The organism is Streptomyces sp. BA2 (genome assembly GCF_009769735.1).
Taxonomy (GTDB): Bacteria; Actinomycetota; Actinomycetes; order Streptomycetales; family Streptomycetaceae; genus Streptomyces.
Genome location: NZ_WSRO01000002.1, coordinates 2,430,001 through 2,484,831, shown reverse-complemented (window position 1 = coordinate 2,484,831; position 54,831 = coordinate 2,430,001). Strand labels below are relative to the sequence as shown.

The window sequence follows — 54,831 nt, the reverse complement described above, 5'->3', positions numbered from 1 at the left end:
CCACTCAGCTCCACTCGCAGGCCGACAAGATGCGCGCCAAGGCCACCAAGACCGTCGCCGCGCAGAACATGGCCAAGCGTGCCGACAAGCTCCTCGCGGGCCTGGAAGAGGTGCGCCAGAGCGACAAGGTCGCCAAGCTGCGCTTCCCGGAGCCCTCGCCCTGCGGCAAGACCCCGCTGATGGCCGAGGGACTCTCGAAGTCGTACGGCTCCCTGGAGATCTTCACGGACGTCGACCTCGCCATCGACAAGGGTTCGCGCGTGGTCATCCTCGGCCTCAACGGCGCGGGCAAGACCACGCTCCTGCGGCTCCTCGGCGGCGCCGAGAAGCCCGACACCGGGCAGGTCATCGAGGGCCACGGCCTCAAGCTCGGCTACTACGCGCAGGAGCACGAGACCCTCGACCCGGAGCGCTCGGTCCTGGAGAACATGCGCTCGGCCGCCCCCGACCTCGACCTCGTCGCGGTGCGCAAGACCCTCGGTTCGTTCCTCTTCTCCGGCGACGACGTCGACAAGCCGGCGGGCGTCCTGTCCGGTGGCGAGAAGACCCGTCTGGCGCTCGCGACCCTGGTGGTCTCCTCCGCCAACGTGCTGCTCCTCGACGAGCCCACCAACAACCTCGACCCTGCGAGCCGCGAGGAGATCCTCGGCGCGCTGCGCACCTACAAGGGAGCGGTCGTCCTCGTCACGCACGACGAGGGCGCGGTGGAGGCGCTCCAGCCGGAGCGGATCATCCTGCTGCCCGACGGCGTCGAGGATCTGTGGGGCCAGGACTACGCGGATCTGGTCGCGCTCGCCTGAGTCCACATGGGTTGATCGAATAACTGATCCACAGCGTATGGATCATTCGGCCGAGCCGTGATCCTTCATCTGTGTGAGCTCTCCTCGTACCGAAGTGCGGGATACACGGATTTCGTCGGTGGCAGGGGCGTCGGACCCTGCTCTCACCCGCCACCGCGCTGACCTGGCATTTCGCCCCGTAACTCATTCGGCCGTACGGAATTCGATGCGCGGAATCGTTAATTCCGCTCATGGTGTCGCCTTCCCTGGCGGGAAACCTCGTCGTACGGACCTTGCCGAATGGGTGGCCAGGAAGCCCGGAAGGGGTGATCATGAGAAGTCCAGAGCGCACTTCCCATGAGGAGGCACGGGTGGCCGAGACTCTGAAGAAGGGCAGCCGGGTAACCGGCGCCGCGCGCGACAAGCTCGCGGCAGACCTGAAGAAGAAGTACGACGGCGGTGCGAGCATCCGGGCGTTGGCCGAGGAGACCGGCCGTTCGTACGGCTTTGTGCACCGGATGCTCAGCGAGTCCGGCGTCACGCTGCGGGGACGCGGCGGGGCGACGCGAGGCAAGAAGGCCGCAGCCGGCTGACGGCTGCGGGCGGTTCACCGGCTCCGACGGTGGCCACCCGGTCGATCGTCCCCCAGATCCCTTAACGGGACCTGGGGGGACTCCCTGTCGGCCGGGTGGTTACTGTGCAGTCACTTACGGGCGCGTACATGCGTCCGGACCGACTGACACCACCATCGGAGGCTCCTATGGTTTCGCCCGGCAGTGAACTCGGCGGATCCGCACCGGTACTCGACAAGGACGGCGTACGCCTGACTGTCGACGAGGCTGTCGCCACGGTGACGCTGGCCAACCCGGCCAAGCGCAACGCCCAATCTCCCGCGCTGTGGAGGGCGTTGGCCGAGGCAGGCCGGATGTTGCCGGGCAGTGTCCGTGTCGTCGTGCTCCGCGGTGAGGGCAAGTCCTTCTCCGCGGGCCTCGACCGACAGGCGTTCACGCCCGAGGGCTTCGACGGTGAGCCGTCCTTCATCGATCTGGCGCGCGGTGACGACGACGTCCTCGACGCGACGATCGCCGAATACCAGGAGGCGTTCACCTGGTGGCGGCGCGGCGACATCGTGTCCATCGCCGCCGTCCAGGGGCATGCCATCGGTGCGGGCTTCCAGCTCGCGCTCGCCTGTGACCTGCGGATCGTCGCTGACGACGTGCAGTTCGCCATGCGCGAGACCAGCCTTGGCCTGGTGCCCGACCTCACCGGCACACACCCCCTCGTGGGGCTTGTCGGCTACGCCCGCGCGCTGGAGATCTGCGCCACCGGGCGGTTCGTCCACGCGCCCGAGGCCGAGCGCGTGGGCCTGGCCAACCTTGTCGTGCCCGCCGACCAGCTCGACGCGTCCGTGAGCGATCTGGCGGCCGCGCTCCTCACCGCGCCGCGCGACGCCGTCATCGAGACCAAGGCGCTGCTTCAGGGCGTCTCCGGTCGTACGTACGAGGAGCAGCGCACCGCCGAGCGTGCCGCGCAGGGACGTCGCCTGCGGGACCTGGCGGGGCTCGGCGACTGACGCCGTCACTCCACTGGCCGTCACTCCACCGCGGTGACAAGGACGGCAACCGTTGGGCGGTCCGTCAGCGCGTCACCGACCGCCGTACGGACCGCGAGCGCCACGTCAAGAGCGCGGTGTTCGCGGTCCGTCGCCAGCTCCACGCGCGCGTGGCGACGCGGCAGGGAGGCGTCCGCCCCCGGGGACTCGTCGAGATGGACGGCGCGGCCGAAACCGCCGAGGGCGCCGGTCAGCCGCCGCACGCCCGGCACTTCGAGGGCGGCGCTCGCCACGCGGGCCTCGTCCCCGCTTCCGGGTGCCGCCTGCGCCCCGTCCGGCGGCGTCTCCTTGCCGTGCGGTACTACGTCCACCGGGGCCTGCCCCGCGTCGAGCAGCGTCGTCACGCTGAGGTCCACCTCCTCGACCACCAGACCGAGCCGCTCCCCGGCCGCGGCGAACAGCGCCGTCCGGAGCCGGGCCGCCGCCGCGGGCAGCGGCTCGGTCGGCTCGGCCGCGAACTCCGCGGTGATCCGCAGCGGTCCCGGCGGCAGCGCGCTCGGCGGCGCGGGCACGGAGGGCACGTACGCCTTCGACGGATCAGCGAGCGCCACCCGCAGACCGCCGAGCCGTACGCCGCTCACCCGCTCCGCCGCATGGCGCAGCACCCCGTCCGCGCACGCCTCGGTCAGCCAGGAGCCGTCACCCGGTCCGCCGAGGGGGAGAACGCGCCCCAGGCCGAGCTGCCGCCGTACCGCCTCAGTCCATCCGTCACCGGTCATTGCCCCAGCCTGCCGCATCCCTGGCGCGCGCGGACGTAACCGCACTTAGTGTGGGCGAAGGAGTAGATCCCCTTTCGAAAGGGACGGAACGGCGATGACCGACACCGGACAGCGGAACCGGCCTCAGGAGACCCTCGCGAAGGAGTCACCGGACGAGGCGCCGGGGAAGAGCAGTACGACCAGAAAGGGCGGCGGCGACCCCGCGACCCGGGGGCGTACGACCATCGCGGACGGCGTGGTCGAGAAGATCGCCGGGCTCGCGGCCCGCGACGTCGACGGCGTGCATGCGATGGGCGGCGGGCTCGCGAGGACCTTCGGGGCCGTACGCGACCGGGTGCCCGGTGGTTCCGGCTCCAAGTCCGTGTCCCGGGGCGTCAAGGCCGAGGTCGGCGAGGTGCAGACGGCGCTCGACCTGGAGATCGTCGTCGAGTACGGGGTCTCGATCGCGGACGTCACGCGCTATGTGCGCGAGAACGTCATCGGTGCGGTCGAGCGCATGACGGGGCTCGAAGTCGTCGAGGTCAACATCGCGGTGAGCGATGTGAAGCTCCCGGACGAGGAAGACGATGAGCCACAAGGCCGCCTTCAGTGACGTCAGCCGTGTCTTGCTAAGGAGCGCACGATGAGCATGGCCGTGATCGGCATGATGGCCGGAATGGCGCTCGGCTTCGCCGGGTACTTCGGCGGGTTCGGGGCGTTTCTGCTGGTGGCAGCCCTGGGCGCCATAGGGTTTGTCGCGGGCCGGTTCCTCGAGGGGGACCTGGAGCTCGGCGACTTCTTCCGTACCCGTGGCGACGACCGGCGGCGGTGAGCCGTGGCGGCACACGTCGCGCCCGGGGAGCGCGGCGCGACCGTGATCGCCGACCGGGTCGTCGCGAAGATCGCGGCGCAGGCGGCACGTGAGGCGCTGACGGAGTTGCCCGCGGACTGCTCGCCGCCGCACGCGACCGTCCACGTACTTCCCCAAGCTCTCGGCTCCGCTCGAGCAGGGGAGGCCCCAACTGACGTCGCGCGCGTCCGGGTCAGCGTCGAGCTGGACTACCCCTCGGACATCGGCGGGCAGTGCGGCGCCGTGCGTCGCCAAGTCGCCCAGCGGGTAAAGGCGTTGGCGGGGATGGAAGTGCCCGAGGTCGCGGTCCAGGTCGAGCGGCTGCACTCGGCACACATGCGCGCAGCGGCGCAGGGGAGGACGCGATGAGCGAGGCTCAGGGGTCTCACAAGGCGGGCGGTGGTGGCGGCACGCAGCCGCTGCCCGTCGTCGAACGTGCCGAGAGCGAACTCGACCAGTCGGCCTCCGCGGCGTCCTACGACCCCCCGCCCACGCTGGCCGACGAGACCAAGGCGGCCCGCTTCTGGTCGCCCCGGCGCGTGCCCGCCGCCCTCCTCGCGCTGCTGATCCTCGGCGGTGCGGGACTTGTGCTGTACGACATCGCGGCGGTGCGGGCCGGGCACTCCGCCATGGGATGGCGGCGCGACCTCGCCCGCGAACTCGCCGAACGGCCCCTGGACGACACGGCGGTCCTCGTCGGCGCCGGGGTGGCCGCGGCCGCCGGCATCTGGCTGATCGTGCTCGCCGCGACTCCCGGGCTCCGGGCGGTACTCCCCATGCGGCGCGAGGACACGGACGTACGGGCGGGGCTGCACCGGGGCGCCGCCGCGATGGTGCTGCGGGACCGGGCGATGGACGTGTCCGGCGTGCAGTCGGTGCGGGTGCGCATGAAGCGCTCCAAGGTGGACGTGCACGCGGTCTCGCACTTCCGTGAACTCGACGACGTACGAAGCGACTTGGACGCCACGCTGGCCGACGGCATCCGGGACCTGGGCCTCGCCCGCGGCCCCGCGCTCTCCGTCCGGGTGGCACGGCCTGGCAGGAAGGGCTGAGCGCGATGCTGAAGACGGTCAACCGTGTGGTGCTCGGCCTGATCGGCCTTGTGCTCGTGGTCGGGGGCGGCTCGGTCCTCGCGGTCGGGCTCGGGGCGCCGCCGCCGTCGTGGTGGGTCCACGACGGCAAGCGTGACGTCCTGCTGAGTGATGCGGACCGGTCGCGGTGGCGGGACGAGGGCTGGTTCTGGCCCACGGTGATCGCCGTGCTCGCGGTGTTCCTGCTGCTCGCCCTGTGGTGGCTGGTGGTGCAGCTGCGGCGGCGGAGGCTGGCCGAGGTGCTCGTGGAGACCGGGGACGGGGAGGGCGCGCTGCTGCGGGGGCGGGCCCTGGAGAGCGTGCTCGTGGGGGAGGCGGAATCGCTGGAGGGCGTTCAGCGGGCCGCGGTCTCCCTGACGGGTAGGCGCAACGCGCCGGAGGCGCGGGTGTCCCTGCACCTGGAGCCCCACGCGACCCCCGGTGAGGCGCTGCACCGGCTCTCCGGCGAAGCGCTGACGCACGCGAGGGAGTCGGCGGGACTCGCGAGGCTGCCCGCGGTGGTGCAGCTGCGGGCGGTCAAGCACCGGGCTGAGCGGGTGAGTTGACGGGCTGGACGTTCCAGCCCGTCCGGCGTTTGGTCAGAACCCTGTCAGAACCCCCGCCGCGCCCCGCCGTCCACCGGCAGCATGACGCCCGTCAGGTAGGACGCCGCGGGCGAAAGGAAGAACGCCGCGGTGCGTCCGAACTCCTCCGGGGTCCCGTAGCGGCGCAGCGGGATCCGGGACTCGTGGCCCGCCCGGGTCGCCTCGGGGTCCGCGGAGAGCCCGTCCAGCTGCCGTACCCGGTCCGTGTCGATACGGGCCGGAAGCAGCCCCACGACGCGGATGCCCCGGGGCCCGAGCTCGTCGGAGAGCGACTTCGCGAAGCCGGCGAGTCCGGGCCGAAGACCGTTGGAGATGGTGAGACCCGGAATCGGCTCGTGCACGGAGGCGGAAAGGACGAAGCCGATGACACCCCCCTCGCCGAGCTCCGCCGCCGCGGAGCGGGCAAGACGCACCGCTCCGAGGAACACGGACTCGAAGGCCGACTCCCACTGCTCGTCCGAGTTGTCGGCGGCGAAACCGGGTGCGGGACCGCCGACACTGATCAGCACACCGTCGAAGCGCCCGAAATGCTCACGCGCGGCGGCGACGAGACGGCCGGCGACGGCCGGATCGGCGTTGTCGGCGGCGAGGCCCCGGGCGTTGTCACCGAGCTCGGCCGCCGCCTCGGCGACCGTCTTCTCGTCCCGGCCGGTGATCAGTACCTTCGCGCCGTCCGCGACCAGCGCACGCGCGGCGGCGTTGCCCAGGCCCCGGGTGGCACCGGTGATGACGTAGACGCGGTCCTTCAGTCCAAGATCCATGGCCCCATCCTGCCGCGTCCCGGCCACAGAACGCGAGGCCCGTTAGACAGCAGCCGGCGTCGACTCCGTCGCGGGCGCTGCCTCCGTGGCGGCCGCCCTGCGGTCCCGCACCTCCCTGCGCACCAGGATCACCCAGCCGATGGGCACGCCCGAGCAGAACAGCCACCACTGGACCGCGTACGCCATGTGCGGGCCGATGTCGCCGTGCTCGGGCTCGCCGATCAGCTGGGGGGAGTTGTCGGGGGACTCCGGCGCGGTCAGCTCGACGTAGCCGCCGAGCACCTCCTTGCCGAGGCTGTGCGCCTGCTGCCCGCTGCTGATCAGCATGATCTGACGGTCCGGCAGCCCCTGGACGTCCTTGATGCCGCTCTGCGCGGACGTCTCGTCGGCCATCAGGCGGCCGGTGACGGTGATCTCGCCCTTGGGTGCGGCGGGGATCTTCGGGAACGCGGTCTGCGGTCCGTTCGCCGGGATCCAGCCCCGGTTGACCAGCAGGACCTTGCCGTCGTCGAGGACGAACGGGGTCAGGACGTGGAAGCCGATCTCCTCGTCGGAGTTCGTGCGGCGCCGCACGACGACCTCGTCCTTCGTGTCGAACGTCCCCCGCGCGCTCACCCGGCGGTAGCGCTCGGAGTCCGTGACGGAGTGGCCGGGCGAGGTCAGCTGCTCGGCGGGCACCGGCTCGGCGTCCAGCGCCTTGGAGATCTCCGCGTTCTGCGCGACGCGGTGCTCGTGGCGGTGCAACTGCCAGAAGCCCAGCTCGATCATCGTGGGGATGAGAACGAGGCCGATGAGGGTGAGGATCACCCACTGCCGGGACAACAGGAAGCGGTACACCCCACGACGGTACAACTCGGTCGTGGGGTGCACGGGGGTGGGGTACTCCGGAACGGAGCCGCGGGGGGCCTTGGGAAGCCCTGGGGGCCGTGGGGAGAGGCCGGGTCACACCCTGTCGACGATGCCCACCTGCCCCTCCGCCCGCGAGCAGTGCGCACCGCAGTACCACTGCCCGTCGGCCTCCACGCCCTGGCCGATGATCCGGCACCGGCAGTGCTCACAGATGGGCGCCATGCGGTGAATGGCGCAGGAGAAGCAGTCGAAGACGTGTACTGCCCCTTGGGCATGAACTTCGAAGGACATGCCGTAGTCGTTTCCGCAGACCTCGCAACGTGCCATGCGCCACAGGGTGGGACGCGCGGCGCCCGCATGCGAGCAAGCAGGCGGGAGCCGGCCCGACAATCACCCGTCTGACGCGACGGGCGGCTCAGCCCTCCGCCGCCGGAGCGACATCCTGGAGGAGCTGCCCGAACGCGGCCTCGTCGATGACGGGCGTGCCGAAGGACCGCGCCTTCACGGTCTTGGAGGTGCCCGATTCCGGGTCGTTCGTGACGAGCAGGCTGGTCAGGCGCGACACGCTCGTGGCGATGTGCAGGCCGGCCTCGACCGCGCGGTCCTCAAGGAGATCGCGCTCGATGGAGGTGTCGCCGGAGAACGCGACGCGCATGCCCTGTTGGAGCGGTTTGCCCGGTTCATACCGACCCGGGTTGGGGTAAGGGCAGGCGGGCCGCTTGCGCGAGGGCCGCCAACTCGCCGGGCCGTACGAGGAGTACGAGGAGGGCGCCGAGCCGGGGCCGGACGGCTGGCGGACGATCCGGGGCGCGCCGTCGGACCACTCGGTGAGCGGCCGGCACTCCAGGAGTGGCAGCCGCACCCCGCCGCTCGCCGCGGCCTTGAGGCTGGGGCGGAAGGCCTCGGCCAGCACGCGCGCGTCGTCGAGGGCGTTGTGCGCGTTGCGCTGTTCGACCCCGAAGTGCGCGGCGAGCGACTCCAGCTTGTGGTTGGGCAGCGGGAGCCGCAGCTCCTTGGAGAGGGCGATGGTGCACAGGCGCTGGCGCACGGGGGCGGTGAGCTCCGCGCGTGCGTACTCCCTGGCGATCATCGACCAGTCGAAGACGGCGTTGTGTGCGACCAGGACGCGGTCGGCCAGGCGCGCGGCGAACTCCGCGGCGATGTCCTTGAAGAGCGGCGCGTCCGCGAGCAGCTCGGTGGTCAGGCCGTGGATCCATACGGGTCCGGGGTCGCGCTGGGGGTTGACCAGCGTGTACCAGTGGTCCTCCACCTCGCCCCGGGCGTCCACGCGGTAGACGGCAGCCGACACTATGCGGTCGTCGCGGGCGAGGCCTGTGGTCTCGACGTCGACGACCGCGTACCCCGATGGATACGCGGCCGGCCAGGTGGCTGCGGACGCTGCGGTCGTCTGGTCTTCGAGCATGGTCCATGAGGATACGGGCCACGACTGACAGTCAGGTCCCTGGGCTGTTTCCCCGGTCGAGGAGTCCGGACACCAGTGCCTTCACCGACAGGGTGAACAACGTCTCGGGGTCGACGGGTCGGGCGAGCGCGCGGGCAAGTGCCGGGTCCTGTTCGGCCGTCTGCGCGCCCCACAACTCTTCCTCGCCGGGGCGCTGCACGGGGGCGCGTTCGCGGTTGCGCTCGACAAGGACGTGGCCGACGACGTGGACCTGAACGGCGCGTACGGCGTCGGCGGCGAGGGCGCCGCGCAGGCCCGCCGCGTGCACCTCGTGGACCAGGACCTGCTGTGCGGGCAGGAACATCCGCTCGGTGAGGCCGCGTTCGTGCACCATCGCGACGAGGTGCGGGTGGTCGCGCAGCTGGCGGCGCAGGGCGCGCGCGACGGAGACGATGCGCCGGTGGGGGGTGCGGCCGGTGGGGTGGATCGCGCCGAGGTCGGCGAGGGTGCGCTCGACGAGGGCGTCCAGGAGCGACTCGCGGTTGCCGACGTGCCAGTAGATCGAGGTGACGGCGGTGCCGAGCTCGGCGGCGAGCTTGCGCATCGTCAGGGCCTGCGGGCCGTGCTGCTTGACGAGCGCGGCGGCGGCGGCGAGTACCTGTTCCCGGTCGAGATGACCGCGTTCCCGGGCCGGATGCGTACGCGTCTCTTCACTCTTCACGAGTCCTGTTGTAACTGTGTTACAGAACCGCCCGCAAGACCTCTTGTAGTCCTGACGAAGGGTGGTACGACATGGCACGCGTACGTTACGGAGCGCGCACCGAGGCGGAGATCACCGCGGCGCGCACCGCGAGTTCGAAGCTGCCCGACATCTGGTCCACGGGTGTGGTTGCCCTCTGGGAGAGTGACCCGGACGCGGTGGCGGCCGTCCTGCCGCCCCCGCTGAAGCCGACGCACCGGCCGCTGGTGCGGGCCAACATCAGCAAGGTCGACCTCCCCGGATATCCGCTCGGCGCTGGCTCGGTGGCCGTCGCCGCCGAGCACGACGGGGTGGAGGGCTGGTATCCGCTCGTCATGCCGATGACCCACGAGCGGGCCCTGATCGGCGGGCGTGAGGTCTTCGGGGAGCCGAAGAAGCTGGGTGAGGTCGAGGTGGAGCGCGACGGCCTGGTCGTCCGTGCCCGGCTCGCCCGGCACGGCATCGCCTTCGTGGAGGTGCGCGGCGCGGTCAGCGGCGCCCTGCCGCTTCCCGAGCCGGTCCAGAAGACGGACTTCTACTTCAAGTTCCTTCCCGCGGTGGACGGTTCGGGCTTCGACGCGGACCCGGTGCTCGTGCACTGCGTACGCAACGAGAAGGTCCGCAAGCTGGAGGGCGTCACCGGGGACGTGGTCCTGCGCGAGTCGATGTACGACCCGGTCGCGGACCTTCCCGTACGCGCCCTCGTCGAGATCACCATCGGCGAGAAGACCACCGACCAGAAGGGCCGGGTCGCCGAACGGGTCAGCGCGCAGGCGCTGCTGCCCTACATCCACCAGCGCTACGACGACCCGCAGCAGATCCTCGACGGCCCGCCCGAGGGGAGCGTCTGAGATGGAGCTGCGGGAAGAGCAGGTCGCCGTCGTCACGGGCGCGGCGAGCGGCATCGGCCTCGCCATGGCGCGGCGGTTCGCGGCGGACGGCCTGAAGGTGGTCCTCGCGGACGTCGAGGAGGGCGCCCTGGAGAAGGCTGCGGCCGGGCTGCGCGAGGACGGGGCGAGCGTGCACGCGCGCGTGGTCGACGTCGGCTCGCGCGAAGAGGTCTTCGAGCTCGCCGAAGCGGCGTACGAGAAGTTCGGCGCCGTCCATGTGCTGTGCAACAACGCGGGGGTCGGCTCGGGAGCCGAGGGCCGCATGTGGGAGCACGAGCCGAACGACTGGAAGTGGGCCTTCGAGGTCAATGTGTGGGGTGTCTTCCACGGCATCCAGGCCTTCGTGCCCCGGATGATCGCGGGCGGCGATCCTGGCCATGTCGTCAACACCTCCTCCGGCGACGGCGGCATCGCACCGCTGCCGACGGCTTCCGTGTACGCGGTCACCAAGGCGGCCGTCGTGACGATGACCGAGTCGCTGTACGCGCACCTGAAGGCGGAGCACGCGCGCGTGGGCGCCTCCGTGCTCTTCCCGGGACCGCACATGCTGCGCACGGGCCTGTGGGAGTCGCACCGCAACCGCCCCGACCGGTACGCCAAGTCCCGCCCCCGCAAGACCCCTTACCGCAGCCTCGACCAGTGGGAGTCCGCGATGAAGGACGCGGGCAAGGAGGTCGAGTTCACGCCGGTCGAGCAGGTCGCGGACTTCGTGGCGGAGGGGATCGCGGCCGGCCGCTTCTGGCTGCTCCCGGAGAGCGAGCACAGCGACCGGCAGATCAAGGCCAGGTCGCGGTCGATGCTGGACCGCGCGGACCCGGCGTACCTGGAGAGCTTCATTCTGGACTGAAGGGCACGTGATGACCGACCAGGATCCTTACCTGATCATCTCCTCCGACTGCCACGCCGGGCTCCCCACCGAGGAGTACCGGCCCTATCTCGACAGCCGATTCCACCGGGACTTCGATCAGTTCCTGGGGGAGCGCGACGCACGCCGTGCGGAGGCGACCCGGCTCGGCATCCGCAACGACGCGTTCGCCGCCAAGTGGTTCCAGGACAACGAGGAGGGCCTGCGCGGCGGCTGGGAGACCGCGCAGCGTCTCAAGGAGCTCGACGGCGACGGCGTGGCCGCCGAGGTGGTCTTCCCCGACGCGGACGCCGTGGACAGCCAGACGGCCGCGCCCTTCGGGGTGGGACTCGGTCTCTCCGGGGACCAGGACCCCGAGCTCGGCATGGCGGGCGCGCAGGCGCACAACCGCTGGCTGGCCGACTTCGTGTCCGAGCACCCCGAACGGCACTGCGGAGTCGCCCTGTTGCCCATCACCGGAGAGGTCGACCGGGTCGTCGCCGAGGTCCACCGGGCCAAGGAGTCCGGGCTCGGCGCGCTGATGATCCCCTCCATGTGGGTCGACAAGGCGCCCTACCACGACCGCCGTTACGACCCCGTGTGGGCGGCGGCCGCCGAGTGCGCGATGCCGGTGATGACCCACTCCGGTGCGGCGCCCCGCCACGAGTACGGCGACCACCTGGGGATCTATGTCTCCGAAGTGACCTGGTGGCCCGCGCGGCCGCTGTGGTTCATGCTCTGGTCGGGCGTCTTCGAACGCCACCCGGGGCTGAAGTTCGGCGTCGCGGAGTCCGGCTGCTGGTGGCTGCCGAACCTCCTGTGGTTCATGGACCGCCTCTACCTGGGCGCGCACGGCGGCAAGAAGCTCTCCCCGTTCGCGGAGCTCAAACGGCCCCCGCACGAGTACCTGGACCGGCAGATCTTCATCTGCGCGACCAACACCAAGCGCCGCGAACTCGCCCAGCGCTACGAGATCGGCGTCGACAACATCCTCTGGGGCAGCGACTTCCCGCACCCCGAAGGCACCTGGCCCGACACGCGCGCGTGGCTGAAGAAAACCTTCCACGACATCCCGGTGGGGGAGACCCGCCGGATGCTGGGTCTGGCGGCCGCCGAGGTCTTCGGCTTCGACACCGGGAAACTGGCGCCGCTGGCCCGCAGGATCGGCCCGACGCCCGCCGAACTCGGCCAGCCGCCGGATCAGTTGACCGTCGAGGCCTCCTGGGCGCGCTCGCGCGAGGTGGGCCGCCACTGGCTGACCGACCACGACTTCCCGGTGATGGGGGCACAGACATGACGACTCACCCGACCGAAGAGCGCTACACCGTCATCTCCGCCGACTGCCACGCGGGCGCCGATCTCCTCGACTACAGGCCCTACCTGGAGTCCCGCCACCACGACGCGTTCGACGCGTGGGCGGCCACCTACGTCAACCCGTACGAGGACCTGCTCGCCGACACCGCGGACCGCAACTGGAACTCGGACCGCCGCCTCGCCGAGCTCGAGCAGGACGGCATCGTCGCCGAGGTCGTCTTCCCGAACACCATCCCGCCCTTCTTCCCGAGCGCTTCCTTGATGGCGCCGGCGCCCACACGCGCGGAGTTCGAGCAGCGCTGGGCGGGTCTGCGGGCCCACAATCGCTGGCTGGCCGACTTCTGCGCTGCGGCTCCGGGGCGCAGGGCGGGCGTCTTCCAGATCCTCCTGAACGACGTGGACGAGGCCGTCAAGGAGGTCCACTGGGCGGCCGACGCCGGTCTGAACGGCGGCCTCCTGCTGCCCGGCACACCGCCGGGCAGTGGGCTCGCGGAGCTCTACTCGGCGACGTACGACCCGCTCTGGGCGGCCTGCGCCGAGCGCGGCGTGCCGGTCAACCACCATGCGGGGTCGGCATCCCCGCCCCTTGGCGAGGAACCCGCAGCGCGTGCCGTCTTCATGGTGGAGACGACGTGGTTCTCGCACCGGGCGCTGTGGCACCTGGTGTTCGGCGGCGCCTTCCGCCGCCACCCGGAGCTGCGGCTCGTGCTCACGGAGCAGGGCTCGGGGTGGATCCCGGGCGTGCTCGACATGCTGGACTACTACCACGGGCGCCTGGTCGCGGCGGCCTCGAAGGCGGACACCGCCGAGTCGAAGTTCGGTGCGGGTCTCGCCGATTCGATGGGCAAGGGCCCGTCCGAGGTCTGGCGCGAGAACTGCTTCGTCGGCGCGAGCTTCATGCGCCCGCACGAGGCGCGGATGAGGGACCGGATCGGCCTCGACAAGATCATGTGGGGCAGCGACTACCCGCACGACGAGGGCACGCACCCGCACTCGCGCGAAGGCCTGCGCATCGCCTACGCGGGTCTCCCGAAGGACGAGATAGCCGCCATGGTCGGCGGCAACGCGGCCCGCGTCTACGGCTTCGACCTGGAACGGCTCGGGGAGGTCGCCGCGCGCGTGGGGCCGACGGTCCAGGAACTGGACGAACCCCTCAAGGAGACACCGGCCGGCGCGACGAGCCCGGTGTTCGCCCCGGGAGGGTCGGTACGCGTCTGGTGAACGGTGGGCCGTGCGGCGACGGCGTGCCCCTGCCGAACCCGCTCACCCGGGGGTGAGACCCTCCCCGGGTGAGCGATCAGGTAGCTGAACACGACGAAGCACACGGCGGCGCGCTCGCCTCCCGTCTCAACTGGCTGCGCGCGGCCGTGCTCGGGGCCAACGACGGCATCGTCTCCACGGCGGGCCTCGTCGTCGGCGTGGCGGGGGCCACGGGCGACCGGGGCACGCTGCTCACGGCCGGTCTCGCCGGGCTGCTCGCCGGGTCGATGTCGATGGCCGCGGGCGAGTACGTCTCCGTGTCCACCCAGCGCGACTCCGAGAAGGCCGCGCTCGCCATGGAGAAGCGCGAGCTGCGGGAGCAGCCGGAGGCCGAACTGGCCGAGCTGACCGGAATGCTGGAGCAGCGCGGGCTGAGCCGCGAGGTGGCGCGTGAGGCGGCGGAGCAGCTCACCGAGCGGGACGCGCTGCGGGCGCACGCGCGCGTGGAGCTCGGCATCGACCCCGACGAACTCACCAACCCCTGGCACGCCGCCTGGGCCAGCTTCGTGGCCTTCACGGTGGGCGCGCTGCTTCCGCTCCTCGCGATCGTCCTGCCGCCCGCCGACTGGCGCCTCGGGGTCACCGTCGTCTCGGTACTCGGCGCGCTGGCCCTCACCGGCTGGAGCAGCGCACGGCTCGGCTCCGCGGAGGTGCGGCCCGCCGTGCTGCGCAACATGGGGGGAGGGGCGCTCGCGATGGCGGTGACGTACGGGGCGGGGGCGCTGCTCGGGGCGGTCGGCGTCTGAGCGTCCGCATGTGTTTGAGCGTCCGCCTTTGGCGGAGATCGCCAATATCCGCTGTCTTACCCCTGGTAATACTTGTCGGTAACTACGTCTAGCGGCGGCCGGTCAGGGGCCTTTACGGTGCACGCATGCCGCCGAACCTGCCCGATGTCGTGCTGTGGTCCATACCCGCCTTCGTGCTGCTCACCGTCGTGGAGATCGTGAGCCACCGGATCCATCCCGACAAGGACGAGGCCGGGTACGAGACGAAGGACGCCGCCACCTCCATCACCATGGGGCTCGGCAGCCTCGTCTTCGACTTCCTGTGGAAGATCCCCATCGTCGCGATCTACACGGCGGTCTACGCGCTGACGCCGCTGCACATCCCCGTCCTGTGGTGGACGATCCCGCTGATGCTGCTCGCGCAGGACTTCTTCTACTACTGGTCGCACCGCGGGCACCACGTCATCCGCATCCTGTGGGCCTGCCACGTCGTGCACCATTCCAGCCGCAAGTTCAACCTCACGACGGCGCTGCGCCAGCCCTGGACGAGCCTGACGGTCTGGCCGTTCTACGTCCCGCTGATCGCCCTCGGCGTGCATCCGGCCGCGCTCGCGTTCTGCTCGTCGGCGAACCTCGTCTACCAGTTCTGGATCCACACCGAACGGATCGGGAAGCTCCCGCGCCCCTTCGAGTTCGTCTTCAACACGCCCTCCCACCACCGCGTCCACCACGCGTCGCAGGGCGGCTACCTCGACCGCAACTTCGGCGGCATCCTGATCATCTGGGACCGCATGTTCGGCTCCTGGGTCGCCGAGACGGACCGACCCGTCTACGGCCTCACGAAGAACATCGCCACGTACAACCCGCTGCGGGTGGCCACGCACGAGTACGCGGCGATAGCCAAGGACCTCAAGAAGGCGACCAGCTGGCGCGAGAGGGGCGGACGGCTGTTCCGGGGGCCTGGCTGGCAACCGCAGGCGCAGCAAGCGCCCGTGGCACCACAGACCGCTCCTGAGCCGGTGACCGAGCCGGTGACCGAGCCGGTGGCCGAGGGCGCCGCATGAGCCCAGCTTCCGTCGGGCCCGCCAGGGCGAAGCCGCTCCTGGCCGCGTTCGCCCTGGCGGCCGCAGGAGACCTGGCCGCGCTGCTGGCGGGCTGGGACGCTGGGCACACGGTCTGCAAGCCCCTCCTCATGCCGCTCCTTGCGGGGTACGTGCTCACGGTCAAAGGCCCGCGCCCACTCATCGCCGCTCTCCTCTTCGGCTGGGGCGGCGACACCCTCCTCCTCTTCGACGCCGACCCCGCGTTCCTCGCGGGAATGGGCTCCTTCGCGGCGGGCCACATCTGCTACCTCGCCCTCTTCAAGCGCCACGGCACGCCACGCGCGCGTGGCGCCTGGCTGGTGGCCGCGTACGCCACCGCCCTGATCGCCACGGTCGCCCTTCTCTGGCCGGACCTCCCCCCGGACATGCGCGGCCCGGTTGCGGGCTACAGCCTGCTGCTCACCGCGATGGCGTTCGGCGCCACGAGGCTCGGCCTCACCGCGGCGGCCGGTGGCGCGCTGTTCCTCCTGTCGGACACCCTCATCGCGACCGGCGTCGCCGAGTGGCCGCAGGCGCCGCGCCCCGACTTCTGGATCATGCTCACCTATATCGCCGCACAGTTCCTGCTGGTCAGCGGCGTACTGAAGGCTCGTCTCACCAGCGAATCGGCAGTGGCAACGCGGTCAGCAGAGCCGACATCGCCACCACGAACCCGAGCATGACGACCTCCCCGCGCGCGGGGGAGTACGCCGAGACCGGATCGGCGGACCTGCGCAGCCGCCGGCGCGCGAGCAGCGCGAGGACGGCCACGGCCACCACGAGGAGCACCTTGGCGAGCAAGGTGCGCCCGTAGGCCGTCTCCGTCAGCTGGTCGACGACCGTGCCCGGCGGCATCCGGCGCAGGGTGCTGAACACCCCCGTCGCCGTGATCGCGGCGAGCAGGACGGCTGCCACGCGCGCGTAGAGCCCCAGTACCGCCGCCCCCGCCTCCGGAGCCGACGTCCGCCACAGCCTCAGCATGCGAAGCACCTGCAACAGGCCGCCCGCCCACAGCACCCCGCAGGTCAGGTGCACCAGCGTCAGACCGGTGCCGACGAGCGGGGTGTCCTCCACCGGAGGGTGGGCCCGCAGCGCCTCCGCGACGATCACCGCGGCCAGCGGAAGCGCGGCGGTGGACGGACGGCGCGAGTGCGCGCACAGCAGCGCCACGATGAAGGCGTTGACCTCCAGGAGTGCCAGCCTGCCGTCCCGCGACGCGTAGAGCCCGCCGACGTCCATGTCGGAGAGCTGATGCGGCACCAGGTTGCCGGTGGCCACCACCGAAGCAAGGCCGAGCGCGGCGACGAGGCCCGCGACCGCCGCGTACCCCGCCCAGCTCCGCGGCGCACGGTCCAGCGGCGCCCCCGGCACCCGGCGGGCGAGACGCGTCGCGTACACCTCGCCCAACTGCACACAGAGCGCGGCGAACATGACCGTCCGCAGGAACGTGATCCCGGCCGTGCCGGGCGCCTCGGCCTCCCCGGTGCCGCTCAGCGCCGCCGAAGGGCCGAGCAGCGGGACGAGCGCGGCGGCGGCCACCAGGACGAGCACGGCCACGGCACCGGCCGTGGAGGGGCGGCGGCGCGGCGCGCGATGCGAGGCGCCGGGCGTGACGGCGACCGCGTCCGCCGAGGCCTCGCCGCCGGGCTCGGCGGACGGTTGTATGGAACTCACCACATGATCTTCACCAGGTGCACCCTTAACGGGCAAGTCCTGGCAAACAACTGGCGGTATCGCATTCCGCCCCGGGGGTCGCACAGGGGGACGAGACGCTCACGCGAAGGGCCGGACGGCACACGACCGCCCGGCCCGACTCGCCTCGCGAAACCCGCTCCTCGCGAAGCCTGCTCCTCGCGAACGGCTACTTCCGCACGGCATCCAGCGCGTCGATCATGCCCACGCCGTAGAAGCCGTTCGTGTTCTTGCCGCCCGCGCACACCGCGTCGATCTTGCCGTCGCCGTCGATGTCGTACGGGTCGGTGCACTTCATGGCGTCGGCCTCGCCGTAGAGCAGCGCCTTCACCTTCGCCGACGACGCGTACGGGTGGGCCGACTTGATGAGCGCGGCGACACCCGCCGCGTGCGGTGACGCCATCGACGTACCCGCCTTGTAGCCGAACTTGCCGCCCGGGAGCGTCGACAGGATGCGGCCGTCCGTGGCCGGCGCGTCCGGTGTCTGGAACTTCGTCGAGTCACCGCCGGGCGCCGCGATGTCGATGACGCCCTTGCCGTAGTTCGAGTACGAGGACTTGATGCCCTTCGCACCCGTGGCCGAGACGGTCACGACACCCGGAAGCTGCGACGGCAGGTCGAGGCAGTCCGCGGTCCGGATCGTCCGCTCCGTGGGCGTCGTGTCGTCCGGGCTGGAGTCGTCGACGATCTCCTCCTGCGCGAGGTCCGTCTTGGCGTTACCGGCCGCCGCGACGTTCACCGCGCCCTTGCGCTCCGCGTACCGAGTGGCCCGCCCGACGGCGTCGACCAGGGCCTTCTGGTCGGCGTCCGTCTTGCAGTTGAACAGCCACGGGTCGGTGTAGTAGCTGGAGTTGGTGACGTCGACGCCGTGATCGGCCGCCCACATGAAGCCGCAGACCACGGCCTCGGTGTAGTACATGCCGGTCGCGGGCTCGGCCACCTTCAGGCTCGCCACCTTCACGCCCGGAGCGACACCGGTGATGCCGGTGCCGTTCTTCGCGGCGGCTATCGTGCCCGCCACGTGCATGCCGTGGTCGCTCTCCTTGGCCACCGGACGCCACGCGCTGTCCTTCTGCACGGGCACGCCGCCCAGACAGCTCGCGGACGCCTTCGCGTCGAAGTTCGGCGCGATGTCCGGGTGCGTGTCGTCCACGCCGGAGTCCAGGACGCCGACGGTGACCTTGGAGCTGCCGAGCGACTCCTTGTGGGCCTTGTCCGCCTTGATGGCGGGCAGGTCCCACTGGAGCGGCTCCAATTCGTCCTGGCCCGCACCCGCCTGCCCGGCCGCCTGCTCCGCCTCGGCGGCGGTCAGCGGCCGGTCGGCCTCAAGGGCGTCGTCGGACTGCGCGGAGAGCGGCGCCGTGCGGGTGGCCCCCGCCGACGCGACGCCCTTCGCCCCGCGTATCTCCTTGGCGAAGTCCGCGTTCGACGAGTGGACGACGATCACGCCGATCCTGTCGTACGCGATGACGACCTTGCCGCCGGCCTTGGCGATGGCCTTCTTCACGTACGCCGATGTCTTGGCGGACGGTGAACCGCCGTGCCCGGCACGTACGTTGACGACATAGCTCATCGACGTGCCGTCCGTGAGGGACGCGCCGAGTGCGGACACGCCCGACGACACCGGGGTGTCAGGCCGCGCCGCGGCATCGGTCCGAGCCGACGCCGTGCCCGGCAGGAAGGCGACGGCCGAGGCCACCGCCATGCCGAGCGGGAGTGCGAGCACGCGGCGGGAGCGCGTGAAAGGTGCGGTCATGGAGTGGAAGCCCCTCACTTCTTCACGGCGTCGAGCGCGTCGACGATCCCGCTGCCGTAGAAGCCGTTCTTGTTCTTGCCGCCCTCGCAGACCGCGTCGACCTTGCCGTCACCGTCCGGGTCGTACGGCTCCGTCGGGCAGCCCGGGTTGTCGGCCTGCTTCTTGAGCAGCCGCTGGAGCTCGGCGGGGCTCGCCTTGGGGTGCGTCGACTTCAGGAGCGCGGCCACGCCCGAGGCGTGCGGCGAGGCCATCGAGGTGCCCTGCAGCCAGGCGTACTCGTTGCCCGGCATCGTGGAGAGGATGCGGCCGTTCTTCGAGGGGGTGTCGGCCGGGATCTGGTACTTGTCGCCGCCGGGGGCCGCGACGTCGATGACGCCCTTGCCGTAGGTGGAGTAGTACGACTTGAGGTCCTTCACGCCCGTCGCGCTGACGGTGACCACGCCCGGAAGCTGCGTCGGCAGGTCGAAGCACTCGGACGGGTCGATGGTGCGCGGCACCGGCGTCGAGTCGTCAGGGCTCGAGTCGTCCAGGATCTCGTCGGATGCGAGGTCGTGGTTGGAGTTGCCCGCCGAAGCGAGGTTCAGGGTGCCCTTCCGCTGGGCGTACAGCTGGGCCCGGTTGACCGCGTCGACGATGGCCCGCTGGTCCGGGTCGTCCATGCAGTTGTAGAGCCACGGGTCCACGTAGTAGCTGTTGTTCGTGATCTCGATGCCCTTGTCGGCGGCGAACACGAAGGCGCAGACCACGCTCTCCGGGAAGAACAGCTCGCTGACCGGGTCGGCCACCTTGATGCCCGCGACCTTCACGCCGGGCGCGACACCCGCGACGCCCACGCCGTTGCGCGCGGCGGCGATCTCGCCCGCCACGTGCGTGCCGTGGTAGTGCTCCTTCTTCTCCGGACGCCAGGCGCCGGGCGAGGTGTCCGCCTTGCCGCCGACACAGTTCGCCGACTGCGAGGCCGAGAAGTTGGGCGCGAGGTCCGGGTGGGTGTCGTCGACTCCGGTGTCGATGACGCCGACGGTGACCTTCTTGCTGCCCGGGTTGATCTTGGCTGCCTTGTCGGCGCCTATCGCGCGCAGATCCCACTGGTCGGCTTCGAGGGGCTCGGCGTCCGGACCGGCCTGACCTGCCTGCGCCTTGAGCGACTTGGCATCGGACTTCGACAGGAGGGTCGGAGCGCCCTCCTCCGTGGTGCCCGCCGCCGTCAGGGGCGAGGTGCGGGTCGCGCCCGCGGACTGGACGCCCTTGACCTTGCGCAGCTGCTTGCCGAAGTCGGGGTTGGCCGAGTGCGCGACGATGACGCCGATCTTCGGGTAGGCGACGACGACGGTGCCGTCCGCCTTGGCGATCGCCTTCTTGACGTACGCGATCGTCTTGGAGTCCGTGCGGGTGTTGACGACGTACGCGAGCTTCGGGGCCTCGGCCTTCGCGGACGCGGTGGCGGGTGCGTCGACGGGGGCCGCGGTCGCGATGCCCGGAGCGAAGCCGACCGATGCCGCGAGCGCGATGCCGAGGGGCACGGTGAGCGCGATGCGGCGTCTGGAACGCAGATGAGCCATGGGATCTCCACATCATCCGGATACGTGAACTGCCCGAACACATCTAGTGATCGGGCAGGTACATGACGGGGCGTGCAGGGTGAAGCTATCCCCAGAACTCCCAGGCCAGCAATGGATTCCGGAAGAAAGTGGCGCGCCACGCCGCGCCGAGCGCGCCGCAGTGACGTTGAACCGTTAACGGAAGCAACATCAACCCCCTGTCGGATCACGTCCCATGGCCTTAGCATCGCCATCCGTGGCTCACGTGATCCGCGTCACTGCCGATCGAAGAGAGCCCATGGATCAGCTGTCCGTCCCCACCGCACCCGCACCACGAGGAGAAGACTCCGTGGCCCCCGATGCATCCCCACCGTCCAAGGACGGAGAAGCCCCCGCTCCGCACGCGCCGTCCACGGAAGAGTTCCTCCAGGAGCAAGCGAGTGCCGAGTTCGGTGAACTCCGCAAGGCGCACCGCTCGTTCGCCTTCCCGCTGACCGTCGCCTTCATCGTCTGGTACCTGGCGTACGTCCTGCTGTCGAACTACGCGGGCGGCTTCATGGGCACCAAGCTGTTCGGCAACATCAACGTCGCCCTGATCCTCGGACTCGGGCAGTTCCTGACCACGTTCCTCATCGCCTGGTTCTACTCGCGCCACGCCGCCGCGAAGCTCGACCCCAAGGCCGAGGCGATCAAGTCCCGTATGGAGGCCGGCGCATGAGCCCCGCGCTGAACACCACTGTCCTGGCGGCGACGTCCGACGCCTCCGAGCACCGGGCGCTGATCATCAGCCTCTTCGCGGCCTTCGTCGTCGCGACCCTCTTCATCACCGTCTGGGCGGGACGTCAGACCAAGAGCGCCGCCGACTTCTACGCGGGCGGCCGCCAGTTCACCGGTTTCCAGAACGGTCTGGCGATCTCCGGCGACTACATGTCCGCCGCGTCCTTCCTCGGCATCGCGGGCGCCATCGCCCTCTTCGGGTACGACGGCTTCCTCTACTCCATCGGCTTCCTGGTCGCCTGGCTGGTGGCGCTCCTCCTGGTCGCCGAGCCGCTGCGCAACTCCGGCCGCTACACGATGGGCGACGTCCTCGCCTACCGCATGCGCCAGCGCCCGGTCCGTACCGCCGCGGGCACCTCCACGATCGTCGTCTCGATCTTCTACCTGCTCGCGCAGATGGCGGGCGCGGGCGTCCTGGTCTCGCTGCTGCTCGGCATCACCAGCGACGCTGGCAAGATCCTCATCGTCGCCCTCGTCGGCGTCCTGATGATCGTCTACGTCACCATCGGCGGCATGAAGGGCACCACCTGGGTGCAGATGGTCAAGGCCGTCCTGCTCATCACCGGCACCATCCTCATCACTTTCCTGATCCTGCTGAAGTTCAACTTCAACGTCTCCGACCTGCTCGGCACCGCCGCCTCCAACAGCGGCAAGGGCTCGGCCTTCCTGGAGCCCGGTCTCAAGTACGGCGCGAGCGGCACCTCGAAGCTGGACTTCATCTCGCTCGGCATCGCCCTGGTGCTCGGCACCGCGGGACTGCCGCACATCCTGATCCGCTTCTACACGGTGCCGACCTCCAAGGCCGCGCGTAAGTCCGTGAACTGGGCGATCGGCATCATCGGCTCCTTCTACCTGATGACGATCGTCCTCGGCTTCGGCGCCGCCGCTCTGCTCAAGCCCGGCGACATCATCGCCTCGAACAAGGCGGGCAACACCGCGGCGCCGCTCGCCGCCCTGGAGATCGGCGGCGGTGGCGACTCCGCCGGCGGCGCGATCCTGCTCGCCGTGATCTCCGCGGTCGCCTTCGCCACGATCCTCGCGGTCGTCGCGGGTCTCACCCTGGCCTCGTCGTCCTCGTTCGCGCACGACATCTACGCGAACGTCATCCGCAAGGGCAAGGCCACCGAGAAGGAGGAGATGAAGGCCGCTCGCTGGTCGACCGTCTTCATCGGCATCGTCTCCATCGCACTGGGCGCCCTGGCCCGTGATCTCAACGTGGCGGGCCTTGTCGCCCTCGCCTTCGCCGTCGCGGCCTCCGCGAACCTGCCGACGATCCTCTACAGCCTCTTCTGGAAGCGGTTCACCACGCAGGGCGCGCTCTGGTCCATCTACGGCGGACTCGTGGCCGCGGTCGGCCTCGTGCTGTTCTCGCCGGTCGTCTCGGGCAAGCCCACCTCGATGTTCCCCGACGCGAACTTCGACTTCTTCCCGCTGGAGAACCCGGGCCTGATCTCCATCCCGCTGGGCTTCCTGCTCGGCTGGCTCGGCACCCTGCTGTCCAAGGAGGAGCCGGACAAGGGCAAGTACGCGGAGCTGGAGGTGCGCTCCCTCACGGGAACCGGAGCCCACTGATCCGCTCTGATTCCGCCTGAACACGCACGTCAGCGGCCGCGTCGTAGATCGTTGGTAGATCTCTACGACGCGGCCGCGCCGCTCCTCGTGGGATCGGGCCCCCGTCGATGTCAGTCGCGTCACGTAGGCTCGTGAGTATCTGGACCGGACTGGCTGAACAGGATCAGGGAGGGGGCCCACGTGCTCATCGACACCTACGGCCGAGTGGCCACCGATCTGCGGGTTTCGCTGACCGACAAGTGCAATCTGCGGTGCACGTACTGCATGCCTGAAGAGGGCCTGCAGTGGCTGTCCAAGTCCGAGCTCCTCAGCGACGACGAGATCGTCCGCCTCATCAGGATCGCCGTGACGCAGCTCGGCATCACCGAGGTCCGCTTCACCGGCGGCGAGCCGCTCCTGCGCCCCGGCCTCGTCGGCATCGTCGAGCGCTGTGCGCAGCTGGAGCCGCGCCCCAAGATGTCCCTGACGACGAACGGCATCGGCCTCAAGCGCACCGCCGCCGCCCTGAAGGCCGCGGGCCTCGACCGGGTGAACGTCTCCCTGGACACCCTGCGCCCGGACGCCTTCAAGACCCTCACCCGCCGCGACCGCCACAAGGACGTCCTCGAAGGGCTCGAGGCCGCCCGTGACGCGGGCCTGACCCCCGTCAAGGTCAACACGGTCCTGATGCCGGGCCTGAACGACGACGAGGCCCCGGACCTGCTCGCCTGGGCCGTCGAGAACGACTACGAACTGCGGTTCATCGAGCAGATGCCGCTCGACGCCCAGCACGGCTGGAAGCGCGACGGCATGATCACCGCAGGCGACATCCTGACCTCACTGCGTACGCGCTTCGAGCTCACCGAGGAGGGCTCCGGCGAGCGCGGCTCCGCGCCGGCCGAGCGCTGGATCGTGGACGGCGGCCCGCATCGCGTCGGCGTCATCGCCTCCGTCACCCGCCCGTTCTGCTCGGCCTGCGACCGCACCCGCCTGACGGCCGACGGCCAGGTCCGCACCTGCCTGTTCGCCACCGAGGAGACCGACCTGAGAGCGGCCCTGAGGGCGAACGGCGAGGGCAGCTCCGAGGGCTCTGACGAGGCGATCGCGCGCATATGGAAGCTCGCGATGTGGGGCAAGAAGGCGGGCTCGGGCCTCGACGACCCGACGTTCCTGCAGCCCGACCGCCCGATGTCGGCGATCGGCGGCTAGCTCGCGCTAGCTCTCCGGGGCTTCCCACTCGGCCAGCGTCACGACGTCCTTCAACATGCCGCGTACGCCCAGGAATTGGGAGAGGTGCTCGCGGTGTTCCTCACAGGCGAGCCACGTCTTGCGGCGCTCCGGAGTGTGGATCTTCGGGTTGTTCCACGCCAGCACCCACACCGCGGCGGCGCGGCAGCCCTTGGCGGAACAGATCGGTGTTTCGTCGCTCACGAGTACGTCCAAGTGCGTTCAAAACAAGGCGACGCCGAGCAGCCACGGGGGGAGCTGCCCGGCGTCGGTCTGTCGCTCCGACGGGGGATGCGGAGCGCGTACGAAGTATGTCATGGGGGACCCGGTGCCTGGCACCGGAACTTCATGATTGATCTGAGCTTTTCTTGAGCTTGGCGCAACGTCGACGGTCAGTTCTGGTGACCGGACGGGGCGTTGGGCTCGCCCGGCGCGGGGCCCGTGCCGGCTTCCGGGACGGGTTCCGCGGACTCGTCGAGCAGGGGCGGTGGAGCGAGCATCGGCCGGGACGGTGCCGGTACGAAGGTCGACGGCAGCGAAGGGATGTTCTCCCGCCCCGCGTTGGCGATCACGACGGAGATGTACGGGAGGAGGATGCCGAGCACCAGAGCGACGAGGGCGACATGCCGCTCGACGTTCCACAGCACCGCCGCGGCAATGACCGAAAGAGTACGGATCGACATCGAGATCACGTACCGCCGCTGCCTGCCGCGCACGTCGTCCGCGAGTCCCTGCCGGGCCCCTGTGATCCGGAAGACCTGGGCGCCGCTCTGCTTCCGCATCACATTCCACCGCCTGCTCACAAGAAGCCGGGCTCTCCCCGGCCCGGACCCGCTCCACGTTACGCCTGGGCTGCGCAGCCTTCGAGACCGGGGCAGGCCTCTTCTCGGTGTCCTGTCTGCGTCATGCCACGTATGGGGGTGCCCGACATGCGCCGTATGGAGGATCGGTCGAGACTGGCCGTAATGCTCATGTTGAGCCGAACGAGGAGGCAGCTATGGGCTGGTTGTGGGCCATCGTCGTGGGATTCGTGCTGGGGCTGATCGCCAAGGCGATCCTGCCCGGGAAGCAGCACAGTCCGCTCTGGCTGACCACCATCTTCGGCATCATCGGTGCCATCATCGGCAATTCGCTTGCCGGGGCGTTCGGCATCGAGGAAACCAAAGGCATCGACTGGGGGCGGCACGCCCTGCAGCTCGCGGCCGCCCTCGTCGTCGTGGGCGTCGGAGACATGGCGTACAAGATGATCAAGGGCAACAGGCAACGGGCCTGACCTACGCGTAAGCGGCCTGACCTGCGCGTAAGCGGCATGCGGGAGGGGCCGGTCCATACGGGCCGGCCCCTCTTGTGCGGGTGCGGGGATGCGGGTCAGCCCGCGGTGACCGCAGTGACCTCGACAGCCGCCAGGTTCTTCTTGCCCCGGCGCAGCACCAGCCAGCGCCCGTGCAGGAGCTCGTCGCGGGACGGGACGGCGTCCTCGGACGCGACCTTCGCGTTGTTCACGTAGGCCCCGCCCTCCTTGACCGTGCGCCGGGCCGCTGACTTGCTCGCCACCAGGCCGACCTCCGCGAGGAGGTCCACCACCGGGCCGAGCTCGGCGACCTGGACGCGCGGCAGCTCGGAGAGGGCCGCGCTCAGCGTCGCCTCGTCGAGGTCGCCGAGCTCACCCTGGCCGAACAGCGCCTTGGACGCGGCGATGACCGCGGCGCACTGGTCGGCGCCGTGCACCAGCGTCGTCAGCTCCTCGGCGAGCGCGCGCTGGGCCGCGCGGGCCTGCGGACGCTCCTCGGTGAGCTTCTCGATCTCCTCGAGCTCCTCGCGGGACTTGAAGCTGAGGATGCGCATGTACGTCGAGACGTCCCGGTCGTCCACGTTCAGCCAGAACTGGTAGAACGCGTACGGCATGGTCATCTGCGGGTCGAGCCAGACGGCGCCGCTCTCGGACTTGCCGAACTTGGTGCCGTCCGCCTTGACCATCAGCGGTGTGCCGACGGCGTGCACCGTGGCGTCCGGCTCCAGGCGGTGGATCAGGTCGATGCCCGCCGTGAGGTTGCCCCACTGGTCGCTGCCGCCGGTCTGCAGCGTGCAGCCGTAGCGACGGTAGAGCTCAAGGAAGTCCATGCCCTGGAGCAGCTGGTAGCTGAACTCCGTGTACGAGATGCCCTCCTGGGACTCCAGGCGGCGGGCCACGGAGTCCTTGGTCAGCATCTTGTTCACGCGGAAGTGCTTGCCGATGTCCCGCAGGAACTCGATCGCGGACATCCCCGCGGTCCAGTCCAGGTTGTTGACCATCACCGCGGCGTTCTCGCCCTCGAAGGACAGGAACGGCTCGATCTGCCCGCGCAGCCGCGCCACCCAGTTCGCGACCGTCTCCGGGTCGTTCAGGGTGCGCTCGGCGGTCGGCCGCGGGTCACCGATCTGCCCCGTGGCGCCGCCGACGAGCGCCAGCGGGCGGTGGCCCGCCTGCTGGAGCCTGCGGACGGTGAGGACCTGCACCAGGTGCCCGACGTGCAGGCTGGCCGCGGTCGGGTCGAAGCCGCAATAGAACGTGACGGGGCCGTCCGCGAGCGCCTTGCGCAGTGCATCTTCGTCCGTGGACAGGGCGAAAAGACCCCGCCACTTCAGCTCGTCGACGATGTCCGTCACGGTCTTGTGTCTCCTCGGAAGGTTCTGAAAGGTTTCTGGCCGGTACCGGCCAGTCTATGGGCGTCACACGCCTTGGCTGACCGAGCTCATGTTGAAGTCCGGGATGCGCAGGGCGGGCATCGCGGCCCTAGTGAACCAGTCGCCCCACTCCCTGGGCAGCGTCTTTTCCGTGCGCCCGGCCTCCGAGGCCCGGCTGAGCAGGTCCACCGGCGACTCGTTGAAGCGGAAGTTGTTCACCTCGCCCACGACCTCGCCGTTCTCGACGAGGTAGACGCCGTCCCGGGTGAGGCCGGTGAGCAGCAGGGTCGCGGGGTCGACCTCGCGGATGTACCAGAGGCAGGTCAGGAGCAGCCCGCGCTCCGTGCTCGCCACCATCTCCTCCAGGGAGCGGTCGGTGCCGCCGTCGAGGATGAGGTTGTCGATGGCGGGGGCCACCGGCAGACCGGTCAGGGACGCGCTGTGCCGGGTGCTGGTCAGATGAGCGAGCTCGCCCGCGCGCACCCAGTCGGTGGCGGCCAGCGGAAGCCCGTTGTCGAAGACGGACGAGTCGCCGCCCGAGGCGTGCGCGAGCACGAACGGGGCGGACTCGAGGCCCGGCTCGTTCGGGTCGCTGCGCAGCGTCAGGGGCAGCTCGGCGAGCCGGTCGCCGACACGGGTGCCGCCGCCGGGCCTGGAGAACACGGTCCGGCCCTCGGCCGCGTCCCTGGCCGACGCCGACCACAGCTGGTAGATCAGCAGGTCGGCGACGGCGGTCGGCGGAAGCAGCGTCTCGTACCGCCCGGCCGGCAGATCGATGCGCCGCTGGGCCCACCCCAGGCGCTTGGCGAGCTCGGTGTCGAGCGCCGCCGGATCGACGTCCTTGAAGTCCCGTGTCGCACGCCCCGCCCACGCCGACTTCGTACGGTCGGGGGACTTGGCGTTGAGCTCCAGGGTGCCATTGGGCTGGTCGTGCCGCAGGCGCAGCCCCGTCGACGTACCGAGATAGCTCGATACGAGCTCGTGGTTCGCGAAGCCGTACAGCTCGCGCCCGCCCGCGCGGGCCGTGGCGAACGCCTCACCGAGCGCCGGGGCGAAGTCCGCGAAGACCGCGGAGGACGTCTCGACGGGCGCGTCCCTGAAGTCCGCGGACTCCTCGGCCCCGGCCACCAGCGGCTGCGCGTCCTCGGCGGGACCCGCCCCGCGCGCGGCGTGCTCGGCGGCGCGTACGAGGGGTTCCAGATCGTCCGCGGTCACGGCCGAGCGCGAGACGACGCCGGAGGCCGTGCCCTCCTTGCCGTCGACGGTCGCTACGACGGTGAGGGTGCGGCCGCGGGTGACGCCGTTCGTGGTCAGGGCGTTGCCCGCCCAGCGCAGGTTCGCGGTCGAGTGCTCGTCGGCGATGACGACGCAGCCGTCGGCGGTGGACAGTTCGAGGGCGCGCTCGACGATCTCGTGCGGCTTGTTCGTACGAGAGGTCATCGACCCGCCTCCTGCGTCGTGTTGAGACTGTGCTTTCCCGGGGGACAACCCCCGGACCCCCGGCCGATTCCGTGGTTGCCGCCGCTCATCGGCCCGCCTCCTGCGTCGTGTTGAGGATGTTCACGCCCCGGAACAGGGCGGAGGGGCAGCCGTGCGAGACCGCCGCGACCTGGCCCGGCTGGGCCTTGCCACAGTTGAAGGCGCCGCCGAGCACGTACGTCTGCGGGCCGCCGACCGCCGTCATCGAACCCCAGAAGTCGGTGGTCGTCGCCTGGTACGCGACATCGCGCAGCTGACCGGTGATGCGGCCGTTCTCGATGCGGTAGAAACGCTGCCCCGTGAATTGAAAGTTGTACCTCTGCATGTCAATTGACCATGAACGGTCCCCTACGACGTAAATGCCCCGGTCGACGCCCCCGATCAGGTCCTCCGTCGAGAGCCCGCCAGGATCAGGCTGGAGCGACACGTTCGCCATGCGCTGCACCGGCACATGGCCGGGGGAGTCCGCGTACGCGCAGCCGTTGGACCGCTCGAAGCCGGTGAGCTTCGCGATGCGCCGGTCCAGCTGGTAGCCGACCAGGGTGCCGTCCTTCACCAGGTCCCAGGACTGCGCGGCCACGCCCTCGTCGTCGTACCCGATGGTGGCCAGGCCGTGCTCGGCCGTCCTGTCACCCGTCACATTCATGATCGAGGAGCCGTACGCGAGCTTGCCGAGCTGGTCGAAGGTGGCGAACGACGTCCCCGCGTACGCAGCTTCGTATCCGAGCGCGCGGTCCAGCTCGGTGGCGTGGCCGATGGACTCGTGGATGGTCAGCCAGAGGTTGGAGGGATCGACGACCAGGTCGTACGAGCCGGCCTCCACGCTCGGCGCCCGCATCTTCTCGGCGAGGTGCTCCGGGATGCGCGCGAGCTCCGCGTCCCAGTCCCAGTCGGTCCCTGTGAGGTACTCCCAACCGCGCCCGACCGGCGGCGCGATGGTCCGCATCGAGTCGAACTCGCCGCTGGACCCGTCGACCGCGACCGCGGTGAGCTGCGGATGGAGGCGGACCCGCTGCTGCGTCGTCACCGTCCCCGCCGTGTCCGCGTAGAACTTGTTCTCGTGCACGGTCAGGAGTGAGGCGTCGACGTGCGAGACGCCGTCGGCGGCGAGGAGCCGCGAGCTCCACTCGGCGAGCAGCCCGCTCTTCTCCTCGTCCGGCACGGAGAAGGGATCGATCTCGTACGACGACACCCAGGTCCGCTCGGAGTGCACCGGCTCGTGCGCGAGTTCCACGCGCTCGTCGGAGCCCGCCGCCTTGATGACCTTGGCCGAAAGCTTCGCCATCGCCACGGCCTGGGACGCGACCTTCGCCGCCGCGTCCATCGTCAGATCGACGCCCGAGGCGAACCCCCAGGTCCCGCCGTGCACGACACGGACCGCGTAGCCGAGGTCCGTGGTGTCCGATGTGCCGGACGGCTTGGCGTCCCGCAGTCGCCAGGACGCGCTGCGTACCCGCTCGAAGCGGAAGTCCGCGTGGTCCGCGCCCAGGGCACGCGCGCGTGCCAGCGCGGCGTCGGCGAGGGCCCTGAGCGGCAGCGCCGTGAAGGCTTCATCGATGGAATGAGGCACGGATGTCTCCCTGCTGTCGGCACCGGTCGTTCAGATCATGTCGCGCGTGAGGGCCCGGCGGCCAGAGTTTTCTGTAGGGACCCGACAGTGAGTCCGGTACGCCACTGTCGGTCGTCGATTCTCCGTATGGAGCACGGTACCGATAGGTTTTCGAGGTACCAGACCGCTATCGAAAGGGTGATCCGTTGAGCCGCTCGGTTCTCGTCACCGGAGGAAACCGGGGCATCGGCCTCGCCATCGCCCGCGTCTTCGCCGACGCCGGTGACAAGGTCGCGGTCACCTACCGCTCGGGTGAACCGCCCCAGGTCCTCACGGAGCTCGGAGTCCTCGCCGTCAAGTGCGACATCACTGACGCCGAGCAGGTGGAGCAGGCCTACAAGGAGATCGAGGATAAGCACGGTCCGGTCGAGATCCTGGTGGCCAACGCCGGTATCACCAAGGACCAGCTCCTCATGCGGATGTCCGAGGAGGACTTCACGTCCGTCCTCGACACCAACCTCACCGGCACCTTCCGTGTCGTGAAGCGTGCCAACCGCGGCATGCTGCGCGCCAAGAAGGGCCGCGTCGTGCTGATCTCCTCCGTCGTCGGTCTGATGGGCGGCCCGGGGCAGGCGAACTACGCCGCCTCTAAGGCGGGCCTGGTCGGCTTCGCGCGCTCGCTGGCCCGTGAGCTCGGGTCGCGCAACCTCACTTTCAACGTCGTGGCGCCCGGCTTCGTCGACACCGACATGACCAAGGCGCTCACCGACGAGCAGCGGTCGAACATCATGGCGCAGGTGCCGCTCGGCCGTTACGCGCAGCCCGAGGAGATCGCCGCAGCGGTGAAGTTCCTCGCCTCGGACGACGCGTCGTACATCACTGGAGCCGTCATCCCCGTTGACGGCGGATTGGGCATGGGTCACTGATCACCATGAGCGGAATTCTCGACGGCAAGAAGATCCTGATCACGGGCGTTCTGATGGAGTCCTCCATCGCGTTCCACGCGGCCAAGGTCGCGCAGGAGCAGGGCGCCGAGGTCATCCTCACCGCCTTCCCGCGGCCCACGCTCACCGAGCGCATCGCCAAGAAGCTGCCCAAGCCCGCCAAGGTCATCGAGCTCGACGTGACCAACCAGGAGCACCTGGACCGGCTCGCGGGCCTGGTCAAGGACGAGCTCGGCGGCCTCGACGGCGTCGTGCACTCCATCGGCTTCGCCCCGCAGGGTGCCTTCAACTTCCTCGAGGCGTCCTTCGAGGACGTCGCGACGGCGATGCACGTCTCGGCGTTCTCCCTGAAGTCGCTCACGATGGCCTGCCGTCCGCTGTTCGAGGACGGCGCCTCGGTCGTCGGCCTCACCTTCGACGCGCAGTTCGCCTGGCCGAAGTACGACTGGATGGGCCCGGCCAAGGCCGCCCTCGAGGCCACGAGCCGTTACCTCGCCCGCGACCTGGGCAAGGAGAACATCCGCTGCAACATGATCTCGGCGGGTCCGATCGGCTCCATGGCGGCCAAGTCCATCCCGGGCTTCGCCGACCTCGCCGACGTCTGGAACACCCGCTCCCCGCTGGAGTGGGACATGGCCGACCCGGAGCCCGCGGGCCGCGGCATCGTCGCGCTGCTCTCGGACTTCTTCCCGAAGACCACGGGCGAGATCATCCACGTCGACGGCGGCGTGCACATGATGGGTGCCTGAGCAGGCATTTCGTACGTTTCTGACGCCCCGTCCCCCGCGCTGCGCGGGAGGCGGGGCGTCACCCGTTCGGCCCCCTGGCCAGGCGCGGTCGGTGCGGAACCGCGCACCCTGAGGTGTGCGCCCGTCACCTCCTGCGGTGCTCGCCGCTCTCACCCTGCTGATCGCCCTGCCGTACGGCGCCGCGTCGCATGCCGTCGGAGAGGCGAAGCCTCCACGCGCGCGCGTGGAGGCGGTCGAGGCGGCGAAACCGCGGCCCTTCGGCTCGGAGTGCCGCATCAGGGTCGAGGGCTCGGACGCGGTCGCCCACTGCCACAACCCGTACCCCGAGACCGACCGGGTCCGGCTGCACGTGGAGTGCGAGCAGTGGTGGGACATCGACAGCGACGGTGTCTCCGTGGAGGCAGGGCCCGCTCAGACGGTGCGGCTCACCGGACGGTGCTGGAAAGACGTCAGGTCGGTCTGGGTCAGCCACCAGAGGTGAAGGTGAGGGCTCCGGGGCTGGTGAGGGCGCGGGGGCTCACGGCCGCGCGGGGTCGTCGAACAGCTCCGGGCGGCACATGAAGGGGTAGCCGGCGGCCTCCTTGGCAGCCGCCTCCGCGTCGTTCTCCCGGATCGCGTCGACGAGCCGGGCATGGTCCATGTGGCTCTCGGGGGTCAGCTTCTCGCCGACGTCCTCGCGCAGCCAGTCCCGCAGCACCTCGCCGAGGTCGGCGTACATCGCCGTCATCACGTCGTTGTGGGACGCGGCCACCACGGCCAGGTGGAAGGTCGCGTCGGCGGAGACGAAGGCCTCCGCGTCGCCGGACGCCCAGGCCTCCTCGCGGCGCTCCAGAAGGGCGTCGAGCTGTTTGAGGTCACGCTCCGTACGCCGCTGCGCGGCCAGCTTCGCCGCGCTCGACTCCAGCGTGCTGCGCAGCTCCGCGATGTGCCGCGGCTCCGCGTCGGCGAACCTGCGCTGCATCACACCGGCCAGCTCGCTCGTCGCGACCACGTACGTGCCCGAGCCCTGGCGGATGTCGAGAAGGCCGTTGTGCGCGAGGGCGCGGACCGCCTCCCGGACGGTGTTGCGCGCCACGCCCAGCTGTTCGACCAGCTCGGGCTCCGTGGGGATGCGGGAGCCGACCGGCCACTCTCCCGACGAGATCTGGTTACGCAGCTCGGCGATGACCTGCTCGGAGAGCGCCGAACGGTGAGGGGTGGTCAGCGGCATGACGTTCCTTCGCGCGCGATGTGAGGGCAACTGATGGGCAACTGATTGGACAGCCAATCATCCCATGATTCTATGATGGCTCCATGGCTAGTGAGGAAACCAGGACGATGACACCGACACCGACACCGACGACACCGATACGTACCGACGCGGCGAGCGGGGCAGCTGAGAAACAGCCCCCCACGCGCGCGTGGGCGACGCGTCTCGTCATCGTCGGCATCGTCCTCGCCGCCCTCAACCTCCGTCCGGCCATCACCAGCCTCGGCTCGCTCCTCGAAGAGGTGCGTGACGGGCTCGGCATGAGCGGCACGCTCGCCGGACTGCTCACCTCCGTTCCGCCGCTCTGTTTCGCGGTCTTCGGTGTGATGGCGCCGCGGCTCGCCCGCCGGTTCGGCCCCAGCGCGGTGGTCTGCGCGGGCATGGTCGCCATCGCCACGGGCCTGGCGATCCGCCCCTTCCTCGGCGGCACCGTCGGCTTCCTCGCGGCAAGCGCGCTCGCCCTCATGGGCATCGCGGTCAGCAACGTCCTGATGCCGGTGATCGTCAAGCGCTGGTTCCCCGACCGGGTCGGCCCGATGACCGGGCTCTACTCGATGGCGCTCGCGCTCGGCACGTCGCTCGCCGCGGCCATCACCGTGCCCATGACCGATGCGCTGGGCGGCAGTTGGCAGTCCGGGCTCGCGGTGTGGGCGGCGCTCGCCGTCGTCGCCGTCGTGCCGTGGGTGCCGCTCGTGCGGGACAAGAGCGCGGCGTCCGCAGCCCCGGAGCACGTCAGCTCCCAGGTGCGCAAGGAAGACGCCGGGCTGCGCATCACACGCAGCCGTACGGCGTGGGCGCTGGCCTGCTTCTTCGGGCTCCAGGCCACCGCCGCGTACATCACGATGGGCTGGATGCCGCAGATCTTCCGCGACGCCGGGGTCCCGGCGGGGGAGGCCGGTGTGCTCCTCGCCGTCACCATGGCGATGGGCGTGCCGCTGGCCTTCGTGATCCCTCGGGTCGCCACACGGCTGCCGAACCAGGGCCCCGTGGTGGTCGTGCTCGGCGCCTGCGGCCTCGCCGGATACGCGGGCCTCTACCTCGCCCCCGAGAGCGGAGCCTGGGCGTGGGCCCTGCTGCTCGGCGTCTCCAACTGCGCCTTCCCGCTGGCCCTCACCATGGTCGGCATGCGGGCCAAGAGCAGCGTGGGCGTCGCCAAGCTCTCGGCTTTCGCGCAGAGCACGGGCTATCTGATCTCGATCCCGGGGCCGCTCCTGGTGGGCGTGCTCTATCAGCACAGCGGCGGCTGGGGGCTGCCGATCGCGCTCATGGCGGGTCTGATGGTGCCGCAGATCGTGGTGGGCATCCTGGCGGGCCGCAACCGCACGGTCGAGGACGAGGTCGCTGCGGCTGCCTGACCCTGGAGGTGGTTGACCCTGGAGGTGCCTGACCGACCCCCGGCGGTGACCCCGCAGGTGACCCCGGCGGTGACCCCCCGGACAAAGGGTGCGAGACTTCCCCCATGCCAGTGCTCGACCCAAACCCCCAGAACGGCCAGAAGAAGCTGCTCATCGTGCTCGGCTCGATGCTGGCCATCACCGTGATCATCGGGATCATCGCCTCCATCGCCTCGCCGTGAACTGCCCCCGGCGGGGCCGATGGTGGGGTTAGCACCACCATCCCCTAGGGGGTCAGTGTCAGGGTCAAGTGGGTGGATCACCGGATGTGCTGAGGGTCGCCGGATCCGTACCTTCGAGATGTGCCCGCGAGGACGCGGCACGGAGGACTCGAAGACCACGGAGGCGGCATGTCGGCCCGTTCGCACACTCGGCGCGACCCGGGAGCCCGCACGGACTCCGCGAGCGTCGAGATCCAGCTTCCGTGGTGGGCGATCGCTCTGCCCGCCGTCGCCTTCGCGGCTCTGCTCCTGCTGATACTGAACCCCGCCGACGCACATGCGACGAGCGGCGAGCCGGTGGTCACGCACGTGCTCGAGCGCATCCAGGAGACGGTCTTCCGTACGACCCCGTGATCTGCCCCAGGTCAACGCCGTCACCCGTGCCGGGGGAGCACGCCAACTCCTTGCGCCCGCTGCCGCCTTTCATGCGAAGCTGGGACGCATGAGCGTCGCAGAACCCCGCAGGATTATCCTCTTCCGGCATGCGAAGGCCGACTGGCCGCAGGTGTCCGACCACGAGCGGCCGCTCGCGGAGCGAGGCCGCAAGGATGCCCCCGTCGCCGGGCGCAAGCTGGCCGACAGTGGCATCCCCTTCGACCTGGCCCTCTGCTCGACCGCCGCCAGGACCCGCGAGACATGGAAGCTCGCCGTCCATGAGCTGCCGCACAGGCCCAAGACCGTCTACGAGGAGAGGCTGTACGAAGCCTCTCCGGGCGAGCTGATCGCCGTGCTCAACGAAACCCCGGACGACGTACAGAACGTCGTACTGATCGGCCACAACCCTGGGGTGCAGGGGCTCGCCGACATCCTCGCGGGTGACGCCGAGGGCGATGCCCGTACGCGGATGGACCGCCGCGGCTTCCCGACCTCGGCCTTCGCGGTCCTGACGTACTCCGGCTCATGGAAAGCCCTGGAGCCCGGCGTCGGCACGCTCGCCGACTACTGGGCGCCTTCTGACTAACCCCGGACGCACATACACGGATGGCCCCCGGTACCGCAGCGGTAAGGGGGCCATCGGTGTGATTGCAGCTTGCGGCTTGCGGTTGCGGCTTGCGGCCTCAGTCGGTGTGGGTTTCCGCCGCCTCGACCTCTTCGCGGGTGACACCGAGGAGGTAGAGGACGGTATCGAGGAAGGGGACGTTCACCGCGGTGTGCGCGGCCTCCCGGACGACGGGCTTGGCGTTGAAGGCGACACCGAGACCGGCCGCGTTCAGCATGTCGAGGTCGTTGGCGCCGTCGCCGATCGCGACGGTCTGCTCCAGCGGGACCCCGGCCTCGTCGGCGAAGCGGCGAAGGAGCCGGGCCTTGCCCGCGCGGTCCACGATCTCGCCGGTCACCTTGCCGGTGAGCTTGCCGTCGACGATCTCCAGGGTGTTGGCCTGGGCGAAGTCGAGGCCGAGACGTTCCTTCAGATCATCGGTCACCTGGGTGAACCCGCCCGAGACGACGCCCACTTGATAGCCCAGGCGCTTGAGCGTACGGATGAGAGTGCGGGCGCCGGGGGTGAGGCGGACCTCGGCGCGGACCTTCTCGACGACCGAGGCGTCGAGCCCGGCGAGGAGCTCCACGCGGGCGTGCAGCGACTGCTCGAAGTCCAGCTCGCCCCGCATCGCGGCCTCGGTCACCTCGGCGACCTTGTCCTCGCAGCCCGCGTGCGCCGCGAAGAGTTCGATCACCTCGTCCTGGATGAGGGTCGAGTCCACGTCCATCACGATGAGCCGCTGGGCGCGGCGGTGCAGACCGGCGGCGACGACGGCGACGTCCACGCCGAGCTTCGCAGCTTCCAGGGCGAGGGCGGTGCGCAGCGGCTCGGTCTCCGCGCCGGACACGGCGAACTCCACCGCGGTGACGGGGTACTTGGCGAGCCGGAAGATACGGTCGATGTTGCCGCCGGTCGCGGTGATGCTGGCGGCGATGGAGGCGGTCGACTCGGCGGTCAGGGGGTGGCCGAGCACGGTGACGTGGGAACGGCCGTGGCCACGGGGGCGGTTGTCACCGATGCCCGAGATGATCTCGGCCTGCATCTTCAGGGACTCGGCCCAGCTGTGCACGGTGGACCGCAGGTCGCCCTCCAAGCCGGCCGGCGGCTGGGTCACGAGCGCGCACAGCACTATGCGCCCACGGGTGACGACCTGCTCGATGTCGACGACGTCGACGGAGTAGGCGGCGAGGGTGTCGAAGAGGCCTGCGGTGATTCCGGGACGGTCCTTGCCGAAGATCTTGACGAGGAGCGTGGGGACGTCGGCGGGCTGCGGGGGCTGCGAAGCGCTCATGGTGGGGCCCACGGTATCCGGCGGGGCGCGGGGGCGTGCCGCCGGTCCGCTTGGCGGACACCTGCCCCTCGACGCCGCGAACTTCTCCACCACGGCTTGGCGCGAGCTCCCTCCCGCTGGTCCACTGCGTGGCGGGCGCTTCTTCACCGCCGCTTAGCGCGGGCTCCTCGCCCGCCGGTTCACTCAGTGGCGCCAACGTTCTCGCCCGCGGCGGTTTCTCCCCACCCACCCACCCGTTCACCCGGTGGCGTCGATGGCCCCCGACCTGGGGTGGTTCTGGGCCCTCGGTCGGTTCGTTTGCTCGGCAGCGGTTTTTTCCCGCCCACCCACCCGTTCACCCCGTGGCGTCGATGGCCTCCGGCCTGGGGTGGTTCTGGGCCCCCGGCTGGTTCGTTTGCTCGGCGGTGGTTGTTTCCCGCCCGCCCGCCCGTTCGCCCGGCGGCGTTGGCGGCTCCCTGCCTGGGGTGGTTCTGGGCCCTCGGTCGGTTCGCGAGCTCGGCAGCGGTTTTTTCCCGCCCACCCACCCGTTCACCCCGTGGCGTCGATGGCCTCCGGCCTGGGGTGGTTCTGGGCCCCCGGCTGGTTCGTTTGCTCGGCGGTGGTTGTTTCCCGCCCGCCCGCCCGTTCGCCCGGCGGCGTTGGCGGCTCCCTGCCTGGGGTGGTTCTGGGCCCTCGGTCGGTTCGCGAGCTCGGCAGCGGTTTTTTCCCGCCCACCCACCCGTTCACCCCGTGGCGTCGATGGCCTCCGGCCTGGGGTGGTTCTGGGCCCCCGGCTGGTTCGTTTGCTCGGCGGTGGTTGTTTCCCGCCCGCCCGCCCGTTCGCCCGGCGGCGTTGGCGGCTCCCTGCCTGGGGTGGTTCTGGGCCCTCGGTCGGTTCGCGAGCTCGGCAGCGGTTTTTTCCCGCCCACCCACCCGTTCACCCCGTGGCGTCGATGGCCTCCGGCCTGGGGTGGTTCTGGGCCCCCGGCTGGTTCGTTTGCTCGGCGGTGGTTGTTTCCCGCCCGCCCGCCCGTTCGCCCGGCGGCGTTGGCGGCTCCCTACCTGGGGTGGTTCTGGGCCCCCGGTCGGTTCGCGAGCTCGGCGGTGGTTTTTTCCCGCCCACCCACCCGTTCACCCCGTGGCGTCGATGGCCTCCGGCCTGGGGTGGTTCTGGGCCCCCGGCTGGTTCGTTTGCTCGGCGGTGGTTGTTTCCCGCCCGCCCGCCCGTTCGCCCGGCGGCGTTGGCGGCTCCCTACCTGGGGTGGTTCTGGGCCCCCGGTCGGTTCGCGAGCTCGGCGGTGGTTTTTTCCCGCCCACCCACCCGTTCACCCCGTGGCGTCGATGACCCCCGGCCTGGGGTGGTTCTGGGTCCCCGGCCGGATCGCTCGCTCCGCGGAGGGTTCTCTCCCGCCCGCCCCTTCACCCCGCGGCGTCGATCGCAGGCTCGGCCGCGGGGTGATCGGGTGGGTGGGTGGGGAAGAATCCGCCGCGAAGCGGCGGGCCAGGGACGCCCCCCCCACCGGGGAAACCGGTACTACCGCCCCCGGCCGCCCCGCGGCCCCCGCTCCGGGGGCGGAGGCGGAGGCGGCGGAGGTGGAGGCGGCGGCCAGTCGCCGTCCCCCGAGGAGCGGAGCCGCGGCTTCGGCTGCGGCGGGGGAGCCATCGGTCCCACCACCGTCGGCGCCCCGGACACATCACGCGGCGGCCGAAGGTACGGATTGGTGTCGGGGTTCGCGGGCCGGTAGGGATCGCTCGGGCTGTACGGCCCCGCAACGGAGGCCGGCACCCCAGCCGCCGAGGCGGGGGCCGAAACCCCAGCCTCCGCGGCGCGGGCCAACGGCGAAACCCCACCCCCCCGCAGCCCCACTCGCCACCGCGAGCAGCGCCCCCACAGCCCCCGCCCCCGCGCCCCACGCCGCGCCGAGCAGCAACGCCATCCCCAGTTGCCCGTGCAGCTCTATCCCCGCCCCGAACGCGTCAAAGCCGAGCACCGACAGTGAGGCGTCCGCGGACACCCCCGTCAGCCACACCATCAGCGGCAGCGCGAGCGCCGTCACCACGGCGAGCCGCACCGCGCACTGCCCCGCGAATCGCAGGGTGCCCGTTCCGCCCCGTACACCCCGTACACCCCGTACGCCCCGTACGTATGGAGTGCGGACCCCCGTGAGCACCCCCGCGAAAAGGATCATCAGCGCCGCCGCTACGCCCAGGAGCCAGACCCGGCTGTCGAGTTCCGCGAGCCGCCCCAGCGTCACCGCCTCGTTCCCCGAGGCGCCGGAGCCCGTCAGGAGATCGTCCAGCGGGTCCGGAAGCAGCTTCGCCAGCTCGCCCGTCGCCTCGCCGTCCCACGGCACGAAGAGCCCGATCGGCACCCCGAGCCACACCCCGTTCGGCGCCCCGAGCAGCGCGGCCCCCGCGATCCGCTTGGGATGGGCGTCGCCGATCATCGCGTACGCAGCCGCAGCGAGCCCGGCGAGCACCGCCACGAGCAACACCGTGACCAGCGCGGACGCGGCAGGACGCACCACGCGGTGCACGGCGTCCCACCCGCTCGGCAGCGGCGTACGACGCGAGGCGAGCAGCGCGATCAGCAGGACGCCGGTCACCCACACCGCGCCCCCGAGCAGCGTCGGACCCATGTCCACGGTGAAGCCGACCGCCGCCTTCGCCTGCGCGAGATCGCCGAGCCGGTCGGGCAGCAGACCCCCGATGTCACCGAGCCCATCGGGAAGTTTGTCCGTGATGTCGTCCGGGAGCTGGTCGATCCCCTCGTCGATGCCCTTGTCGATCCCCAGCTGGTCGCCGTCGATCGTGATGATGTCGTGACCTGCCCATGCCAACCCGCCGAGCATCGCCAGAAAGAGGACGATCACCGCACTCACGCGCGCGGCCAGTTCGGCAGGCGTGATCACAACTCCCGCCCCGCGCAAGGAGCGTAGGAAGAAATACGCAAGCAGTACCGCGCCCGCGAGGCCGACGCCCAGCGGCGCGACATCGATCGCCGTGGTCGCCTCGGCCCCTTCGAGCCCGAACGCCGACACGTCACCGGACGGGGTGACCGAACCGCCCGCGCCGAGCGCCACCACGGCAGCCGTCATCGGCCCCAGTGACCCCACCGCGTCCGCGCCGAGAAGATGCAGGCCGAGCGCCGCGGCGCCGGCCATCCCGACAAGTGCCCAGCTCACGGCGGCTATCGCGGACAGCAGTACATCGCCCCACCGCACACCCCGGCCTTCGGCCCGTTTCCCGCCGGTCTCCATCAGGACCCCCCGACTCGCACCGCGTCGCCCGATTCATACGAGATATGCGCAATGCGCATGATCCGTATGCACTCATGGGCGGTTACTACTCTCCGGGGCGGTTTCTGCCTCGTCAACGGGGCGGTCATGGAGGCCCGTACGCAGTCTTCACAAGGCCCGACTTTCGGTCAGAGGCCTCCGCCTGAAATAGTTCCTCCCGATGTTCGACATCCCTAGACTCCCCATGACGGGGGCTAGCTCGGGGGACAACTCAGTGGGGCTGGAGTGCCGGAACTCGTACTGGAATTGAATGGAAGGACCTGGACGCTCGATCCGTCCAGGTCGTACACCCTCGGACGTGATCCGCAGGGGGATCTCGCGCTTGACGACGCCAGAGTGTCCTGGCGTCACGCCACGATCAGCTGGAGCGGCCGCAGTTGGGTCATCGAGGACCACGGCAGCACCAATGGCACCTTTGTGCAGGGCCAGCGGATCCACCAGATGGAAATCGGCCCCGGTTCGGCGGTGAACCTCGGCAACGCGACCGACGGTCCGCGGCTGAATGTGTCCGGTAGCGCCTCGGGCGCCGCCGCCGTATCCGCACCGCAGCAGGCCGCTCAGCAGGCCCCGGCCCATCAGGCGCCGCAGCACCACGCGCAGCAGCAGGGCGGACCCGGCTGGGCTGCCCAGGCACCCCAGCAGCAGGCACCCCAGCAACAGGCGCCGCAGCACCACGCGCAGCAGCAGATGCCCCAGCAGCAAGGCTGGCAGCAGCAGCCCCAGAAGCAGGCTCATCACCAGCAGCATCAGCAGCCTCAGCAGCCGCAGGTCCCGCAGCAGCAGGGCCCCGGCGCGGGTTCCGGCGGTGTCGCGGGGGCCCCGCCGGTCTACGGGGACCGCAGCCCGACGACGTTCCACCAGCTCGCGCTCGGCCGCAAGATGCGCATCGGCCGCGCCCTGGAGAACGAACTGGTCGTCTCCGACCTCCAGGTCTCACGGCACCACGCCGAGTTCACGGCCACTCCGGACGGCCGCTTCGAGATCCACGACCTCGGCTCGCACAACGGCACGTACATCAACGGTCAGCCGGTCGCGAAGTCGGGCACGGCCCTCATCGGCCCGAACGACATCGTCAGCGTCGGTCACTCGACGTTCCGGCTCGTCGGCGACCGGCTCGAGGAGTTCGTCGACACCGGTGAGATCTCCTTCTCCGCCCGCCACCTGACGGTGACGGTCGACGGCGGCAAGGACATCCTCAAGGACGTCTCCTTCGGCGTCCCGGAGAAGTCGCTCATCGCGGTCATCGGCCCCTCGGGCTCCGGAAAGTCCACCCTGCTCAAGGCGCTCACCGGCTACCGGCCCGCCAACCAGGGTGACGTCCTCTACGACAACCGGAACCTCTACAAGCAGTTCGCCGAGCTGCGCCAGCGCATCGGTCTGGTCCCGCAGGACGACATCCTGCACAAGGAACTGACCGTCAAGAAGGCCCTCAAGTACGCCGCCAAGCTGCGCTTCCCCTCGGACACCAGCGAGCAGGAGCGCGAGCAGCGCATCGACGAGGTCCTGCGCGAGCTCAAGCTGGACATCCACAAGGAGAAGAAGGTCACCTCCCTCTCCGGTGGCCAGCGCAAGCGCGTGTCGGTGGCCCTGGAGCTCCTCACCAAGCCGTCGCTGATCTTCCTGGACGAGCCGACATCCGGCCTCGACCCGGGCATGGACCGCGACGTCATGCAGCTCCTGCGCGGCCTCGCCGACGACGGCCGTACGGTCCTCGTCGTCACGCACTCGGTCGCCGAGCTGGCGATCTGCGACAAGCTCCTGGTGATGGCGCCCGGCGGTTCGGTCGCGTACTTCGGTCCGCCGGAGGAAGCGCTCAACTTCTTCGGCTACCAGACGTGGGCGGACGTCTTCTCGGCGTTCGAGAACTACCGCGACTACGACTGGGCGGGCCGCTGGAAGGGCTCGCAGCACTACCAGATGTACGCCGCCGACATCGACGCCGTGGCCGCGCAGCCGGTCCACATGCCGCCGCCGCAGGCGATCAGGCCGCCCAAGCCGCAGGGCTGGGGTTCGCAGTTGTGGACCCTGATCCGCCGCTACACCTCGGTGATCGCCTCCGACAAGGGCTTCCTGGGTCTGATGGTGATCCTGCCCGCGGTCCTCGGCATCGTCAGCGTCGTGATCCCGGCCGACTTCGGACTCGGGCCGCCCAAGCCGCCGTCGAAGTTCAACGGCGACGCCGGAACGATCATGCTGATCCTCGCGGTCGGCATGTGCTTCTCGGGCGCGGCCAACTCCGTACGAGAGCTGATCAAGGAACGTGTCATCTACGAACGGGAGCGGGCCACCGGCCTTTCCCGCTCGGCGTACCTGATGTCCAAGGTCATCGTCCTCGGCCTGATCACGGCCTTCCAGGGCGTCATCATCTGCGGCATCGGCTTCGCGACGCGCGACATGCCGGAAGAGGGCCTGATCATGCCCCCGGCTGTCGAGATCTGCCTGGTCATCATCGCCCTGGGCTTCACCTCGATGATGTTCGGCCTGGTCATCTCCTCGCTGGTGAAGACCGCAGAGAAGACCATGCCGCTCCTGGTGATGTTCGCGATCGTCCAGGTCGTCTTCACCGGCGTGCTCTTCCAGGTCTACGGCTCGCCGGGCCTGGAGCAGTTCGCCTGGCTGATGCCGTCGCGCTGGGCCATCGCCGGCGCGGGCGCCACGCTGGACCTGGCCCACCTCATGCCGCCGTGGGACCCGAAGAAGCCGGGCGACCTCGACCCGCTGTGGGAGCACTCGGCGGGGCAGTGGGGCATGAACATCACGATCCTGCTCCTGATCGGCATCGCCTGCGGCTTCGCGGTCGCACGGCTGCTGCGCCGTCACGAGCCCGAGGTCATGCGCAAGTAAGCAGGCCCGTGACACGGACCTGTGAACGACGAGAAGGGCGGCACCCCGCGCGGGGTGCCGCCCTTCGGCGTCTGTCGAGCCTCGGTGAAGAGGTCCGTTGATCAGGCGATCAGGCTCAGTAGGCGCCGTTCACGTTGTCCATCGAGCCGTACCGGTCGGCCGCGTAGTTGGCCGCGGCCGTGATGTTGGCGACCGGGTCGTAGATGTTCGTGGAGGTGCCCTCGACGTGGTACGCGTCGAACGTCGGCTGGATGACCTGGAGCAGGCCGACGGACGGGGTGCCGTTGATGGCGTTGATGTCCCAGCCGTTCTTGGCGTTCGGGTCGCCCGCCGACTCACGGATGATGTTGCGGTGCAGGCCCTCGTAGGAGCCGGGGATGCCCTTGGCCTTCATGATGTCCAGGGACTGGCGGATCCAGCCGTCGAGGTTGTTGGCGTAGACCGGCTTGCGCGCGGCGGCACGGCTCGCGGCTTCCTTGGCCTTGCGCTCGTCCTCGGCCTTCTTCTTGGCCGCGGCCTCTTCGGCGGCCTTCTTCTTCGCGGCGGCGTCGGCCTCGGCCTTCGCCTTCGCGGCGGCTGCGTCCTTGGCGGCCTTGGCCTGCTTGTCGACGGCGGTGTGCTGCTTGATGACACCGGCCTCGACGGCCTGCTGGGCGTCGGCGTTCTGCTTGAAGGCCACCGGGGCGGCCTCGACGCTCTGCGTTCCGGTTCCGGCGTCGGCGCTGCCCGGCACGAGGGAGAACGCGAGGGCAGCGGCGCCGAGCGTGGCGACACCGGCGATCGAGAACTTCTGGATCTTGGTCAGCGCGGGGCGACTATGACCAGGGGTGGTGTGCTTGGACATGGCAGATGGACCTCTTCGAATCGCGGAGGTCGCTCTGGCCGGCGGGGACATTTGCTTACCCGGCACAAACGCCGCGGTGCGAGACCGCGGCGCCGAACGACGGGTGCAATTCTTAGCGGCCGCAAAATTCTGTGGCAAAGCAGTGACGTACGATGCCGGATAGTGGATCAGGGTGTGCTTTGTGCGTTATGACGACAGTGCACCCCCGCCCATAAAGGACTTTCTTATCCACTAGGGACCTTCGTACGTGACGTGCGCCCTATGCGCGGGCTCACATCGAACACGTAACAACCTCACCACCAGTTGCCATAGCAATTCTCTGTGTGAGCAAACTCCTCCGGAAGTAGGAGATGCACGTCGCCGAACTCGTGCCAGAGGTAGAGACGGCGTACCGCCTCCGCATAACCCCGGTCCACGGCGGCCCGGCCCGCGACCGCCTCGAGCATCAGCAGATGCGAGGCCTGCGGCTCGTGCAGCCCCGTGAGCAGCCCGTCCACCACCCGCACGCCCCGCGCGGGCGTCACCACGAGCTCCGTACGGCCCGCTGCCGCCCGGACCACCCCGTCGGGGCCCGCGGCCGACTCGACGGCACGCACGGCCGTCGTACCCACCGCGATGACCCGTCCGCAGCCCGCCCTGGCGGCATTGATCAGCCGCGCCGACGTCTCAGGCACCTCGAAGAGCTCGGGATACGGCGGCTCGTGCGCCTCGGGCGACGCCACCCCCGTATGCAGCACGACCGGCGCGAACTGCACACCCCGGCTCACCAGGCGTGCCACCAGGGCCGCGGTGAACGGCCGGGCCGCACTCGGCATCTCCGCGCTGCCCGTGCCGTCGGCCGACGGCAGCGCGAACACGGTCTGGTGGGCGGAGAGCGGCTGGTCCCTCTCTGTATAGGAGTAGCGGATGGGGCGCCCGTGCCGCCGCAGCAGCGACGGCACATCGGCCGACACCCGGGCCCACCACAACCGCCCGCTCCCCGGGGCCAGCGGCTCATCGAGGACGAGGCGTACGTCCCCGGGGAGCCGCACGACTGAATCCGCGGGCCCGCCCGCGCGCGCCCGCGTGGTGCCCCTGCCGTCCGGGTCCCGCAACTCGACGGCCCACCGTCCGTCGTCACCCCGCGTGGAGAAATGCACCACCACGCGCGCGTGCCCGGTGGTTCCGTCGACCGCTGCGGGCAGTGTCTGTGAGGTGTTCACGATCAGCAGGTCCCCGGCCCGCAGCAGCGCGGGCAGGTCCGTGAACGCGTGATGCGAGACCTCCGTCCCGCGCGACACGAGCAGCCGCACCGCGTCCCGGCCAAGACCCGGCCCACGCTGCTCGGCGGGAACGCGCGCCGCCAGCTCATCGGGTACCCGCACGGCCAGCGTCATCGCGTGTCCCGGAGAGAGGAACCTTCGAGCCATGCAGGAGCGAAGTACCGCCCGCTCGCCGGGCGCTCGTCGAGCAGCCGCAGGAAGGCGGGCACCACCGTCTCGGGCGGCGGCCGCCCCGAGACGTCGTCGTCCGGGACGGCCGCCTCGTAGAGATCGGTCCGCATGTCACCGGGATCGACCGCCCACACCCGGAGCCCCGGCTCCTCCACGGCAAGGACCGCCGACAGATGATCGAGGGCCGCCTTGGACGCCCCGTACCCGCCCCACGTCTCGTACGCCTCGACGGCCGCGTCGGAGCTGACGTCGACCACCGTCCCCGCCGCCGAGGCCCGCAACAGGGGCAGCGCCTCACGGATCAGCCCCAGGGCCGCCACCACGTTGGTCTCCAGAGCCTGCCGCAGCCCGTCCAGCGCGAGCTCATCAAGCCGTACGAGAGGCTCCGCGCCCAGCGCGCTCGCGTTGTTCACCAGCAGATCGAGGCCGCCCAGTTTCCGCGCCGCGGCCACCAGATCCGCCCGGTGCCCGGCCTCCGTGACATCCCCGGCGACAGCCTCCACGCGCGCGCCGCGTCCCGCCAGGTCCCGTGCGGAGTCCTCCAGCGCGGACGCCGTTCTCGCGTCGAGCACCAGACCCCAGCCCCGCTCGGCGAGCGCCGCCCCCAGCGCGCGCCCCAGTCCCTTCGAAGCCCCCGTGATGATCGCTACCGGCATGACATCCGTCCCCTCGGGTCGCCCAGGCAGCCGCTCTTCAGCGGATGACGCCACGGTAGGAACGGACCCGGTCCCGGCGCCTCGGACGCGGGCCGCAACAGCTCAAGTCCCTTCGGCCTACGCCCACGGCCCTAGGCGGTGGCCGCCACAGGTCCGATACGCGCTGTCACACCCCGCCGGTACGGTGAGGCCATGAGTCAAGGTCCCCGGTCCGGCCTGAACGCGGTGAGCTCCGCGCTTCTCGCCATGAGCAGACAGCTGGAGGTGCGCGACGTCCTGAAGACGATCGTCGCCTCGGCCCGCGAACTGCTCGACGCGGAATACGCGGCGCTCGGTGTTCCGGACGACCACGGCGGGTTCGCCCAGTTCGTCGTCGACGGCGTCAGCGACGAGCAGTGGCGCGCCATCGGCCCGCTGCCCCGACAGCACGGAATCCTCGCCGCGATGCTGCACAAGGCCGAGCCCGAGCGCCTCGCCGACGTGCGCAAGGACCCGCGCTTCGAGGGCTGGCCATCCGCCCACCCGGACATGTCAGACTTCCTCGGCCTGCCGATCCGGTACGGGGAGGAGACACTCGGCGCGCTCTTCCTCGCCAACAAGAACTGCCCCAAGCCAGAAGGCGGTTGCGGCTTCACCGCCGACGACGAAGAGCTCCTGTCGATCCTCGCCCAGCACGCCGCGATCGCCCTCACGAACGCCCAGCTCTACGAACGCAGCCGCGAGCTGACCATCGCGGAGGAGCGCTCGCGCCTCGCCCATGAACTGCACGACGCCGTCAGCCAGAAGCTGTTCTCGCTGCGCCTGACGGCCCAGGCCGCGGCCGCCCTGATGGACCGCGACCCCGCCCGCGCCAAGGGCGAACTCCAGCAGGTGACCGTGCTCGCGGCCGAAGCGGCGGACGAACTGCGCGCCGCCGTCGTGGAGTTGCGCCCCGCGGCCCTGGACGAGGACGGCCTGGTGGCCACCTTGCGCACGCACACGCAGGTCCTGGACCGCGCGCACTCCGCCGAAGTCACCTTCGAGAGCCACGCGGTCCGCGCCCTGCCCGCGGCCCAGGAGGAGGCGATGCTGCGCGTCGCCCAGGAAGCGCTGCACAATGCCTTGCGCCACTCCGGCGCGGAACGCGTCTGCGTGACCCTGGCGCGGCGAGGAGCCGGCGCGGTGCTGCGCGTCACGGACGACGGCAGCGGCTTCGACCCGCGCGTGATCCGGCGCGCGGGGCGGCACTTGGGCCTGGTCTCCATGCGGGACAGGGCAGGCGGGGTCGGCGGACGGCTGACCGTGGAATCGGAGCCCGGGAAGGGCACGACGATCGAGATGGAGGTTCCCGGTGGCTGACGCTGTGTCCCATCCGAAGTTCAACCCGAAGACCGGCATCCGGGTGCTGTTGGTCGACGACCACCAGGTGGTCCGCCGCGGTCTGCGTACGTTCCTCGAGGTGCAGGACGACATCGAGGTCGTGGGCGAGGCGTCGGACGGCGTCGAAGGCGTAGAGCAGGCCGAGAAGTTGAAGCCGGACGTCGTCCTCATGGACGTCAAGATGCCGGGCATGGACGGTGTCGAGGCGCTGCGCAAGCTCCGCGAACTGGCCAACCCCGCGCGCGTGCTCATCGTCACGAGCTTCACCGAGCAGCGCACGGTCGTCCCGGCCCTGCGCGCGGGCGCCGCCGGGTATGTCTACAAGGACGTCGATCCGGACGCCCTGGCCGGTGCCATCCGTTCCGTGCACGCGGGGCATGTGCTGCTCCAGCCCGAGGTGGCCGGGGCGCTGCTGTCCCAGGAGGAGGCCAACACCGGGCAGGGGAGGGGCGGTTCGCTCACCGAGCGGGAGCGCGAGGTCCTGGGGCTCATCGCCGACGGCCGCTCGAACCGCGAGATCGCGCGCGCCCTCGTGCTCTCCGAGAAGACCGTCAAGACCCACGTCTCGAACATCCTGATGAAGCTGGACCTCGCCGACCGCACCCAGGCCGCCCTGTGGGCCGTACGACATGGTGTGACCGGCTGATTAACGTTTCTGCGCACTCCGTCAACCGGCGATGTGGACCGTCGCGTTCCGGACTGAGATTCATACCGTCGTGTAGATGTCCCTCGTCTGGCGCAACCTGCGCGCCGCCCGGCCGTTCTCCAGTGCGTGCTGCGGCGGCTGGCCGCGGCGATCGCTAGGAGGATCCAGAAGTGAAGAACCTGAAGAAGGCCGCTGCTGTCACGATGGTGGCGGGTGGCCTCGTCGTCGCCGGTGCCGGTCTCGCCTCCGCCACGGACGGCGCGCACGCCGATGGCAAGGCCGTGAAGTCGCCGGGCGTCGGCTCGGGCAACCTCGTCCAGGCGCCGGTGCACATCCCCGTGAACGCCGTGGGCAACACCGCGTCCGTCATCGGTGCCCTCAACCCGGCCTTCGCGAACAACGGCCTCAACACCTGACGTACGCCTCAGGCGCAGCAGTGACTACCGGCCTCCCGGGTAACCCCCGGGGGGCCGGTCTGCCGTGCCCCGTAAGGGGCGCGGGGAACTGCGCGCTCAGCCGCAGAGCGCCCGCGGTCAAAGACGAAGCCCCGACCGCCCAGGCGCCCCCAGGGCTACCGCTCCCGCTCCTCCACGTAAGCGTTATAGGCGGCCACCTGCGCCCGCCGGGCAGTCCGCTCCACGGGGCGCAACGCCGCCCCCCGCGCCGCCATCTCCGAGGCGCTCACGGCCCCGCCATGCCCGTTCTCGTACGCCACCGAGATCAGCAGGCCGACCCGCTGGGCCAGCTCCAACACCCGTACGGCACGCGGCGGATACCCGGGAGCCAGAGCCTCACGCCCCCGCTCGGCCCGCGCCCGGTACGCGTCCACCGCGGCCTCGGCGACCGGACCCGAGCCCGCGACGTCGAGCCGCGAGAGCACCTCCGTCGCGTCCCGCAGCGCCTCGGCGAGCTCGCGCTCCGCCTCGCTCAGCGAGGGCACATCGGCCGGCGGCGCCTCCCGCACGGGCAGGCAGTGCCAGAGGACCTCCACGTGCACATCGCCGGCGGGCCCGACCTCGGACACCTCGGGCACAAGGCCGTACGGCGCCCCGAAGGCGACGACCGCCTCCTCCGCGTCCAGGGCACGAGCGTTGAAATCGGGCGGGCCGCTGAGACCGAGCGGATGTCCCGGCGCGGGCAGCGCGACCCGGAGCCCGGTCACCCCGAGCGTGCGCAATCGTCCGATGGCGAGCGTGAGACCGACGGGCCCCGACTCGCCGGGGAGCCCTTCGACCCGGTGCACGGCGTCGTCGCCGACCATCGCGAGCACCGCGTCATCCGGCGAGACAAGTCCGGCAAGCAGGGCATTTCCCCATGCCGCCAAGCGTCCTGAGCGTGGTTCCGAGAGCATGCGTACAGCCTAAGGACCGGGCTAAGGGCCGGAGCGCTCGGCCGGTGGCGTAGGTTTTCTCCCAGGGGACTGCGTCCACAGACGCAAGCGACAGCCGAGACTGCAATGGGAGACAACGCGCTCATGAGCGATGTACTGGAGCTGGAGGACGTATCCGTGGTCCGCGAGGGCCGGGCTCTGGTGGACCAGGTCTCCTGGTCGGTCAAGGAGGGTGAGCGCTGGGTCATCCTCGGACCGAACGGCGCGGGGAAGACCACCCTCCTGAACGTCGCGTCCAGCTACCTCCACCCGAGCACCGGAACCGCCACCATCCTCGGCGAGACCCTCGGCAAGCCCGGCACGGACGTCTTCGAGCTCCGCCCGCGCATCGGCGTCGCCGGCATCGCGATGGCCGAGAAGCTGCCCAAGGGCCAGACCGTCCTCCAGACGGTTCTCACGGCCGCGTACGGCATGACCGCCGGCTGGCACGAGAACTACGAGGACGTCGACGAGCAGCGCGCCCGCGCCTTCCTCGACCGCCTGGGCATGACCGACTACCTGGACCGCAAGTTCGGCACCCTCTCCGAGGGAGAGCGCAAGCGCACCCTGATCGCGCGCGCCCTGATGACCGACCCCGAACTGCTCCTCCTCGACGAGCCCGCGGCGGGCCTCGACCTCGGCGGCCGCGAAGACCTCGTACGCCGCCTCGGCCGCCTCGCCCGCGACCCGATCGCCCCCTCGATGATCATGGTCACGCACCATGTCGAGGAGATCGCCCCCGGCTTCACCCACGTCCTGATGATCCGCCAGGGCAAGATCATGGCCGCGGGCCCGCTGGAGCTCGAACTGACCTCCCGCAACCTCTCCCTCTGCTTCGGACTGCCCCTCGTGGTCGAGGAGCGGGGCGAGCGCTGGAGTGCTCAGGGTCTCCCGCTCGGCTGACGATCCGGCTGACACCGGCGCGAACGGCCGGGCCCGCTCCGGTCGGTAGATCACGTGCCCTGTGCGGGAAGGTCCCGCGGTCCTACCATGACCATGTGGACATCGACGCATGGGTGTGGTGGCTGATCGGAGCCGCCGCGCTCGGAATCCCGCTCGTACTGACCGCGATGCCGGAGTTCGGCATGCTCTCCGTGGGCGCCGTCGCGGGCGCCGTGACCGCGGGCCTCGGCGGCGGCACCGTGCTCCAAGTCGTCGTATTCGCCGCGGTGTCGGTCGCGCTCATCGCGGTCGTGCGCCCGGTGGCGGCACGACACCGCGCCCAACGGCCCGAACTGGCTACGGGAGTGGAGGCGTTGAAGGGCAAGACGGCCGTCGTCCTGGAACGCGTCGACGCCTCCGGCGGCCGGATCAAACTCGCCGGCGAGATCTGGTCGGCCCGCGCGCTCGACACCGACCAGAGCTACGAGGCGGGACGCGAGGTGGACGTGGTCGAGATCGACGGAGCGACAGCCATCGTCATGTGACGGACAGCCATCGTCATATGGCGGCCATCGTCAGGCGAATCGACCACGGGGTGTGCGACGGTCTGACAGACTCGACGAGCAAGATCTTCGCCGACGCGTGTGCCGGCTCTGCGGATCTTCCGGGAACACCGAAGCAAGAGGGGTACGGGGAACAACGATGCAACCAATCATCATCGTCCTGATCATTCTGGTGGTGCTGGTCTTCATCGCCCTGATCAAGACGATCCAGGTCATCCCGCAGGCCAGCGCGGCGATCGTCGAGCGCTTCGGCCGCTACACCCGGACGCTGAACGCGGGCCTGAACATCGTCGTCCCGTTCATCGACTCGATCCGCAACCGCATCGACCTCCGTGAACAGGTCGTCCCGTTCCCGCCCCAGCCGGTGATCACCCAGGACAACCTCGTGGTGAACATCGACACCGTCATCTACTACCAGGTGACCGACGCCCGCGCCGCGACGTACGAAGTCGCCAGCTACATCCAGGCGATCGAGCAGCTCACCGTCACCACGCTGCGCAACATCATCGGTGGCATGGACCTCGAACGGACCCTGACGTCCCGCGAGGAGATCAACGCGGCGCTGCGCGGCGTCCTCGACGAGGCCACCGGCAAGTGGGGCATCCGCGTCAACCGCGTCGAGCTCAAGGCGATCGAGCCGCCGACCTCCATCCAGGACTCGATGGAGAAGCAGATGCGCGCCGACCGCGACAAGCGCGCCGCGATCCTCCAGGCCGAAGGTGTACGGCAGTCGGAGATCCTGCGCGCCGAAGGTGAGAAGCAGTCCGCCATCCTGCGCGCGGAGGGTGAGGCCAAGGCAGCGGCCCTGCGCGCCGAGGGCGAGGCCCAGGCGATCCGCACGGTCTTCGAGTCCATTCACGCCGGTGACGCGGACCAGAAGCTCCTCGCGTACCAGTACCTCCAGATGCTCCCGAAGATCGCCGAGGGCGACGCGAACAAGCTCTGGATCGTCCCCAGCGAGATCGGCGACGCACTCAAGGGCCTCGGCGGCGCGTTCGGCAACTTCAACCCCACGGGCGGCGGCGGCGGTTCGGTGCCCGCACAGGGCAAGGAGCGCCGCGAACAGCCGCCGATCGACTGACGCAAGAAACCCGCGCCCCGAAGGGGCGCGGGGAACTGCGCGCTCAGCCAAAGCCGGGCGGCTACGCGGCAGGAGCCGCCAGCCACTCCGGCAGCGTCGCCAACTCGTCCCGGCCGAGCGCCAGCAGCATGGCGTCCGCGGGAGTCGGCTCAAAGGGCTGCCGCAACAAGGGCATCCCGGCCTCCTCAGGCGTACGGTCCGCCTTGCGGTGATTGTCCATCGCGCACGAAGCGACCGTGTTCAGCCAGGAGTCCGCACCGCCCTGTGCCCGCGGCACCACATGATCCACGGTCGTCGCCCGCCTCCCGCAGTACGCGCACCTGTGCTGGTCCCGTACGAGAACACCGCGCCGCGACCACGGAGCCCGTCTTCGGAACGGCACCCGTACATACCTGCAGAGCCTGATGACCCGAGGCACCGGTATCTCGACCGCTGCCGCGCGCACACGGAGTCCGGGGTGGGCGTGCTCGACGACTGCCTTGTCCTGCAGCACCAGCACGACGGCACGGTTCAGCGACACCGTCGACAGCGGCTCGAAGCTCGCGTTCAGCACCAGCGTGTCCCGCATTTCGCCCACCTCCCGTACGCACACCGACCCACCCCCTGGCGGGCTGGGATCAACTCTGGCCGGGCACGCCGAGATGGACAACGCAATAAAAAATGCCCGCCCCTGATCACTTCCATGACCAGGGGCGGGCAAACGTTCAGTGAGCTTCTTCAGCGTTGCCGCTCCAGCGTGAGGATGGCCTTGACGATTGACGTCATGCGGTTGGGGCTGCACCGGGACCTGCGGAAGATTCGCCAGGACTTCAGGTTCGCGACACCGCGTTCAACGGGGGCTCGTGCTGCGGCCAGTGCCCGGTTGAGGGTCTTTTCGGTGGGAGTGAGGTCTTGGAGCGGCTTGCGTTTGATGCCGGTCGTCAGCCACGGTCCCGCGCCTTGGTAGGCGAGATCGGCCAGGATGGAAACGCCCTGGCGCTCGCAGATCCGGATGATCCGGTGGGTACGGGCGGCGGTCAGGTCGTGTGTGCGACCCGGCAGGGCGGGCGAGAGCCACAGCAGCCGGCCGCCGGGGTCGGTGACGACCTGCACGTTCACGCCGTGGCGCCGGTGTTTGTGGGAGTAGTCGGCCCGTCCGTCGCCGACCCGGTCGCACTCGGCGAGGGTGCCGTCGAGCAGGATGAAGTCGGGATCGTGCTCGCGCAGCGTCTTGAGCAGGCCCGGTGCTCGTTCGGCGAGCAGGTCGACGACCGCGCGGGTGTAGGCGTGGGCGGTGGATTCGCTGATCCCGAACCCGGCGGCGATCTTCGCCAGAGTGGTGTGCTCGCGCAGGTACACCAGTGCCACCATCGCCCGCTGAGACGGACGAAGCTTGCAGCGCCGGTCGCCCTCACGAGTGACAACCAGCATGGTGACCCACTCCACGAGCGCATGCGGCAGGTCGAGTGCGGCAGGATGGATGACCAACGAGGCCCCCGAGCAACGTGATTGAGACGTCAGACATCTCGATCAACAGCTCGGGGGCCTCGTTCGTTGCGCTTCACGGCCCACCACCCGATTGGTGGCCAACTCGAAGAAGCTCAGTGAACGCTGAGCTACTACGCGGGAGCGGCGTATTCGGCGAGCACCTGCGCGCGCCCGAGCGTGTGGAACCGGAGGTTGAATCCGACGACGGCGGGCGAAGCGTCGGAGTCCGGGCCGAGCTTCTCCTGATCCACCGCGTACACGGTGAACACATAACGGTGAGCCGGGTCACCGGGCGGCGGCGCGGCGCCCCCGAACTCCTTCGTCCCGTAGTCGTTCCGCACCTGCACCGCGCCCTCGGGCAGCCCCTCGAACTTTCCGCTGCCCGCACCGGTGGGCAGCTCGGTCACCGACACCGGGATGTCGATGACCGACCAGTGCCAGAACCCGCTGCCCGTAGGAGCGTCCGGGTCGAAGCACGTCACGGCGAAGCTCTTGGTCTCCGGCGGGAAGCCTTCCCACCGCAGGTGCGGCGAGGTGTTCCCGGCCGCTTGGACCTGAGCGTCCTTAAGGACCGCACCCGGCTCGAAGTCCTCGCTCACGACCGTGAACGACGGCACGGGCGGATGGAAGTCATGGGGAAGCGGCGGCCTCTTGAGCTCGGTCACGTCGGCACCTCCTGGTTGGTTCCTGCTCGGCGGCAGCTCTACAGCTCTGCTCTCCCGAGCCTAGGACCAGTTGCGCTTGCTGCCGACCTGGGACAGCCACTCATTGAGGTACGCCGCCCAGTCCGTGCCCTGGAAGTCGTTGAGCCCGACCTTGAACGAGCGGAACGAATCGCTGCCCTCACTGAAGAGGCCCGGCTTCTTGTCCATCTCCAGGATGACGTCCATCTCGCGGTCGTCGGCCACGAAGCTCAACTCGACCTGGTTGAGTCCGCGGTACTGCTGCGGCGGGAAGAACTCGATCTCCTGGTAGAACGGCAGCTTCTGCCGCGTCCCACGGATGTGACCGCGCTCCATGTCCGCACTCTTGAAGCGGAAGCCCAGCTGGATGAAGGCGTCCAGGATGGCCTGCTGCGCCGGCAGCGGGTGCACGTTGATCGGGTCCAGGTCACCGGAGTCCACCGCACGCGCGATCTCGAGCTCGGTGGTCACACCGATGTTCATCCCGCGCAGCTGCTGCCCGTCGATGGAGGTGACCGGCGTCTCCCAGGGGATCTCGAGCCCGAACGGCACCGCGTGCACCTGGTTCGCCTGGAGCGTGAAGGCCCCACCGAGCCGCAGCTTCGTGAACTCGATGTCCTGCTTCGTCTCCTGGTCGGCGCCCTCGACCTCGACCCGCGCCTGCAGACCGACGGACAGACCCTCGATCTCCTGGTCCACGGACCCGCCCTGGATCCGCACCTCACCCTGGACGACACCACCCGGTACGACGTTGACCTCGGTCAGCACCGTCTCCACCGACGCACCGCCGGCACCCAGGCTCGCAAGCAGCTTCTTGAACCCCATGACTCTCCTCCCCCAGGCCCCGCCTGTGGTTCGACTCGACTCGACTTGAATCCTTGATCAATACAAACGCGGTGAACCCACGTCCGGTTCCGCGTTCTCACCCTGGCAATCCACCCAGCAGGCGACCACCTACCCGTACGGATCGTCTCCAGTACCCTCGGACGCCATGATCGAGGCCCCTGACCGTACGCCCCTCACCCATGACTTCTTCGAGCGCCCTGTCCTCGACGTGGCCCCTGACCTGCTGGGCCGCGTCCTCGTGCGCAGCTCACCGGACGGTCCGATCGAACTGCGCCTGACAGAGGTGGAGGCATACGCGGGTGAGGCCGACCCGGGGTCACACGCCTATCGCGGCCCC

59 protein-coding genes (2 of these 59 cut by a window edge) are annotated in these 54,831 nt (G+C 70.1%); 34 read left to right on the top strand and 25 right to left on the bottom strand.

The window, feature by feature from the left end; genetic code table 11:
- The 3 genes from abc-f to E5671_RS13850 form a co-directional block, all read left to right on the top strand.
- Positions 1-800 carry the 3' portion of a ribosomal protection-like ABC-F family protein gene (abc-f, locus tag E5671_RS13860; protein WP_160504272.1) on the top strand. 799 nt of this gene lie to the left of the window's left edge, so the window shows 800 of its 1,599 coding nt (coding positions 800-1,599); its start codon lies off the left edge, out of view; the stop codon is at positions 798-800.
- Positions 801-1,150: 350 nt separating this feature from the next.
- Positions 1,151-1,372 (top strand): helix-turn-helix domain-containing protein, encoded by a 222-nt coding sequence (locus E5671_RS13855; protein WP_055550175.1) that lies wholly within the window; start codon positions 1,151-1,153, stop codon positions 1,370-1,372.
- Positions 1,373-1,539: 167 nt separating this feature from the next.
- Positions 1,540-2,352 carry an enoyl-CoA hydratase/isomerase family protein gene (locus tag E5671_RS13850; RefSeq protein WP_160504271.1) on the top strand — a complete coding sequence of 271 codons (813 nt, stop codon included), beginning with the start codon at positions 1,540-1,542 and terminating at the stop codon, positions 2,350-2,352.
- Positions 2,353-2,372: 20 nt separating this feature from the next.
- Here the strand turns inward: E5671_RS13850 and E5671_RS13845 are convergent, their stop codons facing one another.
- Positions 2,373-3,110 carry a nucleopolyhedrovirus P10 family protein gene (locus E5671_RS13845; protein WP_160504270.1) on the bottom strand — a complete coding sequence of 246 codons (738 nt, stop codon included), beginning with the start codon at positions 3,108-3,110 and terminating at the stop codon, positions 2,373-2,375.
- A 94-nt stretch (positions 3,111-3,204) separates the two neighbouring features.
- Here E5671_RS13845 and E5671_RS13840 point away from each other — a divergent pair, with 94 nt between their 5' ends.
- Genes E5671_RS13840 through amaP form a run of 5 tightly spaced genes read left to right on the top strand, consistent with a single transcriptional unit; the run spans position 3,205 to position 5,575 of the window.
- The gene (locus E5671_RS13840; protein WP_160504269.1) at positions 3,205-3,702 is read left to right on the top strand and encodes an Asp23/Gls24 family envelope stress response protein; all 498 of its coding nucleotides are present in this window, start codon (positions 3,205-3,207) and stop codon (positions 3,700-3,702) included.
- Positions 3,703-3,732: 30 nt separating this feature from the next.
- Positions 3,733-3,921 (top strand): hypothetical protein, encoded by a 189-nt coding sequence (locus E5671_RS13835; protein WP_160504268.1) that lies wholly within the window; start codon positions 3,733-3,735, stop codon positions 3,919-3,921.
- Between the two features lie 3 nt (positions 3,922-3,924).
- Positions 3,925-4,308: an Asp23/Gls24 family envelope stress response protein gene (locus tag E5671_RS13830; protein ID WP_160504267.1), complete on the top strand. Its 384-nt coding sequence runs from the start codon at positions 3,925-3,927 to the stop codon at positions 4,306-4,308.
- A complete protein-coding gene (locus tag E5671_RS13825) occupies positions 4,305-4,991 on the top strand; it encodes a DUF6286 domain-containing protein (protein WP_160504266.1) in 687 nt (228 codons plus the stop codon). Before E5671_RS13830 ends, E5671_RS13825 begins: the two co-directional genes overlap by 4 nt.
- Positions 4,992-4,996: 5 nt before the next feature.
- Entirely contained in the window at positions 4,997-5,575 is a 579-nt protein-coding gene (amaP, locus tag E5671_RS13820) for an alkaline shock response membrane anchor protein AmaP (RefSeq protein WP_160504265.1), read from the top strand.
- A 44-nt stretch (positions 5,576-5,619) separates the two neighbouring features.
- On the opposite strand, the gene E5671_RS13815 is transcribed toward amaP, so the two are convergent.
- From E5671_RS13815 to E5671_RS13795, 5 genes are all read right to left on the bottom strand, one after another.
- Complete coding sequence (locus E5671_RS13815) at positions 5,620-6,375, bottom strand: SDR family oxidoreductase (RefSeq protein WP_160504264.1); 756 nt, start codon at positions 6,373-6,375, stop codon at positions 5,620-5,622.
- 42 nt (positions 6,376-6,417) lie between these two features.
- Positions 6,418-7,212: an SURF1 family cytochrome oxidase biogenesis protein gene (locus E5671_RS13810; RefSeq protein WP_160510171.1), complete on the bottom strand. Its 795-nt coding sequence runs from the start codon at positions 7,210-7,212 to the stop codon at positions 6,418-6,420.
- Between the two features lie 105 nt (positions 7,213-7,317).
- Positions 7,318-7,551 carry a hypothetical protein gene (locus E5671_RS13805; protein WP_135331724.1) on the bottom strand — a complete coding sequence of 78 codons (234 nt, stop codon included), beginning with the start codon at positions 7,549-7,551 and terminating at the stop codon, positions 7,318-7,320.
- 88 nt (positions 7,552-7,639) lie between these two features.
- Positions 7,640-8,647, bottom strand: a complete 1,008-nt coding sequence (locus tag E5671_RS13800) for a DEDDh family exonuclease (RefSeq protein ID WP_160504263.1) — start codon at positions 8,645-8,647, stop codon at positions 7,640-7,642.
- A 31-nt stretch (positions 8,648-8,678) separates the two neighbouring features.
- Complete coding sequence (locus E5671_RS13795) at positions 8,679-9,347, bottom strand: TetR family transcriptional regulator (protein ID WP_160504262.1); 669 nt, start codon at positions 9,345-9,347, stop codon at positions 8,679-8,681.
- A 71-nt stretch (positions 9,348-9,418) separates the two neighbouring features.
- On the opposite strand from E5671_RS13795, the gene E5671_RS13790 reads away from it, so the two are divergent.
- The 7 genes from E5671_RS13790 to E5671_RS13760 all read left to right on the top strand — a co-directional run bounded on the left by E5671_RS13790 (position 9,419) and on the right by E5671_RS13760 (position 16,163).
- Positions 9,419-10,216 (top strand): acetoacetate decarboxylase family protein, encoded by a 798-nt coding sequence (locus tag E5671_RS13790; protein WP_160504261.1) that lies wholly within the window; start codon positions 9,419-9,421, stop codon positions 10,214-10,216.
- Position 10,217: 1 nt separating this feature from the next.
- Positions 10,218-11,102, top strand: coding sequence for an SDR family NAD(P)-dependent oxidoreductase (locus tag E5671_RS13785; protein WP_160504260.1), 885 nt, complete (start codon positions 10,218-10,220; stop codon positions 11,100-11,102).
- Between the two features lie 10 nt (positions 11,103-11,112).
- On the top strand, positions 11,113-12,396 hold the full coding sequence (locus E5671_RS13780) for an amidohydrolase family protein (protein WP_160504259.1): 1,284 nt from the start codon (positions 11,113-11,115) through the stop codon (positions 12,394-12,396).
- Entirely contained in the window at positions 12,393-13,634 is a 1,242-nt protein-coding gene (locus E5671_RS13775; RefSeq protein ID WP_160504258.1) for an amidohydrolase family protein, read from the top strand. The genes E5671_RS13780 and E5671_RS13775 overlap by 4 nt, the downstream gene beginning before the upstream one ends.
- 68 nt (positions 13,635-13,702) lie before the next feature.
- Complete coding sequence (locus E5671_RS13770) at positions 13,703-14,419, top strand: VIT1/CCC1 transporter family protein (protein ID WP_160504257.1); 717 nt, start codon at positions 13,703-13,705, stop codon at positions 14,417-14,419.
- A 125-nt stretch (positions 14,420-14,544) separates the two neighbouring features.
- Positions 14,545-15,462, top strand: coding sequence for a sterol desaturase family protein (locus tag E5671_RS13765; RefSeq protein ID WP_160504256.1), 918 nt, complete (start codon positions 14,545-14,547; stop codon positions 15,460-15,462).
- Positions 15,459-16,163: a lysoplasmalogenase gene (locus E5671_RS13760; protein WP_160504255.1), complete on the top strand. Its 705-nt coding sequence runs from the start codon at positions 15,459-15,461 to the stop codon at positions 16,161-16,163. The genes E5671_RS13765 and E5671_RS13760 overlap by 4 nt, the downstream gene beginning before the upstream one ends.
- Here the strand turns inward: E5671_RS13760 and E5671_RS13755 are convergent.
- The 3 genes from E5671_RS13755 to E5671_RS13745 all read right to left on the bottom strand — a co-directional run bounded on the left by E5671_RS13755 (position 16,096) and on the right by E5671_RS13745 (position 20,487).
- Complete coding sequence (locus tag E5671_RS13755; protein ID WP_160504254.1) at positions 16,096-17,154, bottom strand: CopD family protein; 1,059 nt, start codon at positions 17,152-17,154, stop codon at positions 16,096-16,098. The genes E5671_RS13760 and E5671_RS13755 overlap by 68 nt on opposite strands.
- A gap of 187 nt (positions 17,155-17,341) precedes the next feature.
- Positions 17,342-18,928 carry a S8 family peptidase gene (locus E5671_RS13750; protein ID WP_160504253.1) on the bottom strand — a complete coding sequence of 529 codons (1,587 nt, stop codon included), beginning with the start codon at positions 18,926-18,928 and terminating at the stop codon, positions 17,342-17,344.
- Between the two features lie 14 nt (positions 18,929-18,942).
- A complete protein-coding gene (locus tag E5671_RS13745) occupies positions 18,943-20,487 on the bottom strand; it encodes a S8 family peptidase (RefSeq protein WP_160504252.1) in 1,545 nt (514 codons plus the stop codon).
- A gap of 328 nt (positions 20,488-20,815) precedes the next feature.
- Between E5671_RS13745 and E5671_RS13740 the strand changes: the two genes are divergently transcribed.
- The 3 genes from E5671_RS13740 to moaA all read left to right on the top strand — a co-directional run bounded on the left by E5671_RS13740 (position 20,816) and on the right by moaA (position 24,003).
- A complete protein-coding gene (locus tag E5671_RS13740; protein WP_336605749.1) occupies positions 20,816-21,184 on the top strand; it encodes a DUF485 domain-containing protein in 369 nt (122 codons plus the stop codon).
- Entirely contained in the window at positions 21,181-22,815 is a 1,635-nt protein-coding gene (locus E5671_RS13735; protein ID WP_160504250.1) for a solute symporter family protein, read from the top strand. The genes E5671_RS13740 and E5671_RS13735 overlap by 4 nt, the downstream gene beginning before the upstream one ends.
- A 180-nt stretch (positions 22,816-22,995) precedes the next feature.
- On the top strand, positions 22,996-24,003 hold the full coding sequence (gene moaA / locus E5671_RS13730) for a GTP 3',8-cyclase MoaA (protein ID WP_160504249.1): 1,008 nt from the start codon (positions 22,996-22,998) through the stop codon (positions 24,001-24,003).
- 6 nt (positions 24,004-24,009) lie between these two features.
- Here the strand turns inward: moaA and E5671_RS13725 are convergent, their stop codons facing one another.
- Together E5671_RS13725 and E5671_RS13720 are read right to left on the bottom strand one after the other, a co-directional pair.
- On the bottom strand, positions 24,010-24,225 hold the full coding sequence (locus tag E5671_RS13725; RefSeq protein WP_160504248.1) for a hypothetical protein: 216 nt from the start codon (positions 24,223-24,225) through the stop codon (positions 24,010-24,012).
- Between the two features lie 188 nt (positions 24,226-24,413).
- On the bottom strand, positions 24,414-24,803 hold the full coding sequence (locus E5671_RS13720) for a DUF3099 domain-containing protein (RefSeq protein ID WP_160504247.1): 390 nt from the start codon (positions 24,801-24,803) through the stop codon (positions 24,414-24,416).
- 215 nt (positions 24,804-25,018) lie between these two features.
- On the opposite strand from E5671_RS13720, the gene E5671_RS13715 reads away from it, so the two are divergent.
- Positions 25,019-25,294, top strand: a complete 276-nt coding sequence (locus E5671_RS13715; RefSeq protein WP_160504246.1) for a GlsB/YeaQ/YmgE family stress response membrane protein — start codon at positions 25,019-25,021, stop codon at positions 25,292-25,294.
- 95 nt (positions 25,295-25,389) lie between these two features.
- Here E5671_RS13715 and tyrS read toward each other — a convergent pair whose 3' ends face one another.
- From tyrS to E5671_RS13700, 3 genes are all read right to left on the bottom strand, one after another.
- The gene (gene tyrS / locus E5671_RS13710; protein ID WP_160504245.1) at positions 25,390-26,667 is read right to left on the bottom strand and encodes a tyrosine--tRNA ligase; all 1,278 of its coding nucleotides are present in this window, start codon (positions 26,665-26,667) and stop codon (positions 25,390-25,392) included.
- Positions 26,668-26,730: 63 nt separating this feature from the next.
- A complete protein-coding gene (locus tag E5671_RS13705; RefSeq protein WP_160504244.1) occupies positions 26,731-28,125 on the bottom strand; it encodes a metallopeptidase TldD-related protein in 1,395 nt (464 codons plus the stop codon).
- Positions 28,126-28,210: 85 nt separating this feature from the next.
- Positions 28,211-29,734, bottom strand: coding sequence for a metallopeptidase TldD-related protein (locus E5671_RS13700; RefSeq protein WP_160504243.1), 1,524 nt, complete (start codon positions 29,732-29,734; stop codon positions 28,211-28,213).
- 185 nt (positions 29,735-29,919) lie between these two features.
- Between E5671_RS13700 and fabG the strand changes: the two genes are divergently transcribed.
- The 3 genes from fabG to E5671_RS13685 all read left to right on the top strand — a co-directional run bounded on the left by fabG (position 29,920) and on the right by E5671_RS13685 (position 31,887).
- Positions 29,920-30,639: a 3-oxoacyl-[acyl-carrier-protein] reductase gene (gene fabG / locus E5671_RS13695; protein WP_160504242.1), complete on the top strand. Its 720-nt coding sequence runs from the start codon at positions 29,920-29,922 to the stop codon at positions 30,637-30,639.
- 5 nt (positions 30,640-30,644) lie between these two features.
- A complete protein-coding gene (fabI, locus tag E5671_RS13690) occupies positions 30,645-31,406 on the top strand; it encodes an enoyl-ACP reductase FabI (RefSeq protein ID WP_160504241.1) in 762 nt (253 codons plus the stop codon).
- A 136-nt stretch (positions 31,407-31,542) separates the two neighbouring features.
- Positions 31,543-31,887 (top strand): hypothetical protein, encoded by a 345-nt coding sequence (locus E5671_RS13685; protein WP_160504240.1) that lies wholly within the window; start codon positions 31,543-31,545, stop codon positions 31,885-31,887.
- A gap of 36 nt (positions 31,888-31,923) precedes the next feature.
- Here the strand turns inward: E5671_RS13685 and E5671_RS13680 are convergent, their stop codons facing one another.
- Complete coding sequence (locus tag E5671_RS13680) at positions 31,924-32,616, bottom strand: FadR/GntR family transcriptional regulator (protein ID WP_160504239.1); 693 nt, start codon at positions 32,614-32,616, stop codon at positions 31,924-31,926.
- An 83-nt stretch (positions 32,617-32,699) separates the two neighbouring features.
- On the opposite strand from E5671_RS13680, the gene E5671_RS13675 reads away from it, so the two are divergent.
- From E5671_RS13675 to E5671_RS13665, 4 genes are all read left to right on the top strand, one after another.
- Positions 32,700-34,010 (top strand): CynX/NimT family MFS transporter, encoded by a 1,311-nt coding sequence (locus E5671_RS13675; RefSeq protein ID WP_202121112.1) that lies wholly within the window; start codon positions 32,700-32,702, stop codon positions 34,008-34,010.
- A gap of 104 nt (positions 34,011-34,114) precedes the next feature.
- Complete coding sequence (locus E5671_RS47020; RefSeq protein ID WP_150166275.1) at positions 34,115-34,231, top strand: SGM_5486 family transporter-associated protein; 117 nt, start codon at positions 34,115-34,117, stop codon at positions 34,229-34,231.
- A 168-nt stretch (positions 34,232-34,399) separates the two neighbouring features.
- A complete protein-coding gene (locus E5671_RS13670; protein ID WP_160504238.1) occupies positions 34,400-34,624 on the top strand; it encodes a hypothetical protein in 225 nt (74 codons plus the stop codon).
- Positions 34,625-34,712: 88 nt separating this feature from the next.
- A complete protein-coding gene (locus tag E5671_RS13665; RefSeq protein ID WP_160504237.1) occupies positions 34,713-35,231 on the top strand; it encodes a SixA phosphatase family protein in 519 nt (172 codons plus the stop codon).
- Between the two features lie 97 nt (positions 35,232-35,328).
- On the opposite strand, the gene serB is transcribed toward E5671_RS13665, so the two are convergent.
- Both serB and E5671_RS13655 read right to left on the bottom strand, forming a co-directional pair.
- Positions 35,329-36,543, bottom strand: a complete 1,215-nt coding sequence (gene serB / locus E5671_RS13660) for a phosphoserine phosphatase SerB (RefSeq protein WP_160504236.1) — start codon at positions 36,541-36,543, stop codon at positions 35,329-35,331.
- 1,673 nt (positions 36,544-38,216) lie between these two features.
- On the bottom strand, positions 38,217-39,782 hold the full coding sequence (locus E5671_RS13655) for a streptophobe family protein (protein ID WP_443032609.1): 1,566 nt from the start codon (positions 39,780-39,782) through the stop codon (positions 38,217-38,219).
- A 264-nt stretch (positions 39,783-40,046) separates the two neighbouring features.
- Between E5671_RS13655 and E5671_RS13650 the strand changes: the two genes are divergently transcribed.
- Entirely contained in the window at positions 40,047-42,665 is a 2,619-nt protein-coding gene (locus E5671_RS13650) for an FHA domain-containing protein (protein WP_160504235.1), read from the top strand.
- Between the two features lie 115 nt (positions 42,666-42,780).
- Here the strand turns inward: E5671_RS13650 and E5671_RS13645 are convergent, their stop codons facing one another.
- The 3 genes from E5671_RS13645 to E5671_RS13635 all read right to left on the bottom strand — a co-directional run bounded on the left by E5671_RS13645 (position 42,781) and on the right by E5671_RS13635 (position 45,598).
- Positions 42,781-43,509: a transglycosylase SLT domain-containing protein gene (locus tag E5671_RS13645; RefSeq protein WP_160504234.1), complete on the bottom strand. Its 729-nt coding sequence runs from the start codon at positions 43,507-43,509 to the stop codon at positions 42,781-42,783.
- Between the two features lie 293 nt (positions 43,510-43,802).
- Positions 43,803-44,885 (bottom strand): S-adenosylmethionine:tRNA ribosyltransferase-isomerase, encoded by a 1,083-nt coding sequence (locus tag E5671_RS13640; RefSeq protein WP_160504233.1) that lies wholly within the window; start codon positions 44,883-44,885, stop codon positions 43,803-43,805.
- Complete coding sequence (locus E5671_RS13635; RefSeq protein ID WP_160504232.1) at positions 44,882-45,598, bottom strand: SDR family NAD(P)-dependent oxidoreductase; 717 nt, start codon at positions 45,596-45,598, stop codon at positions 44,882-44,884. The genes E5671_RS13640 and E5671_RS13635 overlap by 4 nt, the downstream gene beginning before the upstream one ends.
- 192 nt (positions 45,599-45,790) lie before the next feature.
- On the opposite strand from E5671_RS13635, the gene E5671_RS13630 reads away from it, so the two are divergent.
- The 3 genes from E5671_RS13630 to E5671_RS13620 all read left to right on the top strand — a co-directional run bounded on the left by E5671_RS13630 (position 45,791) and on the right by E5671_RS13620 (position 48,019).
- Positions 45,791-46,936, top strand: a complete 1,146-nt coding sequence (locus E5671_RS13630) for a GAF domain-containing sensor histidine kinase (RefSeq protein WP_160504231.1) — start codon at positions 45,791-45,793, stop codon at positions 46,934-46,936.
- Complete coding sequence (locus tag E5671_RS13625; protein ID WP_336605748.1) at positions 46,929-47,603, top strand: response regulator transcription factor; 675 nt, start codon at positions 46,929-46,931, stop codon at positions 47,601-47,603. The genes E5671_RS13630 and E5671_RS13625 overlap by 8 nt, the downstream gene beginning before the upstream one ends.
- Before the next feature lie 170 nt (positions 47,604-47,773).
- A complete protein-coding gene (locus E5671_RS13620) occupies positions 47,774-48,019 on the top strand; it encodes a chaplin family protein (RefSeq protein WP_160504230.1) in 246 nt (81 codons plus the stop codon).
- A gap of 155 nt (positions 48,020-48,174) precedes the next feature.
- On the opposite strand, the gene E5671_RS13615 is transcribed toward E5671_RS13620, so the two are convergent.
- A complete protein-coding gene (locus E5671_RS13615) occupies positions 48,175-48,954 on the bottom strand; it encodes a hypothetical protein (RefSeq protein WP_160504229.1) in 780 nt (259 codons plus the stop codon).
- A gap of 123 nt (positions 48,955-49,077) precedes the next feature.
- Here E5671_RS13615 and E5671_RS13610 point away from each other — a divergent pair, with 123 nt between their 5' ends.
- From E5671_RS13610 to E5671_RS13600, 3 genes are all read left to right on the top strand, one after another.
- On the top strand, positions 49,078-49,875 hold the full coding sequence (locus tag E5671_RS13610) for an ABC transporter ATP-binding protein (protein WP_160504228.1): 798 nt from the start codon (positions 49,078-49,080) through the stop codon (positions 49,873-49,875).
- 95 nt (positions 49,876-49,970) lie between these two features.
- The gene (locus E5671_RS13605) at positions 49,971-50,399 is read left to right on the top strand and encodes an NfeD family protein (RefSeq protein ID WP_160504227.1); all 429 of its coding nucleotides are present in this window, start codon (positions 49,971-49,973) and stop codon (positions 50,397-50,399) included.
- A 157-nt stretch (positions 50,400-50,556) separates the two neighbouring features.
- A complete protein-coding gene (locus E5671_RS13600; RefSeq protein ID WP_160504226.1) occupies positions 50,557-51,498 on the top strand; it encodes an SPFH domain-containing protein in 942 nt (313 codons plus the stop codon).
- Positions 51,499-51,559: 61 nt separating this feature from the next.
- Here the strand turns inward: E5671_RS13600 and E5671_RS13595 are convergent, their stop codons facing one another.
- The 4 genes from E5671_RS13595 to E5671_RS13580 form a co-directional block, all read right to left on the bottom strand.
- Positions 51,560-52,066: an HNH endonuclease gene (locus E5671_RS13595; RefSeq protein ID WP_160504225.1), complete on the bottom strand. Its 507-nt coding sequence runs from the start codon at positions 52,064-52,066 to the stop codon at positions 51,560-51,562.
- Between the two features lie 149 nt (positions 52,067-52,215).
- Positions 52,216-52,965 (bottom strand): transposase family protein, encoded by a 750-nt coding sequence (locus E5671_RS13590; protein WP_160504224.1) that lies wholly within the window; start codon positions 52,963-52,965, stop codon positions 52,216-52,218.
- A 131-nt stretch (positions 52,966-53,096) separates the two neighbouring features.
- Entirely contained in the window at positions 53,097-53,630 is a 534-nt protein-coding gene (locus E5671_RS13585; RefSeq protein ID WP_160504223.1) for a YbhB/YbcL family Raf kinase inhibitor-like protein, read from the bottom strand.
- A gap of 60 nt (positions 53,631-53,690) precedes the next feature.
- Complete coding sequence (locus E5671_RS13580; protein ID WP_160504222.1) at positions 53,691-54,473, bottom strand: sporulation protein; 783 nt, start codon at positions 54,471-54,473, stop codon at positions 53,691-53,693.
- Between the two features lie 166 nt (positions 54,474-54,639).
- Here E5671_RS13580 and E5671_RS13575 point away from each other — a divergent pair, with 166 nt between their 5' ends.
- On the top strand, positions 54,640-54,831 hold the start of the coding sequence (locus E5671_RS13575; protein ID WP_160504221.1) for a DNA-3-methyladenine glycosylase. It continues 450 nt past the right edge of the window; the window shows 192 of its 642 coding nt (coding positions 1-192); it begins with the start codon at positions 54,640-54,642; the stop codon falls past the right edge of the window.

What these genes read in the sequence shown, in the direction of transcription:
- E5671_RS13655 (WP_443032609.1), bottom strand. Translation starts at nt 39,782, where the DNA reads ATGGAGACCGGCGGGAAACGGGCCGAAGGCCGGGGTGTGCGGTGGGGC.
- E5671_RS13720 (WP_160504247.1), bottom strand. Translation starts at nt 24,803, where the DNA reads ATGCGGAAGCAGAGCGGCGCCCAGGTCTTCCGGATCACAGGGGCCCGG.
- E5671_RS13680 (WP_160504239.1), bottom strand. Translation starts at nt 32,616, where the DNA reads ATGCCGCTGACCACCCCTCACCGTTCGGCGCTCTCCGAGCAGGTCATC.
- E5671_RS13835 (WP_160504268.1), top strand. Translation starts at nt 3,733, where the DNA reads ATGAGCATGGCCGTGATCGGCATGATGGCCGGAATGGCGCTCGGCTTC.
- E5671_RS13580 (WP_160504222.1), bottom strand. Translation starts at nt 54,473, where the DNA reads ATGGGGTTCAAGAAGCTGCTTGCGAGCCTGGGTGCCGGCGGTGCGTCG.
- E5671_RS13800 (WP_160504263.1), bottom strand. Translation starts at nt 8,647, where the DNA reads ATGCTCGAAGACCAGACGACCGCAGCGTCCGCAGCCACCTGGCCGGCC.
- E5671_RS13750 (WP_160504253.1), bottom strand. Translation starts at nt 18,928, where the DNA reads ATGACCGCACCTTTCACGCGCTCCCGCCGCGTGCTCGCACTCCCGCTC.
- E5671_RS13675 (WP_202121112.1), top strand. Translation starts at nt 32,700, where the DNA reads ATGGCTAGTGAGGAAACCAGGACGATGACACCGACACCGACACCGACG.
- E5671_RS13845 (WP_160504270.1), bottom strand. Translation starts at nt 3,110, where the DNA reads ATGACCGGTGACGGATGGACTGAGGCGGTACGGCGGCAGCTCGGCCTG.
- E5671_RS13825 (WP_160504266.1), top strand. Translation starts at nt 4,305, where the DNA reads ATGAGCGAGGCTCAGGGGTCTCACAAGGCGGGCGGTGGTGGCGGCACG.
- E5671_RS13615 (WP_160504229.1), bottom strand. Translation starts at nt 48,954, where the DNA reads ATGCTCTCGGAACCACGCTCAGGACGCTTGGCGGCATGGGGAAATGCC.
- E5671_RS13645 (WP_160504234.1), bottom strand. Translation starts at nt 43,509, where the DNA reads ATGTCCAAGCACACCACCCCTGGTCATAGTCGCCCCGCGCTGACCAAG.
- E5671_RS13595 (WP_160504225.1), bottom strand. Translation starts at nt 52,066, where the DNA reads ATGCGGGACACGCTGGTGCTGAACGCGAGCTTCGAGCCGCTGTCGACG.
- E5671_RS13790 (WP_160504261.1), top strand. Translation starts at nt 9,419, where the DNA reads ATGGCACGCGTACGTTACGGAGCGCGCACCGAGGCGGAGATCACCGCG.
- E5671_RS13715 (WP_160504246.1), top strand. Translation starts at nt 25,019, where the DNA reads ATGGGCTGGTTGTGGGCCATCGTCGTGGGATTCGTGCTGGGGCTGATC.
- fabI (WP_160504241.1), top strand. Translation starts at nt 30,645, where the DNA reads ATGAGCGGAATTCTCGACGGCAAGAAGATCCTGATCACGGGCGTTCTG.
- E5671_RS13745 (WP_160504252.1), bottom strand. Translation starts at nt 20,487, where the DNA reads ATGGCTCATCTGCGTTCCAGACGCCGCATCGCGCTCACCGTGCCCCTC.
- E5671_RS13735 (WP_160504250.1), top strand. Translation starts at nt 21,181, where the DNA reads ATGAGCCCCGCGCTGAACACCACTGTCCTGGCGGCGACGTCCGACGCC.
- E5671_RS47020 (WP_150166275.1), top strand. Translation starts at nt 34,115, where the DNA reads ATGCCAGTGCTCGACCCAAACCCCCAGAACGGCCAGAAGAAGCTGCTC.
- E5671_RS13705 (WP_160504244.1), bottom strand. Translation starts at nt 28,125, where the DNA reads ATGACCTCTCGTACGAACAAGCCGCACGAGATCGTCGAGCGCGCCCTC.
- E5671_RS13635 (WP_160504232.1), bottom strand. Translation starts at nt 45,598, where the DNA reads ATGCCGGTAGCGATCATCACGGGGGCTTCGAAGGGACTGGGGCGCGCG.
- serB (WP_160504236.1), bottom strand. Translation starts at nt 36,543, where the DNA reads ATGAGCGCTTCGCAGCCCCCGCAGCCCGCCGACGTCCCCACGCTCCTC.
- E5671_RS13640 (WP_160504233.1), bottom strand. Translation starts at nt 44,885, where the DNA reads ATGACGCTGGCCGTGCGGGTACCCGATGAGCTGGCGGCGCGCGTTCCC.
- E5671_RS13600 (WP_160504226.1), top strand. Translation starts at nt 50,557, where the DNA reads ATGCAACCAATCATCATCGTCCTGATCATTCTGGTGGTGCTGGTCTTC.
- E5671_RS13840 (WP_160504269.1), top strand. Translation starts at nt 3,205, where the DNA reads ATGACCGACACCGGACAGCGGAACCGGCCTCAGGAGACCCTCGCGAAG.
- amaP (WP_160504265.1), top strand. Translation starts at nt 4,997, where the DNA reads ATGCTGAAGACGGTCAACCGTGTGGTGCTCGGCCTGATCGGCCTTGTG.
- E5671_RS13775 (WP_160504258.1), top strand. Translation starts at nt 12,393, where the DNA reads ATGACGACTCACCCGACCGAAGAGCGCTACACCGTCATCTCCGCCGAC.
- E5671_RS13665 (WP_160504237.1), top strand. Translation starts at nt 34,713, where the DNA reads ATGAGCGTCGCAGAACCCCGCAGGATTATCCTCTTCCGGCATGCGAAG.
- E5671_RS13630 (WP_160504231.1), top strand. Translation starts at nt 45,791, where the DNA reads ATGAGTCAAGGTCCCCGGTCCGGCCTGAACGCGGTGAGCTCCGCGCTT.
- E5671_RS13850 (WP_160504271.1), top strand. Translation starts at nt 1,540, where the DNA reads ATGGTTTCGCCCGGCAGTGAACTCGGCGGATCCGCACCGGTACTCGAC.
- E5671_RS13815 (WP_160504264.1), bottom strand. Translation starts at nt 6,375, where the DNA reads ATGGATCTTGGACTGAAGGACCGCGTCTACGTCATCACCGGTGCCACC.
- E5671_RS13785 (WP_160504260.1), top strand. Translation starts at nt 10,218, where the DNA reads ATGGAGCTGCGGGAAGAGCAGGTCGCCGTCGTCACGGGCGCGGCGAGC.
- E5671_RS13670 (WP_160504238.1), top strand. Translation starts at nt 34,400, where the DNA reads ATGTCGGCCCGTTCGCACACTCGGCGCGACCCGGGAGCCCGCACGGAC.
- E5671_RS13780 (WP_160504259.1), top strand. Translation starts at nt 11,113, where the DNA reads ATGACCGACCAGGATCCTTACCTGATCATCTCCTCCGACTGCCACGCC.
- E5671_RS13610 (WP_160504228.1), top strand. Translation starts at nt 49,078, where the DNA reads ATGAGCGATGTACTGGAGCTGGAGGACGTATCCGTGGTCCGCGAGGGC.
- E5671_RS13765 (WP_160504256.1), top strand. Translation starts at nt 14,545, where the DNA reads ATGCCGCCGAACCTGCCCGATGTCGTGCTGTGGTCCATACCCGCCTTC.
- E5671_RS13760 (WP_160504255.1), top strand. Translation starts at nt 15,459, where the DNA reads ATGAGCCCAGCTTCCGTCGGGCCCGCCAGGGCGAAGCCGCTCCTGGCC.
- E5671_RS13805 (WP_135331724.1), bottom strand. Translation starts at nt 7,551, where the DNA reads ATGGCACGTTGCGAGGTCTGCGGAAACGACTACGGCATGTCCTTCGAA.